Origin of the sequence: Aeromonas sp. R10-1, assembly GCF_040908465.1 — a bacterium.
GTDB classification, from domain to species: Bacteria; Pseudomonadota; Gammaproteobacteria; order Enterobacterales; family Aeromonadaceae; genus Aeromonas; species Aeromonas caviae.
This window is the reverse complement of the sequence record NZ_JBFODT010000024.1, coordinates 1-57671: the sequence shown is the minus strand read 5'-3', so window position 1 is coordinate 57671 and position 57671 is coordinate 1. Positions and strand designations below refer to the sequence as shown.

Here is a 57671-nt window from a genome sequence, read left to right as displayed (position 1 = left end):
TGTTTTTTTCGCAGGCTCCGCTGCCGACGCGACAGGCTCTGCCACCTTGACCGGGGCCGGCTTGGCAGTCTGTTGGGCGGCCTGCAGGGCTCGTGTGGCCATCATGTCGGCATAGCCCCCGACATAATCGCTGATCCGACCATCCCCTTCAAACAGCCAGCAGCCGGTCACGGTATTGTCGATGAAACGGCGATCGTGGCTGACCAGCAGCAGGGTGCCCGGGTAATCGGTGAGCAGCTCTTCCAGCAATTCCAGCGTTTCGACATCCAGGTCGTTGGTTGGTTCATCCAGAATCAACAAGTTACTGGGCTTGAGGAAGAGTTTGGCCAACAGTAGACGGTTTTTCTCGCCCCCTGACAAGGCCTTGACCGGGGTGCGCGCCCGCTTGGGCTCGAACAGGAAGTCCTGCAGGTAACCGAGAATGTGGCGGGAGCGGCCGCGAACCATCACCTCCTGCTTGCCCTCCCCCACGTTGTCCACCACCGTCTTCTCGGGGTCGAGCTGCTCACGGTATTGATCGAAGTAGGCCACTTCCAGGTTGGTCCCCTGGCGCACCGAGCCACGGCTCGCCTCGAGCTGGCCCATCAGCAGCTTGATCAGGGTCGACTTGCCGCAGCCGTTGGGGCCCACCAGAGCAATCTTGTCCCCGCGCAGCACCTGCAGATCCAGTCCTTGGAACAGGGTGCGATCACCAAAGTCCAGCCCCAGCCCCTCGGTCTCGAACACCAGCTTGCCGGAGCGGCCTGCCTCGTCCAGTTGCAGCTTGGCCTTGCCCTGCAGCTCCCGGCGCTGGGTGCGCTCCATGCGCATCGCCTTGAGAGCCCGCACCCGTCCCTCGTTGCGGGTACGACGTGCCTTGATCCCCTGGCGCACCCATACCTCTTCTTGGGCCAGCTTGCGGTCGAACTCGGCGTTTTTCAGCTCCTCGACCCGCAACCACTCCTCCTTGCCTTGCAGATATTCGTCGTAGTTGCCGGGCCAGGAGGTGATCACGCCGCGATCGAGATCGATGATCCGGGTCGCCAGCTTGTGGATGAACTCCCGGTCGTGGGAGATGAAGACGATGGCGCCGCGAAAGTCCTTGAGGAACTCTTCCAACCAGTTGATGGCATCGATGTCCAGATGGTTGGTCGGCTCGTCCAGCAGCAACAGATCCGGGTCACACGCCAGGGCGCGGGCCAGAGCCACCTTGCGCAGCCAGCCGCCAGACAGACTGTCGAGCGTCACATCAGGGTCGAGATCAAGCAGGGTCAGCACCTGATTGATGCGGGTCTCGTACTGCCAGCCGTTCTGATAGTCGAGCTGCTCCTGCAACTGGCTCATGGTGCGAATGTTGGCATCGGAAGGGTCGTGCGCCAGGGCGTGGGAGACATGGTGGTACTGCTTGAGCAGCTCCCCTACCCCGGCCAGCCCTTCTGCGGCGTAATCGAACACGGAGATCTCGCTCGAGGCGGGCGGATCCTGCTCGAGGCGGGTCACTTTCAAATCTTGTTGCAACACCAGACGGCCGTCGTCCAGCGGCAGTTCGCTGGCAATCACCTTCATCAGGGTAGACTTGCCCGCCCCGTTGCGACCCACCAGACAGAGGCGCTCGCCCCGTTCTATGGTGAGCTCGGCATGGTCGAGCAGCGGAAAATCACTGAACGACAGGGACGCGCCGTGCAATGTCAAAAGAGCCATGTTTGTTCCTTGTTGCTTATGAAAAAACGGGCGGCAGCGTGAGTCTGCCCCCGTTTTGTCGTCAAATCCTGCTCACCCCTGTGCCAGCCAGCCTTGCAGCTCTCCCAGGGTGAAAGGCCAGCCCAGCTCCCGGCCGGCACTGTCTTGCAGCACCGGGATGCGCACCCGGTAAGCCTCGAGCCAGGCCTCTTCCTCCAGGATGTCGCAGCGGCGGGCCTGTGCGGCCATCCCGGCCTGTTCCACCAGTGCCCACGCCTGTTCGCACAGGTGGCAGCCGTCGGTGTGAAACAGGGTCAGCATCAGCCTTGTGCCTCGGCGTGGGTGATGATCCAGCAATTGTGGATATGCTGGTTGCGCTCGAAGTCCTTGGGCCGGGTCTTGTTCGTGATGTTCTGCGCCTTGAGACCAATGGCGTCAAGGCCGGCCAAGTCCATCTTGAAGTGGCGCTTGTTGTTGGAGAAGACCAGGGTACCGTCCGCCGCGAGCAGGCGCTTGAGGTGCTGCATCAACAGCAGGTGATCCCGCTGTACGTCGAAGCTCTCGTCCATCCGCTTGGAGTTGGAGAAGGTGGGCGGATCGATGAAGATGAGGTCGTACTGCTCGTCGGCTTCCGACAACCACTTCAGACAATCCGCCTGCACGAACTTGTGCTCGCGGCCCACCAGCGAGTTGAGGCGCATGTTGTCCTGAGCCCAGTTGAGGTAGGTGCGCGACATGTCCACCGTGGTGGTTTCGCGGGCGCCGCCGAGCCCCGCGTGCACGGTGGCACTGCCGGTGTAGGCGAAGAGGTTCAGGAAGCGCTTGCCCTTTGCCATCTGGCCCAGCATGCGGCGGGTCTGGCGATGGTCGAGGAAGAGGCCGGTGTCCAGATAGTCGTAGAGGTTGACCCAGAGGCGTGCACCGTACTCCTGCACCTCCATCCGGTGCTGCTCTTCGGAGAGCTTCTGGTACTGCTGTTTGCCTTCCTGGCGCTCGCGCACCTTCAGGATCACCTTCTCGCCGTCCATGCCGGTCACCTTGATGGCGGCCTGCACCATGTCCAGCAGACGCTGGCGGGTCTTCTGGGCGGGAATGTCCTTGGGCGCCGCGTACTCCTGTACCACCAGATAATCCTGATAGCGGTCGATGGCGGCGTTGTACTCCGGCAAGTCCGCGTCATAGAGGCGGTAGCAATCGAGGTTCTCCTTGCTCGCCCATTTCTCGAGGGTCTTCAGATTCTTGCGCAGACGGTTGGCAAAGTCCTGGGCCACCTCTTTCTGGGAAGCGACGGCATCGAGGGCGATCTGGTAGTTGCGCAGCTGGCACTCGAGGGCGCCGTTGAACAGGCGATACTGCTTGTCGGCACGCAGGCGCAGGCAGCTCAGGAGTTCGGGAGAAGCGGAGAGAATGGTGACCTTCCACCCCTGGAAGCCACGGCGCAGGGCATCGCCAAGGGCCTGATGCACTTCCAGCAACGCCGGGAACTCCCCAAGACGCTCGCCATAGGGCGGGTTGGAGATGAGCATGCCGACCTGACGACTCTCCCCTTCCACAGCCGGCATCGGCAGCGGGTTTTCCAGCTTGGTGACATCGGCCTGCTTGAAGGTGATGAGATGGGCCACGCCGGCGGCCTTGGCGTTGTCACGGGCCTTCATCAGGACCCGGGTATCCGCATCGCAACCGAACAGTTTCACCTCGCAGCGCTGCATGCCGCGCTTGGCACGCACCTGGGCTTCCATCATCAAACTCTGCCACAGTTCACCATCGTGTTGCAGCCAGCGATCGAAACCGAAGCGTTCGCGGCGCAGGGCCGGTGCCATGTCGGCGGCGATGAAGGCCGCCTCAATGAGCAGGGTACCGGAGCCGCACATGGGGTCCATCATGGGCTCGCCGGCCCAGCCGCTGCGGGCAATCATGGCCGCAGCCAGGTTCTCTTTGAGGGGCGCCTCGCCGGTGCCCTGGCGATAGAAGCGCTGGTGCAGCGCCGGGCCTGACAAGTCCAGCGTGATATTGGCCTTGCCTTTGCCAAGGTGCGCCATGATGCGAATGTCCGGGGACTTCTTGTCCACATCCGGGCGTACGTGACCGCGCTTGGTGAAGCGATCAACGATGGCGTCCTTGATCTTCAGGGCGCCGTACTGGGTATTGCGAATGGAGGCGTTGGTACCGGTAAAGTCCACCGCGATGGTGGCGGTACCGGAGAAGTGCTCTTCCCAGGGAATGGTATGGGCCCCGAGGTAGAGGTCCAGATCATCGTTCATCTGGAACTCGGAGAGCACCAGCACGATTCGGGAGGCAAAGCGGCTCCACAGACAGGCCTTGTAACCGATGGCCAGTTCGCCCTTGAAGTGGACGCCGGCCACGGTCTCACGGACCTGCTCCGCACCCAGATTGGTCAGCTCGACGGCCAGCAGGTTTTCCAGCCCTTTGGGGCAGGTTGCAAAAAATTCTTTCATCACGCTCACGGGGATGCCATAAAAATAGTGCCGCATTATACCTTATCGGCCCGCGCTCGGCACTCGAACCTTGGACAAAGGCGCCATATAAACGGCAAGAGGCGCGGCAAACGCTCCCCTCCCCCTTGCGGGCGACAGGATCCCGCTCCTGGCTGGCAGTTGTCTACCATCACATTCGTAAAGAATTCGAAAATCTTGCCCGGACCGGGCAGAAAATGGTCGTGACGACCAGACGAAGGAAAAAGACAAATAATGGAACAAGAGAGAGACTGAGCGCTTAAATATCAGACCAATATAGCAGGCCTATAACGGACTTATTCGTCGCCATATAACGGCCCCATCGTCAGCCCACTTCCCGATATTGTGTCTGTGCCCGGACTCTGGCTTGCATCCGGTTATTCATCACCTTGATCACTGCAAAGCGCGGCAGCGTCTTGCTGTTGGTCAGCACCAGTTCGTCGGTCAGGTTCAGGCAAACGCTCGCCTGATCGCCGGCTTCGATGACCATGAATTCCCCCCGACCGTGGGGAGTATCCATCCACACCAGGGATCCCATCTCTGGAATAACATGAGCCTGCTGTTCATGAAAGAACCAGCTTTGCGGCATCAGGGGTTTATAAAAACGGCTGACGGCGATGGCATTGAGGACCAGCTGGACCTGGTGGGGCGTACTCCAGTCGAGTTCAGCGGCCTTGTCCATCAACTGGTAATAGAGGGCGGCATCATCCACACAAAAAGGCTGGGTGGTGAAAGAACAGGGAACAAGTTGCCGACCTTTATATTCGGTGGCAAATATCATGCGATCGGACAAATCCAGCATCAGGCGATCATCCTGAGCGTCATAATGCCACTGCCAATTGTCATTGGGTTGAATACACATGGTGGTGCCCTTATCTAAGCCGTCCCTCGACTTTATTCCATGTCGAGAATTTGAGCAACGTTAAATAAGGGCAACCGGTTATTTTTTAAATATGGGTAACGATCTCTTTGACCAGACTCGGCCCTTTATAAATAAAGCCGCTGTAAATCTGGACAAGACTGGCACCCGCCGCCAGTTTTTCCCGAGCCGCCATGGCGCTGTCGATACCACCCACACCGATAATGGGCAGGGCGCCGTCGAGGGCCTTGGCCAGGTGGCGGATCACCTCGGTGCTCTTGTGCTGGAGCGGACGACCGCTAAGCCCGCCAGCCTCTGCGGCATGGGGCATGTCATATATCATCTCCCGCTCCAGAGTGGTATTGGTGGCGATGACACCATCAATACGGTTCTTGATCAAAGAGGCGGCTACCTGATCTATTTCATCGAGTGACAGATCCGGGGCAATTTTCACGGCCAGCGGCACATACTTTTTATATTTCTCGGCCAGGTCCTGTTGACGCTGTTTCAATGCGGCCAGCAGTTCATCCAGTGCATCGCCATATTGCAATTGACGCAGACCCGGGGTGTTCGGCGAGGAAATATTGACCGCAATATAACCGGCGTGGTCATACACCTTGTCCATGCAGAGAAGGTAATCATCCTTGCCTTGCTCGATGGGGGTGTCCTTGTTCTTGCCGATATTGATGCCGATCACCCCCTGATATTTGGCCTCTTTCACCTTGGCCACCAGATGATCGACGCCCTTGTTGTTGAAGCCCATGCGATTGATGATCCCCTCGGCCGGGATCACCCGGAAGAGACGTGGCTTGTCATTGCCGCTCTGGGGTCTGGGGGTCACGGTACCGACCTCGATGAAACCGAACCCCATGGCGCCGAAGGCATCGATGCACTCCCCGTCTTTATCCAGACCGGCGGCCAACCCCACCGGATTGGCAAAATTAAGCCCCATGACGGTGACGGGGCGTTTGGGCAGAGAGTGGCGGAAGAAACAATCAAGCGGGGTACCAAGAAGGCGGGGCAAATATTTGATGGAGAGATCGTGAGCCTGCTCCGGATTGAGTTTGAACAGGAAATGCCTGGCGAGTGGGTACAGCATGCTTGCTCCTTAAAAAAAGCCCCGGCAACTGGCCGGGGCTTTTGGGGTTATGCCGAGGTTCGGCAATTCAACTGGAGCAGGTTCAACTCTCGCAAGGCCACCGAGAACTTGGCGAACTCGTGCGTGCTCGTGGTCTTGAAGTCGGCCAACATGTGGGTCCAACGGGACAAGAGTTGCTCATGCTCCGAAATCCAGTCGGCCAGTATGGTAGCGCATTCCCCCTGCTCTTTGCACCCTTCCAGTACCACGGAGGTGAGGCTGCGTTGCTGCCAGTCCAGATCTTCGCGGAAGGAGGCCCGCGCCATCGCCTGCCAGTGGTTGCCCACCGGCTGATGGTTGATCTGTTCGAGGAACCAGTGCAGATCCAGCTTGGCACCCAGGCGGTAGTAGACGTTGGCAACCCGCAGGATGTCGGTCTTGTGCTCCGCGGCAATCTGCGCCAGATCCAGGCAGGAGAAGAGGCTGCTCATGTGGGCCACGCGACGGGCGATGGCCTCCGGCACCAGCTTGTCCACCAGGGCGGCGACCGCCTGGCTGTGTTCGGCCACTTCGCTCTCGTCCATTACCTCATAAAGGTGCTGACTCAGGGTCTCGAAGGCCGGGCGGAAGAAGGCGATGTTCTCGCCGATGCTCCAGCTGCGGTTGCGGGCGCGCAGGAACCAGCGGGTGGCGCGGCGCACGATGCGGCGGCTGTAGAACATCAGCTCGAGCTGGGTCTGGGCATCCACCCTGTTGTCACACCCTTCGATGTCACGCCACAGGGCGCCGAGGCCGAACACTTCCCGGGCCATGGCGAAGCAGCAGGCCACTTCCGCCACCGAGGCACCGGTCTCGTCCTTCATCCGGCTGGCGAAGTTGAGCCCCATGTCGTTGACCAGCATGTTGGCCACCCGGGTCGCGATGATCTCGCCTCGCAGCGGGTGCTGGGCCAGGGCCGCGCCAAATTGCTGCTGCAACTGGGTCGGGAAGCTGGTGACCAGCATGTTGGCGAGGAAGGGCTCCTCGGTCACTTCCGGGCAATTGAGCTGCTCTTTGAGCACCATCTTGCCGTAGGCCACCAGCACGGCGAGCTCGGGTCGGGTCAGCCCCTGCCCTGCCGCCATCCGCTCGGAGAGCTCCTCGTCGGAGGGGAGGAACTCGAGCGCACGGTCCAGCTTGCCTTCCCGCTCCAGCCCCTGAATGAAACGCTGCTGCTCTTTCAACTGCTCGGCACCACGGAAGGCGGTCACCGAGATGGATTGTGACTGGCGGTAGGCGTTGGTGATGACCACCTGGGCCACCGCATCCGTCATCTCATAGAGCATCTGGTTGCGCTGCTTGAGGGTCAGATCCCCGGCGGCCACCAATTGGTTGAGCAGGATCTTGATGTTGACCTCGTTGTCGGAGCAATCCACCCCGCCCACGTTGTCGGTGAAGTCGGTGTTGATGCGACCACCCTGACTGGCATACTCCACCCGGCCAAGCTGGGTGAAGCCAAGGTTGCCACCCTCGCCCACGATGCGGGCTCGCAGATCACGCCCATTGACCCGCAGCACGTCGTTGCTGCGATCCCCGACGTCGGCGTCGCTCTCGCGGGCACTCTTCACATAGGTGCCGATGCCGCCGTTCCAGAGCAGGTCGACGTTCAGGCAGAGCAGCGCCTTGATCAGCTCGTTCGGGGCCATGCCGCTCTTGTCGGTGCCGAGCAGGGTCTGCATTTCCGGGCTCAGCTTGATGGACTTGGCAGAGCGCAGGAAGATGCCGCCCCCCTTGGAGATGAGCTCACGGTTGTAGTCATCCCAGCTGGAGCCGGGCAGCTCGAACAGGCGCTTGCGCTCGACGAAGCTCCTGGCCGCATCCGGGGTCGGGTCGACGAAGATGTGCATGTGGTTGAAGGCGCCCACCAGCTGGATGTGCTCGGAGAGCAGCATGCCGTTGCCGAACACGTCGCCGGCCATGTCACCTATCCCCACGCAGGTGAAGTCGGTGGTCTGGCAGTTGATGCCTATCTCACGGAAGTGGCGCTTGACCGATTCCCAGGCGCCGCGGGCGGTGATGCCCATCTTCTTGTGGTCATAGCCCACCGAGCCGCCGGAGGCGAACGCATCGCCGAGCCAGTGGCCGTATTCGAGGCTTATCTCGTTGGCGATGTCGGAGAAGGTGGCGGTGCCCTTGTCGGCCGCCACTACCAGGTAGTAGTCATCCTCGTCGTGACGCACCACGGATTTTGGCGGGATCACCTCGCCGCCGATGATGTTGTCGGTCACGTCGAGCAGGCCGCGGATGAACAGACGGTAGCAGGCCTTGCCCTCCTCCTGAATGACGGCACGGGGGGCGCCTGCCGGCATCTGCTTGCAGTAGAAACCGCCCTTGGCACCCACCGGCACGATGACGGTGTTCTTCACCTGCTGGGCTTTCACCAGACCCAGCACCTCGGTGCGGAAGTCCTCCTTGCGATCGGACCAGCGCAGGCCGCCACGGGCCACCTTGCCCCAGCGCAGGTGTACCCCTTCCACTCGCGGGGAGTAGACGAAGATCTCGAACTTCGGCAGCGGCAGCGGCATGTCGGTGATGCTGGAGGGGGCCAGCTTGAAGGAGATGTAGGGCTTGATGTTGCCCGCCTTGTCCAGCTGGTAGTAGTTGGTGCGCAGGGTGGCGTCGATCATCTCCACATAACGGCGAATGATGCGATCGTCATCCAGGTTGGCGACCTGATCCAGCTTGGCCGCAAGCTCCTCGTGCAGCTTGGCCTGCACCTTGGCATCCTGCTTGATGGCCGGATCCAAACGCTGTTCGAACAGAGTGAACAGCAGTTGGGCGATGTCCGGATAACGGGTCAGGGTCTCCTCGATATAGGACTGGCTGAAGGAGACGCCGGTCTGGCGCATGTATTTGGCATAGGCCCGCAGCACGGATACCTGACGACCGGTGAGGCCGGCCCCCAGTACCAGACGGTTGAAGCCGTCATCTTCCAGGGTCTTGTTCCAGATGGCGGCGAAGGCCTGCTGGAAGCGCTGCTGGCTCTGCTCCAGATCGAACGGTTGCTCACCGCGCAGCAGCATGGAGAAATCGAGGATCCAGAACACCTCGCCGGTGGGGGTCCGTACCTGATACGGGGTCTCGCCGATGACGCGCAGTCCCATGTTTTCCAGCATGGGCAGGACGTCGGAGAGGTGGATGGGTTCGCTTCGGTGGAACAGCTTGAGGCGTACCCGGCGATCGTTCTCCTCCTCCTGGGCGCGGTAGAACAGCATGCCAAGCGGCTCGGCCTCGCTCAATCCATCCAGGGCCATGATGTCCGCGACGGCAGAGCCCGGCAGCACATCTTCCTTGTAGGCGCGGGGGAAGGCGGTGCTGAAACGGCGGCGCAGCTCGTTGCCGCGGGCCTCGCCATAGTGGGAAAGCAGCACGGAATCCAGGCGGTCATCCCAGCTGCGGGCCGCTTCAATCAGGTTGTTCTGTACTTCGTTCACATCCACATCCACGTTGTTGTTGTTGACCCGCACTATGTAGTGGGTCCGTGCCAGCACACCCTCGGTGAAGTAGACGTTGAACTCCACATCGATGCTGCTGCCAAAATATTTCTGCAAAATCTGCTGGGTCTTGACCCGCAGCGCCGTGTTGTAGCGCTCCTTGGTCACATAGACCATGCAGGAGAAGAAGCGGCCGTAGACGTCGCGGCGCACGAACAGGCGCAGCATGTCTCGCTCCTGCATCTCCAGCACCCCGAGACCGGTGGCCAGCAGCTCCTCTTCACGGGCCTGGATCAGCTCGTCGCGCGGGTAGGTTTCCAGCACGTTCAGCAACGCCTTGTAGGCATGGGAGCCCGACTCAAAGCCGGAGGCGGCCATGATGCGCTCGAGGCGGTGGCTGATGAGGGGGATCTGGGTCGCACTGGTGTTGTAGATGGAGGAGGCATACAGGCCGATGAAGCGATCCTCTCCCACCACCTTGCCGTGCTCGTCGAAACGCTTGATGCCGATGTAGTCCACATAGGCCGGACGATGCACCCGGGACTTGCTGTTGGACTTGGTGAGGATCAGCAAGTCGGAACTGAGGGCCGCGTGACGGGCGCTGGCGGGCATGGTGCCGAGGCGCTGGCCTTCGTCCTTGATGGAGTTCTTCATCAGCCCTAGGCTGGACTCGGGCTGCGGCAGGATCTCGTGATCCCCCTCCACCGCCTTGACGTCGTAGCGACGATAACCCATCAGGGTGAAGTTGTGGGCGGCCACCCATTTGAGGAAGGCGACGCAGGAGTCCACCTCAGCCTGGCTGACCGGGTTCTTGCGTTTGGGTAGCTCCTCGATGATCTCGTTCAGGCGCATCAGCATGGGCTGCCAGTCTCCCACCGCCAGGGCCACTTCCCGCGCGACCGAGTTGAGCTCGGCAGTCAGGGCGTCCATCTCCTCTTCACCGGTCAGGTGATCGATTTCGATGAGGAAGGCGGTTTCCACCGAGGTCTGCTCTGCGGTGTTGTCCAGATCCAGGATGGCGCCAATCTTGCCGCCTTCGCCGCGGATCAGGTGCAGCGGCTGGTGCAGCATCATGTGTGCGGTGATATTGAGACGCTTGAGCGCCATGCGGATGGAGTCCACCAGGAAGGGGGAATCCTGCAGGATGATCTCGACGATGGTATGGGGAGACTGCCATCCGTGGCGGGTCAGCTCGGGGTTGTAGACCCGGATATAGGGCTCGATGCCGGTACGGTGGTTGAGGGCATTCCACAGACTGAGGGCGGCGCCATAGAGATCGCTGTCATTGCGGTCATGCAGATCAGTGCTGGCCATGTTGCCGTAGAACTTGGCAACGAAACATTCGACCAGGGAGGCACTGTTTTTCGGCAATTTCTGGTGGATCAGACTGAGAACGTTTTCGAGCAGAACGGAGGTAGGGGCGTCTTTCAATGCCATTGCTAGTTTCCTTATCGGACGACATCACAGACACGGCGACATCCACCCAGGATGCCCACCGGTACAGAGTTGCAGCGAAGTGTAATGTCTTGGATCAAGGAAGGCGAGCAAAGGTGATAACGGGATGTTAAAAACAAGGGGCAGATCACGGCTTGGGTTGTGATAAATTTTGCCAAGTTGGCAAAATTCAGAAAATCGCACTGGATGCCGCGCCATTTACCGGATAGATAGTGACTTAAAGCAGATATTTACCCGGATTGATGTTCAAGTTTTGTTAATTTATGCGTTCCAGGGAAATGAAGCGATGATCGTCCTGGGTTTTCAGTCGAAAGTAGCCGTGAACGCCGCTCTCCGACACAAAACGCCGGATTTTCTCCAACCCCAGCTCCAGGGTCAGACCCTGCTCGGTACGTACCACCAGGCGGTTCACCTGCCCCTGGTACATCAACATGATCTCGTCGCGGCCAAGGGAGAGCCGAAAAGTGTATTGCCTCATGTCACCTCCTGGTCATCCATGAAAAACGGGCAGGAGAGCCAGACTCCCCTGCCCGCCGTCGTGACGCTTACTGTGCCAGCGCCTTGCTCACCTTCTCGAACAGATCCCGCGCCAGCCCGTCCAGGTTGGCCAGGCGAGTCAGCTCGGCGCGAACCAGCGCCTTGCGCCCCTCATCGAGCCGCTTGAACTGGATAAGCGGGGTGATGAGGCGGGACGCCACCTGGGGATTGACCTCGTTGAGCTCGATCAAGAGATCGGTCAGGAAGCGATAGCCGCTGCCATCGGCGGCGTGGAACTGCACCTGGTTGCTCATGGCGAAGCTGCCGATGAGCGCCCGCAGCCGGTTCGGGTTGCGGATGCTGAAGGTCGGGTGCGCCATCGCCTGCTTCACGTCATCGAGCACATCCTTGGCCGGCTTGGCCCCCACCAGCCGCAGCCAGTTGTCCAGTACCAGGCCATCATGGGCCCACTTGCCTTCGAAGTCGGCCAAAAGCGCGGCGCGGCACGGCAGCAGATGGCTGTTGGCCACCTGGAGTGCAGCCAGGGTGTCGGTCATGTTGTCGGCGGTCCCGTACTGCTCGCGCACCAGGGTATCGGCCTTCGCGGCATCCAGCGCCGCCAGATAACCCAGCACCACGCCCTTGAGGGCCCGTTTGGCCATGTCGGCATGGACCACCTGATAAGCCGGCAGACGCAGGCTCTCGTAGCACGCCAGCAGGCGGTCGCCGAAGGCGTGGGCCAATGCGGTCTGGATCCCGTTGCGCACCTGGTGGATGGCGTCGATATCGGCCACCTCGAACAGCTCGGCCAGGGTCGCCTCTCCCGGCAGGGCCAGGATCTCTGCCTTGAGGGCGGGATCCAGTGCAGCCTCGTCCAGAATGGCGACAAAGGCCGCCAGCAGGGTGTGGGAGAGTTCAACCCTCTGCCCGTGCTGGACCCGCGCCACCCCGTCGATCACCGCCTTGTTGATCAGCATCTGCGCCGCATCCCAGCGGGCAAACTCGTTGCGGGCATGGCGCATCAGGAAGGCCAGGGCCTCGTCGCTGTAGTCATAGTGCAGCTTGACCGGGGCGGAGAAGTCCCGCAGCAGGGAGGGTACCGGTCTGACCGGCACCTGGTCGAATTCGAAAGTCTGCTGTGCTTCCAGCACGTCCAGCACATTGCCGATGGCCTTGCCCTGGTATTGCAGCGGGATGACGGCACCCTGTGCATCGTAGAGCTCGATGTCGAGGGGGATATGCAGCGGCAGCTTTTGTGGCTGATCCTGGGTCGGCGGGGTGTGCTGGCTCACGTGCAGACGATAGACACCGCTTTCGGTATCGTACTCGTCGGCCACGGTGAGCTCGGGGGTACCGGACTGGCTGTACCAGCGGCGGAAGCGAGCGAGATCCACCCCGGAGGCATCCTCCATCGCCTGCACGAAGTCGTCGCAGGTGGCGGCAGAGCCGTCGTGACGCTCGAAGTAGAGGCGCATGCCCGCCTGGAAGGCGTCCTCCCCCAGCAGGGTGTGCATCATGCGGATCACTTCAGAGCCCTTCTCGTAGACGGTCAGGGTGTAGAAGTTGTTCATCTCGATCACCACATCCGGGCGGATGGGGTGGGCCATGGGGCCGGCGTCTTCGGCAAACTGCGGACCGCGCACGGTGCGCACGTTGTTGATGCGGTTGACGCCGCGCGACCCCAGATCGGAGGAGAACTCCTGATCCCGGAACACCGTCAGCCCCTCTTTGAGGCTTAACTGGAACCAGTCGCGGCAGGTGACGCGGTTGCCGGTCCAGTTGTGGAAGTATTCGTGACCGATCACCCGCTCGATGCCGTGGTAGTCCGCATCGGTGGCAGTGGCCGGGTTGGCCAACACGAACTTGGAGTTGAAGATGTTGAGCCCCTTGTTCTCCATGGCCCCCATGTTGAAGAAGTCCACCGCCACGATCATGTAGATGTCGAGATCATACTCGAGGCCGAAACGCTGCTCGTCCCAGCGCATGGAGTTGATGAGGCTCTCCATGGCGAAACCGGCGCGGTCCAGGTTGCCCTTGTCCACGAAGATCTCGAGCGCCACCTGGCGGCCGCTTTTGGTAATGAAGTGGTTGCGCTCCACGTCGAAGTCACCGGCCACCAGGGCGAACAGGTAGCTCGGTTTGGGGAAGGGATCCTGCCACTGCACGAAGTGGCGACCGTCGTCCAGATCGCCGCTCGCGACCTTGTTGCCATTGGAGAGCAGATAGGGGTACTTGGCCTTGTCGGCGGTGATGCGGGTACTGTAACGGGCCAGGATGTCCGGCCTGTCCATATAATAGGTGATACGACGAAAGCCCTCGGCCTCGCACTGGGTGCAATAGGCATCGCCGGATTTGTAGAGCCCCTCCAGCGCCGTGTTGGCGGCGGGATCGATGTCGGTGACCACGGTCAGCACGCACTCGGCCGGCAGGTTGAACAGGGTCAGGCTGCTCTCTCCCTGCTCGTATTGCTGATAGGGCACGCCATCCACACTGACGCTGACAAGGTCAAGCCCCTCGCCGTCCAGCACCAGGGGTTCGTTGTGATCGCCGCTGCGACGCAAACGGGAGATGGCGGTGACCCGGGTCAGGGGCTCTTGCAGCTGAAAATCGAGATCCAGGCTGTCACACCAATAGAGGGGAGCCTGGTAATCCTGGCGATATTTGGCCGTCATGGCCTGAGGTTGTTCAGTCATTATTGTGTGCTTCCACGCTTTGTTATTGACGTGTCAGAGGCTGTCACAAGGCTCGGACAGGGTCAAATAGTTTGCATTCAGGCAAAAGAAAGGGCGACCCGAGTCGCCCTTGTCATTTCGTTGCCAGCATCAGCTCTTCTTGCTGAGGGTGGCCAGATCCGCCGTGATGTTGGCCGCTTCCACCTGGTATTCGTCAGGTGCCTCGAAATCGGTCGGCAGTTCATCCAGGCTCTTCACCGTCGGCTTGCCAAGACGGGTCAGCCGCTCGTTGGCTCGCGCCAGCGCCTTCTCGTCCTGTTTGGCCTGTTCAGCCAGCCGCTCGGCTTCGTTCAGGGAGACCGACTTCTTGTCCTTGTCCGCCTGATACTCCTTGATGTCCTGCAGCACATAGGCAAATTCCGGATCCTTGGTGATCCGTGCCTCGTGGGCCGCTTTCAGCTTGGGCAACAGGCTGGAGAAGTCCCCCAGTCGCTCGTAGCTGGCCGAGGCGATCTTGTCCCAGGGCAAGGCGTTGAACTCGCGGCTCTCCCCCGTCTCCCCCGGCGCGACCGCAGTCGGGAAGGCGATGTCGGGTGCAACCCCCTTGTTCTGTGTGCTGCCGCCATCGATACGGTAGAACTTGGCGATGGTGTACTGCACGTGACCCAGCGGCTGCTCGTAGAAGTCATAGACCTTGGCGAGGCTGCGATGCTGCTGCACCGTCCCTTTGCCGAACGAGTTTTCGCCGAGGATCAGCGCACGACCATAGTCCTGCATGGCGGCGGCGAAGATCTCGGAGGCCGAGGCGCTGTAGCGGTCGATCATCACCGACATGGGGCCACCGTAGTAGACATTGCCGTCGTCGTCTCCATTGACGGTGATGCGACCCATGTGATCACGGATCTGCACCACGGGGCCGCTGGCAAAGAAGAGACCGCTCAGGGCGGAAGCTTCCGTCAGGGCACCGCCGCCGTTGCCGCGCAGATCGACGATGAGGCCGTCGATCTTCTGCTTGTTGAGGCTGGAGATCTCCTTGATCACGTCGTCGTGCAGGTTGACGTAGAAGCTAGGGATCTCGAGCACGCCGATCTTCTTGCCCTCGGCGGTGATCACCTTGGACTTGGCGGCTCTGTCTTCCAGACGCACCTTGTCACGCACCAGCTCCACCAGCTCGGTCTTGGCGGTCGCGCCCTTGCCGCGCTGGATCTCCAGCTTCACCTTGCTGCCCTTGGGCCCCTTGATGAGCTCGACCACGTCGTCAAGACGCCAGCCTATGACATCCACAATCTTGCCGTCGTCCTGCCCCACCCCGGTGATCTTGTCATCGGGTTTCAGGTGATTGGACTTGGCCGCCGGGCCGCCGGGCACCAGGGAGCGGATGACGGTGAAGTCATCTTCCGCCTGCAGCACGGCACCAATCCCCTCCAGCGAGAGGTTCATCTCGGTGTTGAACCGATCGGCGCTGCGCGGAGACAGATAGCTGGTGTGCGGTTCAATGGCGCGGGCGAAGGAGTTCATGAAGAGCTGGAACACGTCCTCGCTCTCGGTCTGGGACATCCGCTTGATGGCGTTGTTGTAACGCTTGCCAAGCAGCTCCTTGATCTCGGGCCACTCCTTGCCGCTGAGCTTCAGGCTCAGGGCATCGAACTTGACCCGCTGACGCCACAGCTCGTTGAGCTCGGCTTCATCCTTGGGCCAGGGAGCCCCTTCCCGATCGAAGACGTAATTGTCTTTCTGGGTAAAATCGAAGGGAGTGTCGAGCAGTTTGAGGGCGTATTCGAACCGCTCGTACCGCCGCTGCTGACTCAGGTTGAACATCTCGTAGGCCGGAGCCAGTCGCCCTCGCTCGAGGTCGGTGTCAAAACCGGTACGATATTTCTCAAAACGGCTGATGTCAGAGGCCAGAAACAGGTTGCGGCTGTAGTCCAGATTCTCCAGATACTTGTCAAAGATCACGGAGGAAAAGGCGTCGTCCAGCTTGAACTGTTTGTAGTGGGAGCGGGTAAACAGATTGGCAATTCGCTTGCTGGCCGTAGCATGTTGGCTCTCTTGAGCCAACACAGGCAAATCACTTTCCTTGAGCACCGGCTCGATGGCCTGTGCGAGCCCGGCAAGCGCCAGGCTACAGGCAACGAGTGAAAAACGAATCACGCCATGCTTCAACATTCGTCTCCTTAGAGAACCAGATGCTCGAACTTGACCCGCAACATCATGCCGGTCTGCAATTGAACCTGTACGTCATCCTTGGTCACTTCCTTGATGGTCGCAGGCACGGGGGACTTGCCCAGCACGACGCGCACGCCCTGCTCGACTTTCAGAGTAGCGGCATCCACTTTCACCAGCGGCGCATCGGCGACCGGTGCAGCCTTGGGAGCAGGGGCGGACTTGGGCTTGTCGGAGCGGGGAGCGTCAGCCTTGCGCGGCGCGTTGCGACGCGGCTGCTTGGGCTTGTCTTCCTTCTCCTTGGTGTTGGTGCGGCGGCTGGCAAAGACACGTTCCTTGCTCTCCTTGAGCGCCTGTTTGGCATGCTCGATGTGCTCTTCGGTGAGCAGCTCGCCCGGGTTGCCGTCCAGATCGACACGGGCCTGGCCAGCCTTGAGGCCATGCAGGTAACGCCAGCTGGAGGTGTATTGACGCAGAGCAGAGCGCAGCATGGTCTTGGAGACTCTCTCGTCATCAGCAAGACGCGCGGCCAGATCCTGGAAGATGCCAATCTTGAGTGGCTTGGCCTCTCCTTCAGCGATGAAGCAGGCCGGGAATTTCTCGACCAGGTAGGCGACGATCTCTTTACTGTTCTTCAGCTTTTCAGTGTTTTCCATGTATAACCTTGGCTTTCATATAGACGCACGGGCATGCCCGAACACAACAAAGGCCCCATTATAGAGAGCTTGGGACCTTTTGCGAACCATCTAGCAATGACTTAGAGCATGCTTTCCAAAATTTGCACCGTTTCTTCGAGGCCAATCCGGTCCTGCTCGTCAAAGCGGTTAAAGATTGGACTGTCGATGTCCAGCACCCCGATGATCTCCCCGCCACGGCGCAGCGGGATCACGATTTCCGAGTTGCTGGCACCGTCACAGGCGATGTGACCCGCAAACTGGTGCACGTCGTCCACCAGCTGGGTCTTGCCCTCGGCCACCGCAGTGCCACAGACGCCGCGCCCGACCGGGATGCGCACACAGGCCGGCTTGCCCTGGAACGGGCCGAGCACCAGGGTCTCGCCCTGCAGCAGGTAGAAACCAACCCAATTGATGTCAGCCAGTTCCTGATTGAGCAGGGCAGACAGGTTTGCCAGGGTGGCGATCATGTCGGGTTCGCCCTCCAGCAATGCCTGGGCCTGCTGGTTGAGCATGCGATAAAATGCTTGTTTTTCAATCATGATTAAATGAACTTCACTCCTTGATAATCAATGCAAGGTACCGTCCTGCCTGAAAATTTCAAATCAATTTTCAATTATCCCCCCTCCTGGGGCCCGATGAGAGGCCGTTCAACGTGCCGCGCCCAACGTCAGTTGATGGCGCTGACCATTGCTCCACTCGATGGTCAGGAGCCAGTCCATCGCCTCGGTCGTACAACTTCCCACCTGGGTCACCCCTCGCCACCCCGTTTGGCTGGGTTCAAACAGCACGGGGATGAGCCCCATGAACATCTCCTTGCCCTCGAGCCAGGCCTTGACCGGCGTGATGGCCGGCACACCCCCTTGAAGGCGCAGGACAAAGTCATGTTCAGGGCGGATCGGCAAGCCATCGATGCTGACCGTCAGCGGGCGATCCCCGACGATGAGGCGGCAGGGGCTGTGGGACAGATCACAAATCTGAACATTGGTGCCCTCTGCATGGTCGCTTCCAGTGCCTGAAAACCAGGTTCGATAGGCCATCAGGGAGAGCAAAATGACCAGCACCATGGACAGGTGGACGATTTTGCGTGAAGTGAGTCTCTCTTTCATGAAAAAACAGCTCTGTAAGGTACTTTGAAAATGTAATTTTCGTGATCTGGCGCAAGGTAAAAACTGGCGGACATGAGACCCGCTGGAGCCAAATATATCACTGTTTGTACTGTTATTTTACCGGTCATTTCAGTATCATTCTCAATGGATTTTCATTTAACCACCTTTTGCTTTTCCTTTTATTAACAGATGTTAACGAGAGGATTTTGCAAAACCGGGGTGAAAATGGCCCAGGACACCGGGCAACACAAACAACAGCATCGGAAGCGGAATACAACGATGAGCCATACAACAAACCACCCTGAGTACAACTACACCGTTGTGCGCCAGTTCACCGTCATGACGATTGTCTGGGGTATCGTCGGCATGTCGGTGGGTGTATTGATTGCAGCCCAGCTGATCTGGCCTGCCCTCAACTTCGACACCCCCTGGCTGACGTACAGCCGTCTGCGTCCCCTGCATACCAATGCGGTCATCTTCGCATTTGGTTGCAGCGCCCTGATGGCCACCTCCTTCTACGTGGTGCAGCGCACCTGTCAGGTCCGACTGTTTGGTGGTCCCCTCGCCTCCTTCGTGTTCTGGGGCTGGCAGGCGATCATTCTGACTGCAGCCATCTCGCTGCCGCTGGGGTACACCACCTCCAAAGAGTACGCCGAGCTGGAGTGGCCCATCGACATCGCCATCGCCGTGGTCTGGGTCAGCTATGCCATCGTCTTCTTCGGCACCCTGGTCAAGCGCACCACCTCCCACATCTATGTGGCGAACTGGTTCTTCGGTGCCTTCATCATCACGGTGGCCGTACTGCACATCGTCAACAACATGGAAGTGCCGCTCTCCGGCATGAAGTCCTACTCCATGTACTCCGGTGCCATGGATGCCATGGTGCAGTGGTGGTATGGCCACAACGCGGTGGGCTTCCTGCTGACGGCGGGCTTCCTTGGCATGATGTACTATTTCGTGCCCAAGCAGGCGGGTCGCCCCGTCTACTCCTACCGCCTCTCCATCGTGCACTTCTGGGCGCTGATCTCCCTCTATATCTGGGCCGGTCCGCACCACCTGCACTATACCGCCCTGCCTGACTGGGCCCAGTCGCTGGGCATGGTGATGTCCCTCATCCTGTTCGTGCCCTCCTGGGGCGGCATGATCAACGGCATCATGACCCTCTCGGGTGCCTGGCACAAGCTGCGTTATGACCCCATCCTGCGCTTCCTGATCGTCTCCCTGTCGTTCTACGGCATGTCGACCTTCGAAGGCCCCATGATGGCGATCAAGACCGTCAACGCCCTCTCCCACTACACCGACTGGACTATCGGTCACGTTCACTCCGGTGCCCTGGGCTGGGTTGCCATGGTGTCCATCGGTGCCGTCTACCACCTGATCCCGAACCTGTTCGGGCAGGGGCGCATGTACAGCATCAAGCTCATCAACGTCCACTTCTGGCTGGCCACCGTGGGCACCGTGCTCTATATCGTCGCCATGTGGATTTCCGGTGTGATGCAGGGCCTGATGTGGCGTGCGGTCAACGACGACGGCACCCTGACCTACAGCTTCGTGGAGGCGCTGCAAGCTTCCTATCCCTTCTACTTCGTGCGCTTCCTGGGTGGCTGCTTCTTCGTCACCGGCATGCTGCTGATGGCCTACAACGCCTATCGCACCGTCACTGCGCCCAAGGGTTCTCTGGAACCCGTCGCACAGCCAGCCTGATTTGAAGGGGTTTAAAGCATGAGCAACAACAACCGTCACGAGATTTTTGAAAAAAGCGTCCCCATGCTGGTCATTGGCATCATCTTCGCCATCAGCCTGGGGGGCCTGGTGGAAATCACCCCCCTGTTCTTCCAGAAGCAGACCAACGAGCCGGTGGAGGGCCTCAAGCCCTACACCGCCCTGCAGATGGAAGGACGCGACATCTACATCCGCGAAGGCTGCACCGTCTGCCACAGCCAGATGATCCGCCCGTTCCGCGCCGAGACCGAACGCTACGGCCACTACTCGGTTGCCGGCGAGAGCGTGTGGGAGCACCCCTTCCTGTGGGGCTCCAAGCGTACCGGCCCGGATCTGGCCCGGGTCGGCGGCCGCTACTCCGATGACTGGCATCGCGCCCACCTCATCAACCCGCGCGACGTGGTGCCCGAGTCCAACATGCCGGCCTTCCCCTGGCTCGAGACCAATGTGCTGAGCGGCGAGCTGACCGGCAAGAAGCTGGCTCTGTTCCGGGATCACTTCGGCGTGCCCTATACCGATGCCGACATCGCCGGCGCCGGTGAGGCCGTCAAGGGCAAGACCGAGCTGGATGCGCTGATCGCCTATCTGCAATCACTGGGCCATGCCCTGAAATAAGGAGTCGGGATATGGATTACGGCACATTTCGCGGCCTGTACACCCTGCTGCTGATGGTCATCATGATTGGCATCATCGTCTGGGCCTACAGCAAGCGCCGCAAGGCTTCTTTCGACGAGGCCGCCAACCTGGTTTTTGCCGATGACGAGCAACCCAGTGCTGATAACAAGAACGCAGGAGCGAAGCAATAATGAGCACTCTGTTTAGCATTTTTGTGACCGTCATAAGCCTTGGCACCATTCTCGGCTGCTTCCTGCTGCTGGCCTGGTGCATGAAGGACAAGATGGGGGCCGAAGAGGGCAAACCCATGGGTCACACCTTCGACGGCATCGAGGAGATCAACAATCCCCTGCCGAAGTGGTGGTCCTATATGTTCCTCTTCTTCATCGTCACCGGGCTCATCTACCTGCTCGCCTTCCCGGGCCTTGGCAACTTCAAGGGTCTGCTGGGCTGGCAGAGCTCCAACCAGGATGTGCGTTCCCTGGCCGAGTCCAAGGCGGCGGCCGAGTCTGCCAAGGCCGAAGGACGCGCGGTGGAATACGACCGGGAACTCGCCAAGGCCGACGAGATCTACGGCGCCAAGTTCCGCGAGCTGACCTATCAGGCTGACGGCAAGAGCTACAAGGAGATCACCGAGATCGCCAAGGATCCGGAAGCCTTGAAGGTGGGTCAGCGCCTGTTCCTGCAAAACTGTTCCCAGTGTCATGGCTCCGATGCCCGCGGTGGCCGCGGTTTCCCGAACCTGACCGACAGCGAATGGCAGTGGGGCGGCGCCCCCGACCAGATCAAGACCACCATCATGGGCGGTCGTCAGGGGATCATGGCCGCCTGGGGCGAGATCCTGGGTCAGGACGGGGTGAAGGAGGTGGCCTCCTATGTGCTGAGCCTCTCCGGTCGCAAGGTTGATCTGGTGGAAGCCAAGAAAGGGGAAGCACGCTTTGCCATGTGCGCCGCCTGCCACGGCCCGGATGCCAAGGGCGGCATCGCCTTCGGCGCACCCGACTTGACCAACAACATCTGGCTCTATGGCGGCTCCCGTCAGGTGGTCGAACAGACCATCACCCACGGGCGCCACGGCGTGATGCCGGCCTGGAAGGACATTCTGGGGGAAGACAAGGTACACCTGCTCGCCTCCTACGTTTACAGCTTGTCCCACAACGATCGGCAAAATCAGCAGTAACATGTGATAAGCACGTGATTAATCAGCAAAAAGCCTCGACTCTTCGAGGCTTTTTGTTATCTTGTGTTGGCTGAATTACCGCCATTTCGTTAACCATTTGTTTCGGTAGCATCATGACCCAACCCTGGTATCGCCAATTCTGGCCCTGGTTCATCATCGCCCTCCCCTGTGCCGCCGTGGTAGGCAGCATCGCCACCGCCATCATTGCCAGCAAGGATGGGGTCAACCTGGTAGCGGAGGACTACTACAAGCAGGGCAAGGAGATTAACCAGGATCTCAGCAAGTTCGATCGCGCCGAGGCGCTCGGCATCCGTATCGCCCTCAATGTCAGCGACAAAGAGCTGACCTTGACTCCCCTGGCAGGGAAGATCCCACCAGGACAAGCACTGCACCTCTCCCTGTTTCATCCCACGTTGGCGGGCCTGGACAGCGAACATCTGCTGACGGCCGATGGCAAGGGAGTCTATCGCCTGATGCTGGACAAGCCCCTCACCGGCAAGTGGCACGTGCGGGTCGATGCCTTCAACCATGAATGGCGCCTCCAGGAGACGGCACAACTGCCGACTCAGGCAGCGATTGAGCTCGATCCCAAGGGACGTTGAATCACGAAGGCAGGGTGATCGGCACGCCGGTCAGCCGCCCTTCTCCCCGACCCGGCCTGCAGGGCTGCATCAAAGAGGGATGATCACCATGACCGGCTGTTTTCACTGTGGTGAACCGGTTCCCACTGGCAGTAACTTTACTCTCGAGATCAAAGGCATCGTTCAGCCGATGTGCTGCCCTGGCTGCCAAGCCGTGGCACAGACCATTCTCGAATGCGGCCTCGCCAGTTATTACGAACACCGCACCGCTCCCGGCATCAAGGGGGAGCTGGTGCCCGAAGAGCTCGCCGCCCTCACCCACTACGATCTGGCGGAGGTGCAGCAGGAGTTCGTCACCGACACCGGTACGGGTCGCGAAACGACGCGCGAGATCCAGCTGACGGTGGAAGGCTTGACCTGCGCCGCCTGTGCCTGGCTCATCGAGCGGCACCTGATGACCCTGCGCGGTCTGCGTTACATCAACGTCAATACCACCACCCATCGCGCCCGCATCAAGTGGGATCCGGCCCAGCTCTCTTTGAGCGACATTCTCAAGGGTTTTGCCAGGGTCGGCTATCGCGCCTATCCCTTCCAGACTCATCAGCAGGAAGCGCTCTACGCCAAAGAGGTGCGCAGCTACATGTTCCGCATGGCGCTGGCCGGCCTTGGCTCCATGCAGGTGATGATGTGCGCCGTGGCACTCTACATGGACCTCTTCATCAGCGTGGAAGAGGAGTTCATGATCTACTTCAAGTGGATAAGCCTTCTGCTCTCCACCCCCATCATGATCTACTCGGCCCAGCCTTTTTACGTGGGGGCATGGCGCAGCCTGAAGCAGGGGCACCTCTCCATGGATGTGTCGGTGTCGCTGGCACTGATCGGCGCCTTCGTCGCCTCCATCTGGGCCACGGTCTTCAACACGGGTGAGGTCTATTACGACTCCATCACCATGTTCGTCTTTTTCCTGCTGTTGGGCCGTCTGCTGGAACTGCGAGCGAGGCGCAAGGCGTCGGAGTCGAGCTCCAACCTGGCGCGTCTGGTGCCCATCATGGCGACCCGCATCGATGATGACGGCGAACACGAGGTGGCCGCCAAGACGCTGCGAGTCGGAGACAGGGTGCGGGTACTCGCGGGGGCCACCCTGCCGGCAGACGGCATCGTCACCTTGGGCCAGGCCAGCCTCAACGAATCCATGCTGACTGGCGAACAGTTGCCTCTGCTCAAGCAGGCCGGGGATCCCGTCTATGCAGGCACCATCAATACCGATGCCCCCCTGGAGATCCGGGTCAGCCATCCCATTGAAGAGTCGCGTCTGGCCCAGATCATGCGCCTGCAGGATCATGCTCTGGACGACAAGCCCGCCATCGCCCAACTGGCGGACGTGCTGTCGCGCCACTTTATCCTGGTGCTCCTGATCATTGCGGCCGCGGTCTGGACCTTCTGGCATTTTCATCAGCCCGAGCGGGCCTTCTGGGTCACCCTGGCGGTGCTGGTGGCGACCTGTCCCTGCGCCCTCTCGCTGGCCACCCCGACCGCACTGACCTCGGCCACTGCCAACCTGACCCGCAGCGGCATCCTGCTGCGCCGCGGCCACGTGCTGGACATTCTGACCCGGGCCAACCGCATCGTGATGGACAAGACGGGAACCCTGACCACGGGCAACATCAGCCTGGTGAGCACCCAGCCCCTCAGCGAGCTCGACGCAGCCCGCTGCCTCGCACTCGCCCATGCCCTGGAGACCTACTCCGAGCACCCCATCGCCCGTGCGTTTCGAAGCAAACCACTGGCGGACGGGGTGCCGCTCGCCGCCAGCGACGTCACCCCCGTCATCGGCCACGGCGTGCAGGGAGTGATTGAGGGCAAGCATTACCGCATCGGCAGTGCACACTGGCTCGAACTGGCGCAAGAAGAGAATGCCGCTCAAGGACTGGCCATCTATCTGGCCGATGAACACGGACTGCTGGCCCGTTTCATCCTGGCCGACACGCTGCGCCCCGATGCCGGTGCACTGATCCAGGCCTTCAAGGAGGCAGGCCTGCAAACCACCATTCTCACCGGCGACGGTTCGGACCAGGCGGACATGCTGGCCCGCGAGCTGGGGGTCGATGAGCTGGTAAAAGGGGTCAGCCCGGACGGCAAACTGGCCTATCTCAAGGCCCGTGAAGCGGCCGGGGATATCAGCATCATGGTGGGAGATGGCATCAACGACGCCCCTGTGCTGGCTGGCGCCCACGCCTCCTTTGCCATGGCGGGGGGCACGGATCTGGCCAAGAACAGCGCCGACGCCATCCTGCTGGCCGACGATCTCTCCCGTCTGCTGGCCGCCCGGGCCCTGGCCCTGCGCACTCGCAAGATCATCAAGGAGAACTTTGCCTGGTCCATCGGCTACAACCTGCTTGTGCTGCCGCTGGCGGCCAGTGGCTGGCTCCCCCCTTATCTGGCGGCTGCTGGCATGTCCCTGAGCTCCCTCATCGTGGTCACCAACTCCATGCGGCTTAACCGGTGAGCAGCCGTCTGGCATCCTCCCGGGTGGCGGCAACTCTTGCCTCGCTGGGTTATCATCCCCCTTTCACCACAGGGTCTGCGCCTTGAACATCATCTTCGTCCTCATCCCCATCGCCATCCTGTTCGTTGTCATTGCCGGCGCCGTCTTCTTCTGGGCCATCCGCTCCGAGCAGTTCGAGGATCTCGACAGGCAGGGCTCCAACATCCTGTTTGACGAGGAGCAGCGCCCCTTGCCCCCCCCTGAACAACACCCTGAAGAGGAAAACAGTCCCCATGACCAGCAGCCTTGACCTCATGGGCGCCCTGCTGGTCGGGCTTGCCGGTGCCGGCCACTGCATCGGCATGTGCGGCGGCGTGTCTGCAGCGCTCTCCATGGCCATACCTGCCGAGAAGCAGCATTTTTGGGGCCGACTCGGTTATCTGCTCAACTACAACCTGGGGCGCATCCTGAGTTATGTGCTGGCGGGGGCTCTGGTGGGTGGTTTGCTCGCCACCACCACGGAGATAGGCGCTGGCAAACACGCCCTGGCAGGGCTTCGCCTCATCGCCGCCCTGCTGATGATAGCGCTCGGCCTCTACTTGGCTGGCTGGTGGCATGGCGTCTTGCTGCTCGAGCGCATCGGTGCGAAGTTCTGGCCTCTCATCAAGCCGCTGGCAGGCAGGTTTCTCCCGTTTACATCAGCCTGGCAGGCCCTCCCCTTTGGCATGATATGGGGTTGGCTCCCTTGCGGCCTCGTCTACTCCATGCTGACCTGGAGCGCTGCCGCAGGCTCCGCGAGTGGCGGGGCGCTCATCATGCTCTTTTTCGGCCTCGGCACGCTGCCGACCCTGTTTGCGCTGGGGGGGCTGGCAGACCGATTGCGCTACTGGCTCACCCTGCGCAGCCTGCGCCTTGGGGGCGCCTTGCTGCTTATTGCCTACGGGATCCACACCCTCTGGATCGGGATGGCGTCCTTTTGAAACCCTATCCAAAACGGATGAGATGGTGGTAAACTTGTTTGATATAAATCAATTATTCATTTGAGCCTATGATCCCGGACAAGAAACCTGGCAGACGTATTCAGAGCGGTGGCTGTGCAATTCATTGCCAGGATTGCAGCATCAGCCAGCTCTGCATCCCCTTCACCCTGAACGACAACGAGCTCGATCAGCTCGACAGCATTATCGAGCGAAAAAAGCCGATCCAGAAGGGTGAAGAGTTGTTCAAGGCTGGCGATGAGCTCAAGTCGCTCTATGCCATACGTTCCGGGACCATCAAGTCATACACCATCACCGAACAGGGTGACGAACAGATCACCGCCTTCCACCTCGCCGGTGATCTGGTCGGTTTCGACGCCATCCACAAGCAGGCCCACCCCTCCTTCGCCCAGGCGCTGGAAACCGCCATGGTGTGCGAGATCCCGTTCGATGTGCTCGACGACCTCTCTGGCAAGATGCCCAAACTGCGCCAGCAGATCATGCGGCTGATGAGCAACGAGATCATGGGCGACCAGGAGATGATACTGCTGCTCTCCAAAAAGAACGCCGAAGAGCGCCTCGCTGCCTTCCTGCACAATCTCTCGGTTCGTTTCTCCGAGCGCGGCTTCTCCGCCAAGGAGTTCCGCCTCTCCATGACCCGTGGGGACATCGGCAACTACCTCGGTCTCACCGTCGAGACCATCAGCCGCCTGCTGGGCCGTTTCCAGAAATCCGGTCTCATCAGCGTCAAAGGCAAATACATTACTGTACTGGACAACGTTGCCTTGGGCGTCATGGCCGGAGCCACTCGTCCTCCCTGCGGTTAATCCCCGTTTATTCCCTTTTTTGCCGGATCGGATCACCCTGAAATTTGATCCGGCACACCTTCCCGTCTCCCCCCTTGGACTAAGCTGTAATAGCTAAAGAGTTGCCATCATTGGCCTTTTTGCCAAGGAGGAGAACATGGTCAAGTACCGAAACATTCTGGTGGTGATCAATCCCGAGGAGGAGCGCCAAATCGCGCTCGAGCGCGCGGTCAAGGTCGCCGAGCTGGATGAGGGCGCCCAGCTGACCCTGCTCCTGACGATTTACGACTTCTCTTACGAGATGACCGCCATGCTCTCGGCAGACGAGCGGGAAGAGATGCGCCATGGTGTCATCGCCCAGCGTCGGGAGTGGCTCGACGAGATCCTCACTCCCTATCGGGCCAGAGGGCTGGAATGCGAAGTGAAAGTGCTCTGGCACAACCGTCCCTTCGAGTGCGTCATTCAGGAAGTGCTGGAGCAGCGTCACGATCTGGTCGTCAAGGCGACTCACAAGCACTCCTTCCTGCAAACCTTCATCTTCACCCCCACCGACTGGCACCTGCTGCGCAAATGCCCCTGTCCGGTTCTGCTGGTAAAAGAAGGGCACTGGCAACGGGGGGGGAACCTGATTGCCGCCATCAACTGCTCGAGCGATGACAAGGAGCAGAAGGTGCTCAACGAGCGGATCACCCGCGAGGGGATCGCCATCGCCGAGCTGCTTGGTGCCAGTCTCTATCTGGTCAACACCTACCCGGGCACTCCGGTCAATGTCGCCATCGAACTGCCAGAGTTCGATCCCAACGCCTACAACGATGCCATTCGCAAACACCATGAAGATCTGCTGCGGGAACATGCCGATCAGTTCGGCATCAACCACATGTGGACCAAGGTGGCGGAAGGCTTGCCGGAGGAGGTGCTGCCGGACATGGCGGACGATCTGAATGCCACCCTGATGATCATGGGATGCGTCGGCCGTACCGGACTCTCTGCCGCCCTGCTTGGCAACACCGCAGAGCACGTGGTGGACAGGCTCAACTGCGACATTCTCATCCTCAAACCCGACGATTACAGCTGCCCTGTGGATGACAGGCGTCATCCTGCATAAGCGTTTCTTGCCCTCCCCCGGGACATGGCTATAATAAGCCGCTTATTTTTGTCCCGGGTTTGAGGCCATGCTAGAAGAGCTTAACGCCAAAGAGAAATACAGTTTCAACAAGCTGCAGAAACGCCTGCGGCGCAACGTGGGCCAGGCCATCGCCGACTTCAACATGATTGAAGAGGGTGACAAGATCATGGTCTGCCTGTCTGGCGGCAAGGACAGCTTTGCCATGCTCGACATCCTGATGAGCCTGAAGGCCAGCGCCCCCATCCATTTCGATCTGGTGGCCGTCAACCTGGATCAGAAACAACCCGGCTTCCCCGAGCACGTGCTGCCTGAATACCTGAGAACCCTCGGCATCGACTTCAAGATCGTGGAAGAAGATACCTACTCCATCGTCAAGGAGAAGGTACCAGAGGGCAAGACCACCTGCGCGCTCTGCTCCCGCCTGCGCCGTGGCATTCTGTATCGCACCGCCCAGGAGCTGGGTTGCACCAAGATCGCCCTTGGCCATCACCGTGACGACATCCTCGAGACTCTGTTCCTCAACATGTTCTATGGTGGCAAGCTCAAATCCATGCCCCCCAAGCTGGTGAGCGACGATGGCAAGAACGTGGTGATCCGCCCCCTTGCCTACTGCAAGGAGAAAGACTTGGTGCGCTATGCCGAGGTCAAGGCCTTCCCCATCATCCCCTGCAACCTGTGCGGCTCCCAGGAGAACCTGCAGCGCCAGGCCATCAAGCAGATGATGCAGGAGTGGGATCGCCGCTTCCCGGGCCGTCTCGAGACCATGTTCACCGCCATTCAGGACGTGATCCCGAGCCACCTGCTCGATCACCAGCTGTTTGACTTCAAGAGCATCAACCGCGACTCCGGCATCATCGATGGTGGCGACAAGGCATTTGATCCGCCTGAGCTGCCCAAGGCGCCGCTGCTGGACATCGACGAGATGGACATGCTGGACGTGATTGAGGTGCGCTAAGCCCCGTCACCCACAAAAAAGGAGCGCCAGGCGCTCCTTTTTTCATTCTGGCAATCTGCGGACTCGGGTCGCTACTCCTTGTGCAGCCAGGGGGTCAGGCGCAGGCTCTCCCCTTGCAGTTGCAGCTTGCCCTGGGCAAACCCCTTCAGCTGCGCATTGCTGAGCAGCAGTTGCCCCTGCTGCCAGGAGACGGCCTCCTGACGGGCACCCTCCACAAGGTAGGCTGTGCCTGCGGGCGCCACCATGGAGATCCTCACTCCTTCCATCTTGGGCAGGAAATACTGGCCGACCATGCCGGCCATCTTGTCGAGCAATCGCTGCATCTGCTGCTGGCGCGAGACAAGTTCGACCAGCGGCACCTCGGGTGTGGCGGGGGCGTCAGCCATCACCTGTACCGACAGATCGCAGGCGGCGTGGGCCTCGGTGAGCCCCACCACCACGATCGCCTTGTCGAGGTTGAGATCATCGTCATAGGGCAGACGCAGTTCGCCATCCACCGTGACCTCGGCGGGCACATCCCTGTCCGGGGTCGAGACCCGGGCCGAGGTGAACCCGCAGCGCCGACCGTTCTGTTGACTGGCCAGATAAAAGCCCAGTCTGGCGTGGCCAAATTCCCCCTTGGCGAAGGTCTTCATCTGGCTGTAGAAGGTGCCGTAGTCGAGTTCAAGGGACGGCTCAGCCTGTCCCAGCATGGGTACCAGCAGGAGCGCCGCCATCCCGTATCGCTTGTTCATATGCCATCCTTTTGCATCATGCTCCGGGCGGGTCGACACCGGCTGACCCCCTGGTATCCCGTTACGCGTTGAAATGATCCGGGCCCTGCCCGTCGTTGCCACTGGCAACCTCGGTCACTTCGACTGCCACCCCACACAGATCCCGGTAGAGAATGCCCTTGCAGTTGAAGTAGAGCGGCGCCACCCAGATAAGTCCCAGCCCCATGGGGATGAGCGCCAGGAAGAAGAGTGCCAGCATGACCCCGTGCAGCAGCACTATGCTGGGCCAGCCCCGGGCAAAGAGCTTGAGGGAGACCAGAATGGCCTGAGCCGGGGAAAGACCGCGCTCCAGCACCAGAGGTACGGTAAACACCAGCCCCATGCCCACCAGGGCGGAAGGGATGAAGGCCAGCATCACCGGCACGCCCAGCAGCTCGAACAGGGGGCCAAACAGGCTGGTGATGAGGCTGCCGAGCAGACTCAGGCTGCCCAGGCGCAGGAAGTGGCGGAAGAAGTCGAATACCTGGCTCGGCCGGGCGCGCACCCCCACCGACTGCTGCAACCCCAGCATGTCGAGGGAGGAGGTCATGGGTGACATGATCACCGTGACCAGCAGGCTCAGGATCAGGGCCATATCCATATCCCCTCCTTCACGGGCGACATAGGGCGTCAGCAAGGTATTGCTCAGCAGGATCCAGATTGCCATGACCCCGGCGATGGCCAGCGCCAATCCGAAACCGGTGCGACGAGTCTGTTGCCACCCCTCTTTCAACACCCCTTGCAGGTCCAGACGATATCCCTGGCTGAGGGACTGTTCGAGGGTTCCACCGATCCGCATTCTATTACTCAATTGACTGTCCAACATTCACTGACGACTGATCCAAGGTGGCACATTATAGCGGTTTGAACCGGCATGCGTAGCCGTTTTTCCTGTTATCTTCCGTTCAGAAAGCCATTGATACCAAAGGCCTTGCAGCCCTTCTTGATGAGGTTCCCCTCACCCTTGGCCCCTCTGTCCAACGGGAGTAGGATGATGGCGCACGCTGGCGGACGAGATGTCCACTGGCTCTTCTCTTTCACACAAGGAAAACGGTCATGTCCGAACTGACGCTCTATCTTGCCCCCGGTACCTGTGCCATGGCGGTACGCATCGCTCTGGTGGAGGCCGGTGCCACTCACCTTGTCAAGCGCCTGGATCTGGCCGCTGGTGAACAGCGCAGCCCCGACTACCTCGCCATCAATCCTAAGGGGCGAGTCCCGGCACTGGTGACGGAGCATGGCGTGCTGACCGAAACACCGGCTCTGCTGCTCTACGTGGCCCAGCGTTTTCCTAACGCCGGGCTGGCCCCATTGGATGACCCCTTCCTCCTGGCCAGGATGCAGGAGGTGCACAGTTTCCTCGTCTCCACCGTCCATGTCGCCCATGCCCATGGACGCCGTCCCGGCCGCTGGGCCGACGATGAACAGGCCATGGCTGCCATGCAGGCCAAGATGCCCCAGAACATGCGCGATGGCTTTGACCAGATTGAGCGCCACTATCTGGCCGGCCCCTGGGTACTGGGGGAGCGCTTCAGCCTGGCCGACATCTACCTCTTCGTGATTGCAGGCTGGCTCGAGAGCGATGGGGTGGCCATCAGCGAGTTTCCCAAGGTGGCGGATCACTATCAGCGCATGCTGGCCCGCCCCGCAGTGCAGGCGGCGCTCGCCCTCTGATCTCCTCGCGCCGGGTACGCCTTTTTGTGCGGGCAACATCCGGCGACGCCTCTCAGACGGGTGCTCTTCTGGCACCCGTTTCTTCTGAAATTGCCCTGTCACTGAGATCGTTTTCACATTTTCGTCATCACTGCCTAGACCCGTTAACGGTTAACACCTATCTTTCGCCCTAATGACGCAACCGGTTGCGTAACCGATTGCCCAACTCAATATCCACATGCGGTCCCAGGCCGCCGAGGTGCAGTATGAAACGAGGCAAGCTGCTCAATGCTCCCTTAAGCGCGCTGGTCGCGCAGATGGGCCACACCGACGAGATCACCGTCTGCGACGCTGGCCTGCCCATTCCGGCAGGCCCCGAGCGTATCGATCTGGCGCTGATGGCGGGCACCCCCAGCCTTGAAACCGTACTGACCGCCCTGCTCACCGATCTGGTGGTGGAGAAGGTGATCATGGCAAGCGAGATCAAGGCGATCAGCCCCGCCACCCATCAGGCGCTAGTGGATCAGCTGGAGGCGCACGCCGCGGCTCAAGGCAAGCCCATCGCCATCGAGTACTGCCTGCACGAAGCGTTCAAGGCTCGCTCCTGCCAGAGCAAGGCTATCGTGCGCAGCGGCGAGGTGACTCCCTACGCCAACCTGATCCTCTGCGCCGGTGTGGCGTTTTAAGCCTCTTCAAGGAAGCTGCAAATGAGCACAACCTCCCCCCTCTCACCCATTCTGGAGCTGACCGGGATCGTCAAGACCTTCCCCGGGGTACGCGCCCTCGACGAAGCGGGTCTTCGGGTCTATCCGGGCCAGGTGATGGCCCTGCTCGGCGAAAATGGCGCTGGCAAGTCGACCCTGATGAAGGTGCTGACCGGCATCTACCAGGCCGATGCGGGCAGCATCAGCTATCGCGGCCAGCCGGTTCACTTCAAGGGCCCCCGTGACTCTCAGGATCAGGGGATCAGCATCATCCACCAGGAGCTGAACCTGCTGCCGGAGTTGTCGATCGCCGCCAATATCTTCCTCGGCCGCGAACCGCGCACCCGTTTTGGCAGCATCGACCACAAACAGCTGCGCGAACGGGCCAGCACCCTGCTGGCGCGACTTGGCGTCAAGCACGGCCCTGATACCCGACTCGGGGATCTCTCCATCGGTGAACAGCAGATGGTGGAGATCGCCAAGGCGCTGTCGTTCGATGCCAGCGTCATCATCATGGACGAGCCCACCGATGCGCTGACCGACACCGAGACCGAGCAGCTCTTCACCGTCATTCGCGAACTGCGCGAGCAGGGCTGCGGCATCGTCTATATCTCCCACCGCCTGAAAGAGATCTTCGAGATCTGCGATCGGGTCACCGTGCTGCGGGATGGCAAGTGGATCGGCGAGCAGGCGGTGAGCGAGCTCGACGAAGACAGGATCATCGAGATGATGGTGGGCCGCCGGCTGGAAGAGCAGTACCCGCGCCTGGTACGCGAGCTCGGCCCGGTTAGCCTGCAGGTGAACGATCTGGCTGGTCCCGGCGTGCGCGGGGTGAGCTTCTCCCTGCGCCAGGGGGAAATTCTGGGCTTTAGCGGCCTGATGGGCTCCGGCCGCACCGAGCTGATGAAGCTCATCTACGGTGCCAGCCCCATCAGCGCTGGCCAGGTGACGGTGGATGGCCACGCCCTGGTACCCAGAAGCCCGGCCGATGGTCTGGCCGCCGGCATCGCCTATATCTCCGAGGATCGCAAGGGCGACGGCCTGGTGCTGGAGCTGTCGGTGCGCGAAAACATGAGCCTGTGCGCCCTCGGCGAGTTCATCCGTGGCGGCAAGATTGACGGCCAGGCCGAGCGCCAGGCGGTGGGCGACTATGTGCGTCTGTTCAACATCAAGACCCCGAGTCAGGATCAGCTGATCAAGCTCCTCTCCGGCGGCAACCAGCAGAAGGTGGCCATCGCCAAGGGGCTGCTGACCCGGCCCAAGGTGCTGATCCTGGATGAGCCGACCCGCGGCGTCGATGTCGGCGCCAAGAAGGAGATCTATCAGCTCATCAACCAGTTCAAGAAGGAGGGGATGAGCATCATCCTGGTCTCCTCCGAAATGCCGGAAGTGCTCGGCATGAGTGATCGCATCATGGTGATGCACGAAGGGCGCATCAGCGCAGAATTCAACACCCGCGATGCCAATCAGGAGAAGCTGATGGCAGCGGCAGTCGGTAAACAGTGGCAAGCAGAGCAAGAGGCAGCACAATGACAACCCAAACCCTTTCCCGCCGCGGCGTCATGAGCAAGGCCTGGTGGATCGAGAACAAGTCCCTGGTCGCGCTGCTGGTGCTGATTGGCGTGGTCTCCTTCCTGAGCCCCAACTTCTTCACCGCCGACAACCTGCTCAACATCCTGCGCCAGACATCGGTCAACGCCATCATGGCGGTCGGCATGACGCTGGTCATCCTGACCGCCGGCATCGATCTGTCGGTCGGCTCGGTACTGGCTCTGTGCGGCGCCCTGGCCGCCACCATGGTGGCCATGGAGCTGCCCATCGGCCTGGTGATCCCCCTCACCCTGGGGGCCGGCGCCCTGCTTGGCAGCATCAGCGGCCTCATCATCGCCAAGGGCAAGGTACAGGCGTTCATCGCCACCCTGGTCACCATGACCGCCCTGCGCGGCGTCACCATGGTCTACACCGAGGGGCGCCCCATTTCCACCGGCTTCAGTGACGGCGCCGATCACTTCGCCTGGCTCGGGACCGGCTACCTGCTGGGTCTGCCGGTGCCCATCTGGCTGATGGCCATCGTCTTCCTGCTGGCCTGGTACCTGCTCAACCACACTCGCCTGGGCCGCTACATCTATGCCCTCGGCGGCAACGAATCGGCCACCCGCCTCTCCGGTATCAATGTGGATCGGGTCAAGCTCGCGGTGTATGGTCTGTGCGGCATGCTGTCGGCACTGGCCGGGCTCATCGTCACATCCCGCCTCTCCTCCGCCCAGCCCACCGCCGGCATGGGGTACGAGCTGGATGCCATCGCCGCCGTGGTGCTGGGGGGCACCAGCCTGATGGGGGGCAAGGGCCGTATCATGGGTACCCTGATCGGTGCCCTCATCATCGGCTTCCTCAACAATGCCCTCAACCTGCTCGACGTCAGTTCCTATTACCAGATGATCGCCAAGGCCAGCGTGATTTTGCTTGCCGTGATGATCGATAACAAAAGCAACCGTTAACAAGCCACGCCACACACAAGGAATGAAATGATGAAAAAGCTCAATACCCTGCTCGCTGCCGCCATCATGTCCGTGCTGGGCACCGCCCAGGCCGCGGATCACACCCTGGCGATGGTGGTCTCCACCCTCAACAACCCCTTCTTCGTCACCATGAAGGAGGGTGCCGAAGCCAAGGCCAAGGAGCTTGGCTACGAGCTGGTGGTGCTGGACTCCCAGAACGACCCGGCCAAGGAGCTCTCCAACGTGGAAGATCTCACCGTGCGCAAGGTCAACGCCATCCTGATCAACCCGACCGACTCCGAAGCGGTGGGCAACGCCATTCGCCTGGCCAACAAGGCGAACATCCCGGTGCTGACCCTGGACCGCGGCGCAGCCCAGGGTGACGTCAAGGCCCACATCGCCTCCGACAACGTGGCCGGTGGCAAGCTGGCTGGCGACTTCATCGCCGAGAAGCTGGGCAGCGGCGCCAAGGTGATCCAGCTGGAAGGGATCGCAGGTACCTCCGCCGCCCGTGATCGCGGCGAAGGCTTCGCCCTGGCGGTCACCGCCAACAAGCTGCAGGTGCTGGCCTCCCAGCCCGCCGACTTTGATCGCACCAAGGGGCTGAACGTCATGGAGAACCTGCTGGCCGCCCATCCGACCGTGCAGGCAGTGTTCGCCCAGAACGACGAGATGGCGCTGGGTGCCATCCGCGCCGTGCAGGCCGCCGGCAAAGAGGTGATGATCGTGGGCTTTGACGGCACCGACGATGGCAAAGCCGCCGTGGCCAAGGGTAAACTGGCCGCCACCGTGGCCCAGCAGCCCGCCCTCATCGGCGCCATCGGCGTGGAAACCGCCGACAAGGTGCTCAAGGGTCAACCGGTGGAAAAATCCATCCCGGTACCGCTGCAAATCGTCAACAAGTAAGTTGTTGGGGGAGGTTCGCCTCCCCTCTCTTTTTCCGCCAGTGCCGCCTGGTCTGGGCCCACCCAGACCAGGATGTACTCAACCAAGGGTGATAGGAATGAATCGTCTCGTAGTCCTCGGCAGCGTGAATGCGGATCATGTGCTGCGCGTCCCCCACTTTCCCCGCCCCGGTGAAACCCTGACCGGCCACAGCTATCAGGTGGTGCCCGGCGGCAAGGGCGCCAACCAGGCGGTGGCCGCCGCCCGCCTCGGCGCTCCTGTCTCCTTCATCGCCCGCATCGGTGATGATGCCATCGGCCACCAGATGAAAACCGGGTTTGCCAACGACGGCATCGATGTCAGCGCCGTCGAACTCGACCCCAGGCTCCCCACCGGCATCGCCATCATCTATGTGAGCGACGAGGGGGAGAACAGCATCGGCATCTCCGCCGAAGCCAATGGCGCCCTCACCCCGGCCGTGGTGCAAGGTCACGAGGCGATGATCGCCGCCGCCCACACCCTGCTGCTGCAACTGGAAGTACCGCTCGAGAGCGTGGAGGAAGCGGCCCGTCTGGCCCGTGCCCACGGCACCCGGGTGGTGCTCAACCCCGCCCCCGCGCGCCCGCTCTCAAGGGATCTGCTGGCGCTGGTGGATCTCATCACCCCCAACCAGACCGAGGCCGAGCTGCTGACCGGCGTCAAGGTGACGGACGAAGCGAGCGCCCGGGAGGCTGCCGCCCGCTTCCACCAGATGGGCATCGGTGAGGTGATGATCACCCTGGGGTCTCAAGGGGTCTATTGCAGCAAGGGGCAGCAACAGGCGCTCATGCCGGGTTTTCGGGTCAAGGCGGTGGATACCACGGCGGCCGGGGATACCTTCAACGGCGCCTTCCTGGCGGCCGAGCTCGCGGGCGCCGACTTTGACGCTGCCGTACGCTTTGCCCACGGGGCGGCGGCACTCTCCGTCACCCGGTTTGGTGCCCAGAGCTCCATTCCGAGCAAGCAGGAGGTCGATACCTTCCTCCTTGAACAGACTGCGCAGGGGCACTGATGGCCAATATCAAGGAGGTGGCTGCGCTGGCGGGAGTGTCGACCACCACTGTCTCCCACGTCATCAACGAGACCCGCTTCGTGGCCGAAGAGACCCGGGAGCGGGTCTTCGCGGCCATGCGCGATCTCAATTATGCCCCGAGCCTGGTGGCCCGCAGCCTCAAGGTAAAGGAGACCAACAGCATCGGCATGCTGGTCACCACCTCCAGCAACCCCTTCTTCGCCGAGGTGGTGCGCGGGGTGGAGCGCTACTGCTTCGAGCAGGGTTACAACCTGATGCTGGGCAACACCGAAGGACAGGCCGAGACGGCGCTCTCCTACCTCAAGATGATGCTCAGGAAACGGGTCGACGGCCTGCTCATCATGTGCAGCGAAGGGCAGCAGGAGGTGTTCAACCAGCTCGACTGGCTCAAGAGCCTGCCGGTCGTGGTGATGGACTGGGGCATGGAGAACGGCGAGGTGGATCTCATCGCCGACAACTCCCATCGTGGCGGCTACCTGGCAACCCGCCACCTGCTGGGACTGGGTCACACTGCCATCGGTTGCATCACGGGCCCCCACAGCCGCGCCCCGGCCAACCAGCGCCAGGCGGGTTTCGAGCAGGCGATGCAGGAGGCCGGGCTCACCGTCAATCCGGGCTGGATCCAGGAGGGAGACTTTGACTGCGCCAGCGGCGCCGCCGCCATGACCCGCCTGCTGGCACTGCCAGAGCGTCCCACCGCGCTGTTTGTCTGCAACGACATGATGGCCATGGGTGTCATCAGTGCCGCCCATCAGGCGGGGCTGGTGATCCCCCGCGATCTCTCCATCGTCGGCTATGACAACGTGGCGCTGGCCCAGTTCATGTCCCCCCCGCTCACCACGGTCAATCAACCGAAAGAGGAGCTGGGCCGCCTCGCCGTCACCCGGCTCTTGGCACGCATCAACGGCGAGCCCATCGCAAACCGCATGATCACCGTGGATCCGGACCTGGTAATCAGACACTCCTGCACTCCCTTTTCCTCACCGGACAGCAAACCAGTTTAAGTGCCAGCAAGCAGCAGAAGGGCGGCCATGAGCCGCCCTTCTGTGTATTGTCTCCTTGGCATCGGCCCCCAGACTGCACAAGCCACCACTCAACTCAGCTTGAGATCATCCTCTTGCTGTGCCTCTCCCCGGGGAGCCAGGCGCAGCAGCCCCAGCGCCGTTGCCAACGGCTGGAGCAGCGCCTCGTACCCAGAGGGTGCTGGCAGCCAGTAGCGAATTGGCCAGCCCGCTTGCAGCAGTTCGGGGGCGCTGCTGCCAAGCTCGCTCAGCGCCAGCATGCAGCCACACTCGCGCATCTTCTCAAGCAGGGTGGCATCCTGTATCAGCGCAGGCAATGCCAGGATCAGCCTCCCCTGTGGCAAGGGGGGCAGGCTCGCCAGCAGAGGGGCCAGCTGGGCAGGCTGATGAAGCCTTACCAGCAAGGTGCCACTGCATGGCTCTTCTGTCAGCCATCGTGCCATCACGGGCCCAAGGACACCACGCTCCTGCATCCAGCCCACGTCACAGGGCTGCTGGCTCACCCGCCAGCGCAGGCTGACCGCCGTCACCGGCACGCCCTGCTCGTCTCTCATCGGCTCACAGAGGGTCTCCAGGGGGGAAGGGGCGGCCCCCGCCAACCATTCCCGCAGTTGGTGCAGCTGCCGCTGGGCCATGTGGAGGTCAGCCTTCATCGCACTCTGATACCACACCAGGGTGGTCCCCTCACGCTTGGCCTCGTTCAATGCCAATATGGCCTGCTCCAATAGCTCATCGGCATCCTCGCCACCCTCGCGCCTGGCCACTCCGAAGCGAGACGCCAGATCAAAGCTGCTTTCCCGGGTCACGAACTCAAACTGCAACAGGCTCACCATGGCGGCCATGCGGGCATCGAGATCTCCCTCTTCGTCGTCTAGCACCACGGCGAACTCATCGCCCCCCAGCCGGTACGCACGGCCCGGGCATGCCTGACGCAACCGGGCCGCGACCGCCTGCAACAGGCGATCACCAACCTGGTATCCGAGCAGATCATTGACCTGCTTGAACCGCTTCAGATCCAGCACCGCCAGCGCCTGGACCCGATCTTGCAGCAGGGATTGCCTGAGCTGCCCCTGCAAGGCCCGACGGTTGCCAAGCCGGGTCATGGGATCGAGCAGGGAGAGGCGACGATTCTGCAGATTGGTTCGAATGAGGGCAAAGACCAGCACACAGCCCATCACCAGCAGGATCAACTGCCAGATCTGGATCCAGAACAGGCTCTGGCGCAACTGGTTGAGGGAGGCTTCCCGCTCCTGGCCGGAAAGGATCTGATCCCCAATCTGCTCCACCTGATGGATCAAGCCGGTCAGCCGGACGAGGGCAAGATCGAGGGCTTTCCCCCTCTTCAGCTCCCCGGACTGCATCTGAGGATCCAGCCCCTTGAGTTCGTCAAAGAGCCGTTCAAGCACCTCCCCCAACCCATGCCTCGCCCGCGCATCGGCGGTCTCGGTACTGATCAGGAACACATCCAGCCGGTTCCACAGCAGATCGTAATCCAGGCTCAGGGCCGCCATGTCGAGCGCCCCGGCACGGTAGAGGCGCACATCATAGAGAAATCGCTGGGACTCCTGCATTACCTGGCTGATGTTCCAGTGGGTGTTGCGGTAGAACATGTCAACGAGCTGCTCGTGCCGACTCTGCAGCAGCAGACCCCAGAGGGACGAGAAGAGAAACAGCAGGGAAATGGCTGCAAGCAGCAGGTTATCTCGCTGTCGCCGCGTCACGGGACAACCTCGATGCGGATCACCTGCCAGACCATGTTGTTGTGGATGGCGGACACATCCATGTCGGGATGGGCCGAGAGGGGGACCAGCAGCCAGAGCGGCCCTTTATTGCGACGGGTGAGCGGTTTGTCATCCTGGTAACGCACCAGGGTCAGCGGCACCTTGGCAAACAGGGAGAGATCAACCCGCTGCTGGTAGCCATTGAGTGCGGCGACATCGATGGCGCTGGCACTATCCACCTGCTGCGCCGCCAGCACGCTCTTCAGGGTCGGGCCACGATAGCGGTGAGTGCCGAGGGTCCAGGGCGTCGCCGTCTCGAATTCCACTTGTGGCAAGGCGGCCAACGCCGCCTCATCCAGGGTGATTTCCCGCTTGTCCGGCAGGATCAGTTGCAATAGCGAAGAGGAGGAAGCCTGGGTACCGAACGAGAAAAGCACCAGCAGGAGAGAGGCCATCCCGCGCGTTGGAAAGTTCATGACATGTTGTGCCAACTGCATCTTGAAGTTAGGTGCCAGTGTGGCGATTTCAGTGGGTCAATGCAACTGTGTGAAAAATCAATAATTAGGGCCCCCGCATCTCCATCCAGTTATGGCCCTCGACGGAGAGAGGCTGATGCACTCCGCAACTTTGCAGGAGTTCATCCACAAAAGCGGGCACCAGCAAGGAAGCCGGACCATAACGTTTTTCATCAAACTGGCTGCCCACTTCGCTCGGCTCCAGATTGAGCTCCACCGTATGGGCACCGTTCAGGCCGGCCTCATGGACGAATCCGGCGGCAGGGTAGACCGCCCCGGAGGTCCCGATGGAGATGAAGAGATCGCACTGTGCCAGGGCCGAGTAGATGCGGTCTAGCCCGAGGGGCATCTCCCCGAACCAGACCACATGGGGGCGCAGCGGGTGGGGAAACTGGCAGCAGGAACACAGCTCTTCCTGATGGAGATCCCCGCGCCACTCGATCACCTGACCCGAGCCCGGGCAGCGGGCCTTGAGCAACTCGCCGTGCATGTGGATGAGGTTCTTGCTGCCGGCACTCTCGTGCAGGTTGTCGATGTTCTGGGTGACCAGGGTGACGCGCCCCGGCAGCAAGCGCTCCAGACGGGCCAATGCATAGTGGGCCGGATTGGGGTGGATCTCGGCGCGCTGCAACTGATGGCGCCGCGCATTGTAGAAACGTTGTACCAGTTCGGGATCCCGCGCATAGCCTTCAGGGGTGGCCACGTCCTCCACCCTGTGCTCTTCCCACAGGCCATCACAGGCCCGGAAGGTCTTGATACCGGATTCGGCCGAGATGCCGGCACCGGTGAGGATCACGATATGTTTGGCTGACTGCACCATGGTTGTTCTCCTCCAACGGGTAACAGGCTGACCTTAGCACAGGAGCAAGAAGCGGCCCATTCGCCCTTGGTCTTAGGTCGATGGGAGCACAAAGCTCGCCATGGGCGCGAGATCCAGCCTGGCAAAGACCATCTCCCGTCCTGTCACCAGGGTAAGCGGCAACCCGAGCCCCTTGAGCAGAGCCAGCATGGGGCGATTCTGGCCGAGCACTTCCGCCGTCCACTCCCGGATCCCCTCCCCGTATGCCAGTCGCGCAAGCGCCAGCAGGATGCGACGCCCGGCGCCGCGATGCTGAAAATGATCCGCGACGATGCAGGAGAACTCGGCCCTGTCCGGGTGCAGGCGCCGGCGCACGGACTGGGCCATGGCAAGCGGCGTCCCCTGCTCGTCGGTCAGCAGCAATCCTATCTGGGGTTCTCTGGGGTAGTCGAGAAAGAAGGTGAGCTGCTCGGCCGTCGCAGGCTGCTTGGCCCGCATGAAGCGCAAATAGACGCTCTGCTCGCTCAGGGCGTCATAGGCCGCGCTTATCCGCTCCGGGTCGCTGCCCGCCAGCTCCTGCAAGCGGCAAGTCAGCCCCCCCACCACCATCGTCATCGGCAGGGCGGCCCGAGAGGCGGGAGCCGTCCAACCCGACATTCCCTGCCACAAGCGCGGCTCATCGAGCGGCCAGCAAAGATAGCGAGCCATTCACCAGCGCCCTGCCACGCCGCGATCCTGCCACTGGGCGGCATCCTGCAGGTTGAAGGGGTCGTCGAGGTAGAGCGCGATGCCAAGCTCCCGGGAACGCTGGATGAAGCGGGCCAGCAAGGAGTCGGCCGCCATCGCCTCCAGTTCGGGCAGCAGGTGTTGCCCGAGCAGCAAGGATTGCAACGGCAGACGCTCGATGAGATCAAACGGCAGGTGCTGGGCATGATCGAGCAGCAACGCGAGCCTAGCCCCCGCGAGGCTCGCCTGCAGCACCAGGGCGAAACGGTCCGCCTGGCTCAGCAGGTGATCCCGTCGATGGATGACCAAGGTCAGCTCGCTTGCTTCTCGTCCATGCTGCTCGAGCCAGAGCTTGAGCGGCTCCCAGTGAGGGGAAAGGCCGCTCAGGCTCAGCCAGATCGGCAGCGTGCAGGAGGCCGCATCTGCCAGCAGCCCAAGCTGTCCTCTCGCCTCTCCCTGCCAGCTACGCACGGTGCGCTTGAGCCCGCCCAGCCTGCGCTGACGCTGGGGGCCAAGATAGAGCATTTTGAGCAGACGCAGCAGATCGTCGCTTTGCAGCGGCTTGGCCAGGGCGGCCAGCACGTTGAAACCCGCATCGTGCAGGAGACGCCGGGCGCCGTCTATCAGGGTCTGATCATGAGCGGAGAGCAGGATGATGGGCAGACCGCTGTGGCGATACTGGGGATGGCTCATCAGCAGGCTGATGGCATCCTGCTCCGCCAGACTGAGATCACAGATAAGCAATCTCACGCCCCCCTCTTCCAGCGCCTTGAGGCACCCTTCGCCATCCTGAACCCAGTGGCAGGGCAACCCCAGTCCCTGAATCTCCTGCTGAATGCAGGCTCCCTGGAAGGGGTGATCTTCGAGCAGCAGGATCTGACACTGGGCGAGCCAGGCACGCCACCCCTGCTCCCGTGCCTGCAACCCCTCGAGCCAGGGATCGCTGAGGCGATAGATCCCCGCCCCGGGAGCCAGCAGATGAGGCAGATAGTCGGCCCCCTGATGAGAGGCAGGATCAAACAGGGCGATGGCCCCGGCGGCAAACAGTCCTTCCCATTGCCAGCCGGCATCGGGTCGGGTGCGGTGCAGATTGGCATAGGCCGGCAGCCCCACCCCCTTGACCGCCTGATGGGAGACGGCGTCCAGGGCATAGACGCTGACCGGGTAAAACGTTGGCTCCTGGCTGTCATCAGACTCCAGCAAGGCCATCAACTCTTCATCTGTGATGATCATGTCATGCTCTCTCGCCCAGTTGTCGGCAGACCTCTTCCACGCACTGCCTCAAGGCGGCTCCAAGGGGATGTCCGGGGGCCTCCTGCCAACGGTCGATCACCTCTACCAGGGGGGTAGCCCCCACCATTTTGGCGGCCCCCTTCATCTTGTGTAAAGCCGTATTGAGGGCCTTCTCGTCCCCTTGTGTGACACACCGCTCAATGTCGGCCAGATCCTGGTGAACCGATGCCAGATAGATGTCAACGAGGGCCGGGCTGAGGGACACGGGCAGGGAAAGGGCTGCCGTTGGCTGCGGTGCCTTCCCCCCTTCATGGGGGCCAAAGACGGTACGAAGCAATACGGCCAGATCCCTGAGCAAGACGGGTTTGTCCAGATGGCCCTGACAGCCGCATTCCGCCAGTCGCTGCGCCGCCTGCTCGCTGAGATCCGCGGTGATCACGTAGACGGGTAGATGCTGCCAGCGTTCATCGGCGTGCAATTGCCTGCAGAGCTCGGCGCCGTCCATCACCGGCATCTGCAGATCCGTCAGCACCAGATCCACCGACTCCGATTGCAGGATCTCCAGTGCCAGACGGCCATTGGCCGCGCTCAATACCCGGGCCCCCAGCTGACCCAGCTGCATGCTGATCAGCATTCTGTTCACCTCGTGATCTTCCACCAGCAGCACCCGCCTGCCTGCCCCCGGCAGGTCCGTGATCTCCTCGGCGCCACGGACGAGTCTGGGCTGCAGCAGGCTGACCACGGAGCCCGGGATCCAGGGTTCCCCCTGCCAGTACCAGGCGCGCAAGCCCCCATCGTCCTGCATGGCCCCAAGGCAAGGTGCCGCCGGATCCTCGGCCACGCCAAACTCTGCGAGCCAGGCCCGCATATATTCGAGCTCCCCGGGCAACAGTTGCAGGGAGACCGTCTTGACGCGCGGTTGCCAGGGCGCCTTCTCCTGCGCATGCCTGAGGGGCAACGAGCAGAGGAAACGGCTACCCCCGCGAGCCAGAGGCTCGACCCGGATCTCGCCCCCCATCTGCTCCATCAACTGGCGGCAGATGGCTAGCCCAAGCCCGGTTCCCTGGGCTCTGGGCTGGCCAGGCTCCTCCCCTTGTTCGAAGGGCAGGAACAACCGGGGCAACAGCTCGGCACTGATCCCGGGCCCCTCGTCGTCTACCCCGCACACAATCCACTCCCCTTGTCGCCGGGCCCAGAGCACCACCTCTCCCCGCTCGCTGAACTTGATGGCGTTGGAGAGCAGGTTGTGCAGCACCTGTTGCACCCGGTGGGGATCGAGTTCCATCAAGGCGGGCAGCGCCGGGTCGAGCGCCAGGCGCAGTTGCAGATGGCGGGATCGCGCCTTGGACCAGTGCACCGCCGCCACGTGTTCGCACAGCTCCACCAGATCCGTGGGCTGTACAGAGAGGCGCAACTGACGCGTCTCGTTGCGGCTGAAGTCGAGCACGTCGTTGAGCAGCCCGAGCAGTTCATTGCCCGCCTGCCTGACATGGGCCAGAGCCGAGGCCTGCTCTGCATTGAGTCCGGTCTGCTCGAGCCACTCCAGCAAGCCGAGCATGGCGTTCATGGGGGTACGGATCTCGTGGCTCACGGCGGCCAGGAAGCGCCCCTTGGCAAGCACGGCCTGCTGGGCCTGCTCGTGGGAAAGCTGCAGGGAGTGCTCCTGCTCCACCCTGGCCGTCACATCCTGCACCACCCCGTAGATCCGCCACCCCTCCCCCTGACGGCGCCCCCTGCCGGAAAATTGCAGCCAGCGGGTTCCCTTGGCGGGGTGCTGATAGCGCAGCAGATGGGAGAAAGGTCGACCGGCTTGCAGCATGGCCAGCATGGGGGCTCGCATCTCGCGCCTGTCCTGGTGGGAGATGCGAGTCAGGGTCTCGTTGGGATTGACCCGGATCTGCTGGCTCGCCAGCCCCAGCAGTTCGTGACTGCCCCGGCTCACAAACTCCACACGGGTGATGGCTCCCCCCAGCAGGGTGAATTGCAGCACCACACCGGGCACCGTATTGGTGAGGGCGCGCAGGCGCCGCTCTGCCTGACGCAGCAGGCGGGTACGCTCGCGCAGGGCGCTGATGTCGGAGAGGGCGATCAGATCCCCTGCCGGAGCCTGGGGGCCCAGTCGCAAGGGGATCTGGGCATAGGAGTAGACCTGCTCGTGCAGCGCCAGCTCCCCTTCGGCGCCCTGCAACTGTGGCGCGGGCAGCACCAGATCGGCGGCGTAGCGCGCCTCCATGCGCTTGGCCCGCTTGTTGCGCTTGATCACCTCCCCCTTGTCATTGCGCAAGAACACGGGAACGGGGAGCGCTTGGAAGAGAGACTCCCTGAACTTGCTTTCCAGCGCCAGCGCCTGCTCTACCTTGTGACGCTCGCGGGCCTCCTGGGCCAGTTGCTGGCGGGAACGCCAGACTGACCAGATCACCGCCATGCTGATCAGCAGTGCCAGCAACACGGAGCCAAGCCAGAAACCGTAGCTGACCCCTTCCTGCTGGTTGACCACCAGGCGACGCCAGCGTTGCACCAGCTCGTCCACCTGCCGATCATTGAGGGTCATCAGGCTCTGATCCAGCACCCCTGCCAGGCTGGTCTGTTCCGGCCGGATGGCAAAGCCGAGGCCGAAACGCTCCGGCAATTCGGTGATGGTCAGCTCGCTCAACTGGTTGTTTCGAATGGGATATTGGAGCTGGTACAACTCCGCCAGCATGGCCTGGGCATCCCCATGCCGCACCGCCGCCAATCCCTGCAGCAGGTTGTCGGTCACCTCCCACTCATGCTGGCCGAACTGGGCAAGCAGGCCGGGATCATAGAGCATTCTCGGGACCACCACCTTGCCACTGACGTCCGCGAGGGAGGCAGGCCCCCTCTTGCTGCGACTGACCAGAGCATAGCGGCTGGTCGCCACCATCCGGGTGAAGTTGAACTCCTTGTTCAGGGCGGCGGACTCCATCAGCCCGACCATCATGGCGGCATCGCCACTGCGCAGCAATGTCAGCGCCTCCTCCCGATTGGCGGCGGGCACCAGCTCGAAGCGCAGTCCCGTCTGCCGACTCACTTCCCGCAAGACATCCGCACTCCAGCCAATGAGCTCTCCCTGCTGGTTGACACCGCTGTATGGCATGAAGCCGGGATCCGCCACCATCTTGATGGTGTGGGCCTTGCCGACCAGCCAGGCCTGCTCCTTGTCGGTAAAATGCAGAGGATTCACATCCTGCTCACCCTGAGGCAGATACTTGCCCAGATCCCGGTAGAGACTGCCCGGCGGCAAATAGCGGATGGCCGTATCCACCAGCTCCAGCAACTCGGGCTGGTTGCGCATCATCAGCCGGTAGCTGATGACCAGATCATCGCTGCGAAGACGGCGAAGGCGCAGCCCTTCATCCGGGAATTCCCGCATCAGGTAGCGCAGTTGCAGATAATCGCCGAGATAGGCGCTGCCCTTGCCGGCCACCAGGGCACCATACCAGTTCTCGGCATCGGTCAGCTGTTGCTGGGATGAACCAGGATAGAGACGCTTCAGGATCTCCTGGGCCTGCCAGATAGGTGACACCAGAAACTGCGCCTGATCGAGCTCACCCCGATAGAGGATGGCGGACTCCGCTTCCATCATGGCGCGGCTCAAGACGGTATCGCTCGAGTTCGACCGGGCAGGCCCGACGTGGGGAATGAGATCGCAGCGCCCGTTCAGCAGATCCTGCGTCATGGCTGCCCAGCTCGGCCGCTTCTCGAAACGCACCGGTACCGGCAACAGCTCTGCCAGCCGCGTCATGCGATCGATGAGCAGGCCCCCCTCCGCCTCCAGATAGGGAGGACGTTGCAGGGCCGGGTAACAGAAGGTCAGTCCGGTGAGCGAATCGGCATAAGCCTGGGCATCCGGTGACAGCGGGAGTATGGCGGCACGCAGTGGCAAGGCCAGCAGCGCGCCGGACAACAGAAGGATTTTTATCATCGGAACGGAAAAGCCAGGCGATTGCCTGGCTTTTTGTCACTCGTTGGGTTCAACATTTTCTACCCTGGCCTTGAGCTTCTGGCCGGGCCGGAAGGTCACCACGCGACGGGCGCTGATGGGAATATCCTCCCCCGTCTTGGGGTTGCGTCCGGGACGCTGGTTCTTCTCGCGAAGATCGAAGTTACCGAAGCCGGAAATCTTGACCTGTTCGCCACGCTCGAGCGCCTGTCTGATCTCCTCAAAGAAGGCTTCCACCATATCTTTGGCTTCACGCTTGCTCATCCCGAGCTGGGTGAACAGGTGCTCTGCAATGTCGGCTTTGGTAAGCGCCATAGATCAATCCCTCAAGGATGCATTCAACTCTTCACCGAGGGCCCGCACGACATTGTCCACGGTCTCGGCGATCTCTTTCTCCTCCAGGGTGCGCTGGGTGTCTTGCAACACCAGGCTGATGGCCAGGCTCTTCTTGTCCTCTGCCATACCAGCGCCCTGGTATACGTCGAACAAGTTTATTCCAACTAACTGATTTCCGCCAACTTTTTTAATTACTGCCAGAACGTCGCCTGCCAGGATCTGTCTGTCAACCACCACGGCGATGTCGCGACGGTTGGCCGGGAACTTGGATACTTCGGCAGCAACCGGCACCTTGGCCGGCGTCAGTTTGTCCAGCTCCAGCTCGAACATGACAGCGCGGCTCTTGAGCCCCAGCTTCTTCTCGAGGCTCGGGTGGATCACGCCGATGTGGCCGATCACGACGCCATTGCGCAGAATGGCTGCGCTCTGGCCCGGATGCAGGGCACTGTGCTCGGTACGCTCGAAGGTGAAGGTAGCCCCTTCTGCAGTCAGATCCAGTACCGCTTCCAGGTCACCCTTCAGATCGAAGAAGTCGACGGGACGGGCCTTGACATCCCAGTGCTCGTCCCCCTGGTTGCCGGTGATGATGCCGGCCAGCATGGGCTCCTGACGGATGCCGTTCTCGGCATTCTCGTCCTTGATGAAACGCAGGCCCTGCTCGAACAGGCGCACGCGCGGCTGCTGACGGTTCTGGTTGTAGACCACCGCCTGCACCAGACCCGGGAACAGAGAGACGCGCATGGCGGACATCTCGACGGAGATCGGGTTTGGCAGTACGATGGCATCGCTCTGCGGGAACAGGGTCTGCTGAGCCTTGGGATCGACGAAGCTGTAGGTGATCGCTTCTTGGAAACCGCGGTCAACCAGCAGGTCGCGCACCCGCTTCAGGGTCACCTGCCCTTCTGCCTGCTCCACCATCGCGAGGGATGCGGCGGGTTTGAGGTTCGGGATATTGTTGTAGCCGTAGATGCGGGCCACTTCCTCGATGAGGTCTTCCTCGATGGCGATGTCGAAACGCCAGGAGGGAGCCAGCGCGGTCCAGCCGTCAGTATCCACGGTTACCTGCATGCCCAGACGAGTCAGAATTTCGACCACCTGCGCATCCGCCACGCTGATGCCGATCACCTTGTCGAGCTTGGTGCGGCGCAGCTTGATGGGTGCCGCTTTCGGCAGATGGGCATCGGATTTGACTTCGATGACCGGACCCGCTTCACCGCCGCAGATATCCAGCAGCAGACGGGTGGCACGATCCATCACCTTGGCCTGCAGCTCGGGATCCACCCCGCGCTCGAAGCGGTGGGAAGAATCGGTATGCAGACCGTAGGCACGGGCACGGCCGGTGATGGAGAGCGGCGCGAAGAAGGCGCACTCCAGCAGGATGTCGGTGGTGGTCTCGGAGACACCGGTGCGATCGCCGCCGAAGATGCCGGCCATGCAGGCAGGGCCTTTGGCATCGGCAATCACCAAAGTGCTCTCTTTGAGCTTCACCTCGTTGCCGTCGAGCAGGGTCATCGGCTCATCAGCGTGGGCACGGCGCACCACCAGTTCCCCTTCCAGCTTGGCCAGATCGAAGGCGTGCATCGGCTGCCCGTATTCCAGCAGCAGGTAGTTGGTGATGTCGACGATGGCGTCGATGGAACGAATACCGCCACGGCGCAGCTTCTCCTGCATCCAGAGCGGGCTCTGGGCGTGCAGGTTCAGCCCCTTGATGACACGACCCAGATAACGGGGGCAATCGGCAGGCGCTTCAACCCGGATTGGGAAAGTTGCATCAATGGTGGCTACAGCTGGCGTCCAAGTCGGCTCGACCACGTCGACGCTGTTGAGCACGCCGATTTCTCGGGCCAGGCCTGCGATGCCGAGGCAATCGGCACGGTTCGGGGTCAGATCCACGTCGATGCTGACGTCATTGAGCGCGAGGTATTCGCGGATATCGGTCCCGATGGGCGCATCCAGCGGCAGCTCGATGATGCCATCGGCTTCGACGTCGATACCCAGCTCGCTGAAGGAGCAGAGCATGCCGTGGGAGGGCTGACCGCGCAGCTTGGCTTTCTTGATGGTGAAATCACCCGGCAGGGTCGCCCCTACTTTGGCAACGCACACTTTGAGGCCCTGACGGCAGTTCGGCGCACCGCAGACGATGTCCAGCAGCTCGGCCTCGCCCACGTTGACCTTGGTCACCCGCAGTTTGTCGGCATCCGGATGCTGGGCGCACTCGACCACTTCACCCACAACCACATTGTTGAACTGGCCGGCCACCGCTTCCACGGCGTCCACTTCCAGACCGGCCATGGTGATCTGCTCGGCCAGTGCATTGTCACTCAACTCGGTGCGGACCCACTCCATCACCCAGGATTTACTGAATTTCATGTTCTCTCGCCCTTACTTGAACTGCTTGAGGAAGCGCAGGTCGTTTTCGAAGAAGGCACGTAGGTCATTGACCCCGTAACGCAGCATGGTCAGGCGCTCAACGCCCATGCCGAAGGCAAAGCCGGAGTATTTTTCCGGATCGATGCCGACCGAACGCAGCACGTTCGGGTGCACCATGCCGCAGCCCAGCACTTCCAGCCACTTGCCGTTCTTGCCCATCACATCCACTTCGGCACTCGGCTCGGTGAACGGGAAATAGGAAGGACGGAAGCGAATCGTCAAGTCTTCCTCGAAGTAGTTGCGCAGGAAGTCGTGCAGGATGCCTTTCAGCTCGGTAAAGCTGGCATGTTCGTCAACCAGCAGGCCTTCGACCTGGTGGAACATCGGGGTGTGGGTCATGTCGTAGTCGTTACGATAGACACGGCCCGGCGCGATGATGCGGATCGGCGGCTGCTGATGTTCCATGGTGCGGATCTGCACGCCCGAGGTGTGGGTACGCAGCATCAGATCAGGATTGAAGTAGAAGGTGTCGTGATCGGTACGCGCCGGGTGGTGAGCCGGGATATTCAGCGCATCGAAGTTGTGGAAGCCATCTTCAATCTCGGGACCACGGGCAACCTTAAAGCCCATCTCGCCAAACAGGCGCTCGATGCGCTCGATGGTACGGGTCACCGGGTGCAGACCGCCATTCTCGATGCGGCGGCCCGGCAGGCTGACGTCGATGGTCTCGGCGGCCAGCTTCTGGTTCAGCACGGCGATTTCGAGGGCTTCACGACGCGCGTTCAGGGCATCCTGAACCTGCTGTTTGGCCTGGTTGATCACGGCGCCCGCTGCGGGACGCTCTTCAGCGGACAGGGCGCCCAGTCCCTTCATCTGCTCGGTAAAAAAGCCCTTTTTACCCAGATATTTGACCCGGATTTCGTCGAGGGCGGCGATGTCGCTTACGCCCTCAATTTCGGCCTTGGCCTGGCCGACTACTTCTTCAAGCTGTTGCATGTCTTCCTCGTCACCACTCCCGGAACAGGAGCCTTTAGGCTAAATAAGGTCAAGAGGGGAATAATACAAAAAAAGCCCCTTGGCTGACCATAGTTATGACGGGCTTTTCTCCCTGCAAATCATTTTGTTATATGGAAAAGCCACAAGCCAGATGCAACAGGATTGAGACAAGCGTCGTTTGTTCTAGTTTGTTGGCATATGGAAGGATAAAGCATTCATGAACCTGGCATGCTACCTGCCAACGCTCAAAAATGAGCAACAAAAAAGGAGGCCTGAGCCCCCTTTCCATGTCTAATGAAAACAACAACATACATAAATATCAATGAATTACGAGCGACAAGAGGGTACATCAAAAGCCCCGTGACGACCCTGTTTGGGGCAATTTGTGGACACTTCATCATGCGGCAGTTAGCGGGTTTTCCAGCGGGTTGAAGCGCACCGCATCGCTCAGATAGTCTAGCGCAAAGTGGGCATAGGTCATCGTTTGCTGGATGTTGTGATGGCCCAAAATTTTTTGCAGCGCGAGGATGTTACCCCCTGACATCATGAAGTGTGATGCAAAAGTGTGCCTGAAGACATGCACCGCCTGCCCTGCTGGCAGATCCGGTGCCACGGCCTTGAGCACGTCACGCACCAGCAGATAGTCGAGGTCACGGAACAGCGGGCCCCGGTTCACCCCATTCGTTATCTCCTGGCACAGATCGGCCGAGATCGGCACGGTGCGGTTCTTGCCATTCTTGGTGTTGATGTAGGTCACCCGACTGGCCAGCACATCCTCGCGGCGCAGATTGGCCGCTTCACTCCAACGCGCTCCCGTAGCCAGGCAGAGTTTGACCACTTTCAGGTTATCCCCTGACAACGCGGCCAGCACGTCGCCGATCTCGTCCTGGGTCAGGTAGCCCATCGACCGCTCGACCAGTTTAACCTTTTTCATCTCTTTGAGCGGATGCTCATGGTGGTAGTGGCCAAGATCAATGAGCACCGAGAACACCCCGCCCAGCATCTCCTGCTCACGGTTAACCGTCTTGGGCTGTCGGCCTGCGTGCAGTCGCTGTGCCCGATACTCGGAGAACAGCGCCCGGGTCACCTGCCTAGCCAAAGGTCGGCGCAGAGCTACATCTATATTGTGGAGTTTCTTACGAACCGCCTCCCCTGCTTTCAGGGTCTGGCCGTGGTAACGCCACCAGAGTTCGATAAGCTCGGAGAGCGGCCTGTTGTCTGCCGGGCGGTCCAACCACTCTTTGTTGTGCTCGGTGGCGATCACCCAGCGCTCGAACTGCTGTGCCTCAGACTTGGTCTTGAAGCGCTTGCGGATCCGCTTGCCCTCCCTCCCCTGCGGGCGGATATCGACCAGGTACCCATCGGGCGTGGACTTGATGCTCATCGACCCTCCTTATATAGGAAGGCACTCACCCATCCCCGTGGCCCACACACCGACACCGTACCCAACCACTGCACTCTCACTGTCATCACCCTCCATCAAAATACTGTGGTTTTATACAGCATTTGATGATGGTTAGCAGTGTTTAACTGAGGCTATGCCATACATGGGGAAGCTGGTGACTGTAGGCTGATGAGGTAGTGGAACTGTAACCCCATGAAATTGAATGGATTCCAGCTACTTAAATAAAGCGCATACAGTTCCAAGCTTACGGAGCCTGCTATAGAACATAGAACATAAAACACTAAGACTGCATATATTTTTTTAACTTTATAACCCATACGCTTGGGTCGAATATAGCATTTTAAGTTCACCTAAATCATATGGGCTCTTGTGAAGTTTATTTTCATCATATATTTTAAAAGTATTCATATTAATCATAAGTGTATTGAGGTCGGCTTCATATATATGTTCAAAAAATCCGTACTTTTCAACTAAACATTTAAATTTGTCACTTCGTTTATAACAAAGGCAATTAACAAACAGTAATAACAACTCATAATTTGAGAATTGAGCCCTGAGTATATTCATATAAACAGACTTTTCATCTTCAGATAGTTTACTTTTATCTATAAATTTCATTATTTGATATATATATCTGAAGTAGTGACCGATATCTGAATAGGCTTCCCGCATAAACTTCTCATACACAGAGTTTAAGTGTTCAATAAGTGCTTTTCTATAACTAGGTGTTTTTTCCGCAATCTCGTTCAATTTCCAAAAAAGTATTTTGAACTTATCTTCACTACGCAGATTAGAAGATATGTCATTATGTAAGTTCATCATACTAAAAAATGAGCTTTCAAAAACCTGCTTTTGCATAGCTTCAGTCTGCTGCTCAAATTGTAAAACCTGTGAGTTCATTTCCTTTCTTGTTGCTCTTAATTCAATTGATTGAAGAACAATAGAAATTATAACACCTGAAAAGGCTAGGCCAGAAAAAAGAGTATTTAGAGCACCATAGACATCCCCAAACTCCCCTAAACTGGGAGCAAATACTTTTCCCTTAAGAAGCTTGTCAAACATCCACTCATGAACAATCCATGTAGGATACTTCCACCATAACAGAGAAACAAATATAAAAGGCATTGAACATAAGACAACAAAAATAAAACGACGTGAAAATCCCTTAAGCCAACTCATTCTAAATGACCTTTATTATTGAACCTGATAGACCCTGTCAATACTTACAATGCTGACTACAGTCCAACATATTTAAGAAAACCGATGGCCCCGCCCACGATAGCAAGCATTGATACAATCAACCATTTTGTTTGGTTATGTAATGCTATTTGCAGGTCTTCTTTTGTAGAAAATTTTTTATCAAGTCCATCGACCTTATTATCCACGGCATCAAGCCTTGTTATAATGATATCTTGTCGTCCAGACAATAAAGTAATCGATACTTTAAGGTCATTGACATCATCCGCAACTCGTTCCATTTTTTGCTTTATTTCTGAAACATCTCGCATGATGTGGCCAACATCAGATTCTAGTTTTGCTACACGTGCTTCCATCGAACCATCCCCACCATCATTGCCAGAGTTATCTTCAAATTTTAACCTACCTTTTCGACCAGAGAAAGGAACAAGATTACTCATGGGCTGCTCCTTGATCTGGTTGGAGTTTGACTTGCTGTTCTTTCCAATCGAGGATGTTCTCAGCATTCACCAACATGATATTGCCACAACGCTTACAGGTAAGCGGGAATGAAACAATGTCATCCCCTATTACTTCGTCATGCAGTAAAAATGGGCGCACATACTCTTGAGGCGGTTGTGCAGGTTCACCAGCAGTAATGAACAGCAGATCTGCGGCGGTGGATTTATTCATTAAAGGGATGTCAAACTCATTATGATGACACAGGTTACAAGCAGCTTTGACACCGATCCCTTTATAGAAATTGATGATATCCTGTTGGGTAACTTCTCTATAGCATAATGGCAGCTTGCTCATTTATCACCCCGAATTGCTGTGACGACTTCGGAAACCTTGTTATTTCTTATAAGCGCTTCAATAATCGACGCGCTATTATCATTTCTATAAAGGCGGACGGGATTATCCGCAAAATGCAATATTATATTCTCTAAAAGCTTACCACTCATTTCACTATCTACTTGACCGGCCTCATCTTTATATCCATGATAAGCCATTGCGACCGCAACCTTGTAAGCATAATCTTCTCTTAATTTGCTAACATGGTTATACTGCTTGGCTGAAAACCAGGCCAACCAAACAAGTGGTATTGAGATGGCAATTCTAGATACGACCTCTGCAAAATCAATCCCCTTTGTAGAAAATACGGTTTCAACGAACCAAACTCCAAAAACTGTTAGTCCGATTAACGCGAAGGCAAAAAGTGTGAGCCATCTAATCTCAGGCCATTTTAGATCATCATGTCTTTTTTGGAAAGCTGATGCCATACCCTCTTGACTTGCTAGTTTTAAAATCCCATCAGCTCTGTCTATTGCTCGTCCAAATAATTTTTGAATATCTTCCTCTGTCTTCTCTATGGCGCTTAATCTCTCTGAATAAAATGATAATAAATCTGATGCGGAACTATCAAACTTAGATAATTTATCGCCTAGTTTTTTCTTTTCATCGCTTAAGCTGCCCTTGATATTCCCTATGGTTTTATCAACCTCGCTAATTTTATTTTCCATAAGGCTATGCAGTTTATTGGTTGTGGCGCTACTCACCCTCTCGAACTCACTGAAGTATGAAGTTCTTTGAGCTGAATCGACCAAGTCATAAAAATGCTCTTCTGTCAGAATAAGGTCTGAGACCATGTCATCAAACAGCTTGTAATTATCCCAGGTTGAAAAATCAACAATTTCATCATTGATATATGTTTTCTGCTGGAACTGGCTAAACAATATTGTGCAATAATATATAAATGTTCTTTCGGAACTATTAAAACGATGCAATATCTCTGGTGAGATTATAATTTTCCTCATTACGCTACATATAAAATCAATATACTTACTCCATATGACATAAAATTCATCCCTTCCATCCATCTTATTTTCATTAAAAACGTCAGCATTGACGAACTTACTAAAGCTATTAGCTAAAGCCTCAATATCACTAATTATCACCAGTGCTGTTTCAGAAGAAATATTTGCTATTAGGCTTGTTGGGCTATCTCTATCTTCCATTATTTTCTTCAACACACCGACAGATATTGACATCAATGACAATGTATATTTTGCCTTACCATGTAGAGACATGTTTTATTTCCTTAGCAAAACAGGGCGCATTAGCGCCCTGTTTGTCTTTTTCTATATGATCTGTGTTCTACCATCACGCCGATGATCTGGATGTGCTGCCGGTCAGAATGCATGGTGGGGTAATCGTCATTGAGGGGGACCAGTTCAAACACCTCTTGTCCACTCTCGTCGATGCCTCGGGGCCGGTACTTCTTGAAGGTGGCCTCTTCGCTGCCGTTCCTGGCCACGACGAAATCCCCTGGTTGGGGCGCTTCGTCGGGGTCAACGATGATGAGGTCGCCTTCTTTAAAGAAGGGTTCCATCGACTGGCCACGCAACCAGAGGCCAAAACCACAAGGGCCGACATCCACCCCCGCCGTCACATACTCGACGTTGCCATCGAAGGCCGTGGCCTGTTCACACATCTCGTGCCAGTGGCCGGCCTGAACATAGCTCAGCACAGGCACGCGCGTACCTTGCGGGATCACGGCCGGTTCGACGTTGTGATATCCGACGACTTGCTGCTCTCCTGATGACGCAGGAGCATCCCCCTCCCCCGTCAAGAGCCAGTCAACAGTGACCCCCAACGCAGCAGCTAACTCATTGAGATAGCGACCATTAGGCGTGTTCTCTCCCCGCTCCCATTGACTGATGGAAACGCGTGATACACCGACTCGTGAGCCGAGAATTTCTTGGCTATATCCGAGTCTCTTCCGTGTCTGTTTGATGCGTTCATTTATTTTCATGTAAGCAATCTTACAAGTTGCTTTCGTAGGATTTCTTGTCTTTTTTGTAAGTTTTTCCTTGCAATCATGATTCACCTAGCTTTACATTTGCTTTCGAAAGTAAACCTTACAAGGTGATGAAAATGAAGAAACAAGATGCAATTGACCACTTTGGTGGGGCTGCAAAATTGGCCCAAGCGCTGGGCTGTAAGCCACAAGCCATTTCTCAATGGCGTGACCATGTTCCACAAGGCCGTGCCTACCAGATCGAGGTGCTGACCGGCGGCAAATTGAAAGCCAGCGCGCACAGCACCCCGCAACAACCCACCCCCTGTGTTTGAACCCCCTGAGAAGGATTCACCATGGTTACTCGAATCAAACCCATCCGTATCCCCAGCGATGTGAGCCAGTTGCCGCTCGATTACCCCTTTGGCAATCGCGTCAGCGAAAGCCTGGAGGAGTACGCCAAGCGTCAGGGCTTAACGATTGGGGCCGTTAAAAAGCGCGCCGACCGCGGCCAGTTGCCCATCTTGCAAGACGGCCCGGGCGCACCTCGCGAGGTCAACCTTTACGCCCTGTTCCTGCAGGCCCGTTATCAGGCCGAGCGCTACGTCACCATGACGCTCGCGTGAATCTGCCAACACCATAACGGGTCAAGGAGACGCTCGCATGTTTACCGAATACGCCAGCAAACATCCGCACTGGATCAGCGCCTGCCAACGCTTTGCCGCCAGTCACAACATGGCCGAGATAGCCCAGCGGGCTGGCATGAATCCGCAGCTCCTGCGCAACAAGTTAAACCCCGATCAGCCCCATGAACTGACAGTAGCCGAGCTGATTGCCATCACCCAGGCGAGTGAGGGCGATGAAACCCTGTTCGATGGCGCCCTGTTTGGCTGTGGCTTGACGGCCGTTGCCATTCCCCAGGCAGAACGGGCCCCTTCCCTGCCCCATCAGGCCATCGATCTGAACGCCAAGATTGCCAGCATTGGCCAACGCGCGCTGGAGCTGACCGACCGCGGCCGGATCACCCGCTCGGAGCGCAACACCCTGGTGAGCGTGGCCACCTCGGCAATGGGATCGCTCGCCATCTTGATCCACGACATCGAGGCCCGCTTTCAGGCGGTGCCCACCCTGGCCTGCGCATCAGACATCCTGATGCAGGCCGCGACCATGTGAAGGGGAAACCACCATGCAACGCATTGAACATGAACAACGCAATTTGGCGGGCCTGACGCCCACCGAACAGCTCGCCATGAATACCGCCGGCTGCCTGCTGTTGCGCGAGCTGTTCAGTAAGACACGCTCAAGTCTGGATAACGACTGGCTGGCACTGAGCCAGACCAAGAAAGCGGCCATCTGTGCCATTGCCCGCCAGCCACGGGGCGAACTGATGACCGCCACCCTGTCAGCCCTGCCCCATGCACAGCGTGAGGCGATCAGGCTGGCTGTGATCGCGCTGGAGTATCAGAAAGCCTTTCACGGCGGTTGTGACAGCAAAGTCTGGCATCCGGCACTGAACACCAGATCCATCGGGGATATCGAGAGGGAGAAGAAAGAGAGAGCGGCAAAGCTTCGCTTGAAGCGCGCCGTGCTGGCGGCAAGCCAGATGACCGGGCAAGGCCCGCGCCCTATCGGGCAGTAAAAAGCCCGCATAACGGAGCGGCAACTCCAAGCGGGCCTCTATCAACAACGTATGAGGAAGTCGACATGGCAACTTTAGCGATCCCCTGCGCCCTGCGCAACCTTCGCATCCAGCAACGCAAGCTGACGGGCCGCTATGGCACCCGCCTTAGCCAACACCCTGACGGGATTGCGCTTATGGAACGCACCACCGCACTGGCTTGGGCTTCTCTGTTCAGCCGCATCAATCCCTGCACTCTTTCACAAGGAGCCTGACCATGCACACCCAACCAACCCAGATCAACCTGCTGAACCACCATGCGGCCAAGCGCCTGCGCCAGTTGCGGGAGCAGTTGAAACTGAGCCGCCCCAAGTTTGCCGATCAGCTCGGCATTCCAGCCACCACGCTCAAGAACTATGAGCTGGGATACCGCGAGATCGGCGGCGGTCTGTTCCTGCTGATCGCCAATCACCCGGATCTGAAATACCACTGCGACTGGCTGCTGACTGGCATCGCCACGCCGGAGGTGCAGGCATGAGCCGGATTTTTCATCCCATATCAGAACAGGAGGCACTGGCCCGGGCGGCAGAGCTGCCCCTTAACCTCGCCAGATTAACCCGTGTGCGTTTGCGCGGGTCGGAAGGGCGCAACCTGCGTGCCCAGGGCAAAACCAGCCAAGGCTGGCACCAGCTCTTTGTCACCTTGAACCGGAGGGCCTGCCCATGAGCGACGCCATCAAGATTGCCCGTCAGGCCCCCAAGCTCGTCGAAGGGCTGCTGGCCGACATGTTCGCAGCCAATGCCGAAGATAACCGCATCGCCCTGGGCGGGATTTACTCCGGCCAGCAATACATCCAGCTCCAACTGGTCGCCACCTGCAATCCGGCCGC

At 59.7% G+C, this 57671-nt stretch carries 53 protein-coding genes (1 of these 53 running past the window's edge); 24 read left to right on the top strand and 29 right to left on the bottom strand.

All coding sequences use genetic code 11. From position 1 onward, the window contains the following. The 12 genes from AB5Y93_RS11755 to AB5Y93_RS11700 form a co-directional block, all read right to left on the bottom strand. Positions 1-1680 carry the 5' portion of an ABC transporter ATP-binding protein gene (locus AB5Y93_RS11755; protein ID WP_368229412.1) on the bottom strand. The gene continues 231 nt to the left of window position 1, outside the view, so the window shows 1680 of its 1911 coding nt (coding positions 1-1680); the start codon lies at positions 1678-1680; its stop codon lies off the left edge, out of view. Positions 1681-1752: 72 nt separating this feature from the next. Beyond that, entirely contained in the window at positions 1753-1980 is a 228-nt protein-coding gene (locus AB5Y93_RS11750; protein WP_368229411.1) for a glutaredoxin family protein, read from the bottom strand. Continuing rightward, positions 1980-4151: a bifunctional 23S rRNA (guanine(2069)-N(7))-methyltransferase RlmK/23S rRNA (guanine(2445)-N(2))-methyltransferase RlmL gene (gene rlmKL / locus AB5Y93_RS11745; protein ID WP_039040793.1), complete on the bottom strand. Its 2172-nt coding sequence runs from the start codon at positions 4149-4151 to the stop codon at positions 1980-1982. The genes AB5Y93_RS11750 and rlmKL overlap by 1 nt, the downstream gene beginning before the upstream one ends. A 307-nt stretch (positions 4152-4458) precedes the next feature. Further along, entirely contained in the window at positions 4459-4995 is a 537-nt protein-coding gene (locus AB5Y93_RS11740; protein WP_041211431.1) for a cell division protein ZapC, read from the bottom strand. Positions 4996-5080: 85 nt separating this feature from the next. Next, entirely contained in the window at positions 5081-6091 is a 1011-nt protein-coding gene (pyrD, locus tag AB5Y93_RS11735; RefSeq protein ID WP_202043657.1) for a quinone-dependent dihydroorotate dehydrogenase, read from the bottom strand. 47 nt (positions 6092-6138) lie between these two features. Continuing rightward, complete coding sequence (locus AB5Y93_RS11730; protein WP_368229409.1) at positions 6139-10980, bottom strand: NAD-glutamate dehydrogenase; 4842 nt, start codon at positions 10978-10980, stop codon at positions 6139-6141. A 274-nt stretch (positions 10981-11254) separates the two neighbouring features. Then, positions 11255-11476, bottom strand: coding sequence for a DUF2835 family protein (locus tag AB5Y93_RS11725; protein ID WP_010674767.1), 222 nt, complete (start codon positions 11474-11476; stop codon positions 11255-11257). 67 nt (positions 11477-11543) lie between these two features. Beyond that, complete coding sequence (gene pepN, locus AB5Y93_RS11720; RefSeq protein ID WP_368229407.1) at positions 11544-14168, bottom strand: aminopeptidase N; 2625 nt, start codon at positions 14166-14168, stop codon at positions 11544-11546. A 129-nt stretch (positions 14169-14297) separates the two neighbouring features. Further along, positions 14298-16313 carry a carboxy terminal-processing peptidase gene (prc, locus tag AB5Y93_RS11715; protein WP_041211433.1) on the bottom strand — a complete coding sequence of 672 codons (2016 nt, stop codon included), beginning with the start codon at positions 16311-16313 and terminating at the stop codon, positions 14298-14300. Between the two features lie 8 nt (positions 16314-16321). Next, positions 16322-16966 (bottom strand): RNA chaperone ProQ, encoded by a 645-nt coding sequence (gene proQ / locus AB5Y93_RS11710; RefSeq protein WP_010674770.1) that lies wholly within the window; start codon positions 16964-16966, stop codon positions 16322-16324. Positions 16967-17067: 101 nt separating this feature from the next. After that, positions 17068-17526, bottom strand: coding sequence for a GAF domain-containing protein (locus AB5Y93_RS11705; protein ID WP_368229405.1), 459 nt, complete (start codon positions 17524-17526; stop codon positions 17068-17070). Between the two features lie 108 nt (positions 17527-17634). Further along, positions 17635-18093 (bottom strand): hypothetical protein, encoded by a 459-nt coding sequence (locus AB5Y93_RS11700; protein ID WP_103243112.1) that lies wholly within the window; start codon positions 18091-18093, stop codon positions 17635-17637. Positions 18094-18372: 279 nt separating this feature from the next. Between AB5Y93_RS11700 and ccoN the strand changes: the two genes are divergently transcribed. From ccoN to ttcA, 11 genes are all read left to right on the top strand, one after another. Further along, positions 18373-19797 (top strand): cytochrome-c oxidase, cbb3-type subunit I, encoded by a 1425-nt coding sequence (gene ccoN / locus AB5Y93_RS11695; protein ID WP_368229403.1) that lies wholly within the window; start codon positions 18373-18375, stop codon positions 19795-19797. An 18-nt stretch (positions 19798-19815) separates the two neighbouring features. Beyond that, on the top strand, positions 19816-20430 hold the full coding sequence (gene ccoO, locus AB5Y93_RS11690) for a cytochrome-c oxidase, cbb3-type subunit II (protein ID WP_010674774.1): 615 nt from the start codon (positions 19816-19818) through the stop codon (positions 20428-20430). An 11-nt stretch (positions 20431-20441) separates the two neighbouring features. Further along, entirely contained in the window at positions 20442-20621 is a 180-nt protein-coding gene (locus AB5Y93_RS11685; RefSeq protein WP_010674775.1) for a CcoQ/FixQ family Cbb3-type cytochrome c oxidase assembly chaperone, read from the top strand. Beyond that, entirely contained in the window at positions 20621-21610 is a 990-nt protein-coding gene (gene ccoP / locus AB5Y93_RS11680; RefSeq protein ID WP_039040785.1) for a cytochrome-c oxidase, cbb3-type subunit III, read from the top strand. Before AB5Y93_RS11685 ends, ccoP begins: the two co-directional genes overlap by 1 nt. A gap of 113 nt (positions 21611-21723) precedes the next feature. Continuing rightward, positions 21724-22212, top strand: a complete 489-nt coding sequence (locus AB5Y93_RS11675) for a FixH family protein (RefSeq protein WP_039040784.1) — start codon at positions 21724-21726, stop codon at positions 22210-22212. An 88-nt stretch (positions 22213-22300) separates the two neighbouring features. Beyond that, entirely contained in the window at positions 22301-24697 is a 2397-nt protein-coding gene (locus AB5Y93_RS11670) for a heavy metal translocating P-type ATPase (protein WP_368229402.1), read from the top strand. Positions 24698-24779: 82 nt separating this feature from the next. Further along, positions 24780-24986 carry a cbb3-type cytochrome oxidase assembly protein CcoS gene (gene ccoS / locus AB5Y93_RS11665; protein WP_324020899.1) on the top strand — a complete coding sequence of 69 codons (207 nt, stop codon included), beginning with the start codon at positions 24780-24782 and terminating at the stop codon, positions 24984-24986. Then, positions 24970-25656 (top strand): sulfite exporter TauE/SafE family protein, encoded by a 687-nt coding sequence (locus AB5Y93_RS11660; RefSeq protein ID WP_219595753.1) that lies wholly within the window; start codon positions 24970-24972, stop codon positions 25654-25656. Before ccoS ends, AB5Y93_RS11660 begins: the two co-directional genes overlap by 17 nt. Positions 25657-25724: 68 nt before the next feature. Continuing rightward, positions 25725-26480, top strand: coding sequence for an FNR family transcription factor (locus AB5Y93_RS11655; protein WP_041215139.1), 756 nt, complete (start codon positions 25725-25727; stop codon positions 26478-26480). Positions 26481-26616: 136 nt separating this feature from the next. After that, a complete protein-coding gene (uspE, locus tag AB5Y93_RS11650; protein WP_039040780.1) occupies positions 26617-27564 on the top strand; it encodes a universal stress protein UspE in 948 nt (315 codons plus the stop codon). 67 nt (positions 27565-27631) lie between these two features. Continuing rightward, complete coding sequence (gene ttcA, locus AB5Y93_RS11645; RefSeq protein ID WP_325784730.1) at positions 27632-28540, top strand: tRNA 2-thiocytidine(32) synthetase TtcA; 909 nt, start codon at positions 27632-27634, stop codon at positions 28538-28540. Between the two features lie 71 nt (positions 28541-28611). On the opposite strand, the gene AB5Y93_RS11640 is transcribed toward ttcA, so the two are convergent. Beyond that, complete coding sequence (locus tag AB5Y93_RS11640; protein WP_368229401.1) at positions 28612-29274, bottom strand: DUF2987 domain-containing protein; 663 nt, start codon at positions 29272-29274, stop codon at positions 28612-28614. A gap of 61 nt (positions 29275-29335) precedes the next feature. Continuing rightward, positions 29336-30091, bottom strand: a complete 756-nt coding sequence (locus AB5Y93_RS11635; RefSeq protein WP_042017089.1) for a hypothetical protein — start codon at positions 30089-30091, stop codon at positions 29336-29338. 257 nt (positions 30092-30348) lie between these two features. On the opposite strand from AB5Y93_RS11635, the gene AB5Y93_RS11630 reads away from it, so the two are divergent. The 7 genes from AB5Y93_RS11630 to AB5Y93_RS11600 all read left to right on the top strand — a co-directional run bounded on the left by AB5Y93_RS11630 (position 30349) and on the right by AB5Y93_RS11600 (position 37108). Beyond that, entirely contained in the window at positions 30349-30966 is a 618-nt protein-coding gene (locus tag AB5Y93_RS11630; RefSeq protein WP_368229400.1) for a glutathione S-transferase family protein, read from the top strand. A gap of 245 nt (positions 30967-31211) precedes the next feature. Beyond that, complete coding sequence (rbsD, locus tag AB5Y93_RS11625; RefSeq protein ID WP_368229398.1) at positions 31212-31631, top strand: D-ribose pyranase; 420 nt, start codon at positions 31212-31214, stop codon at positions 31629-31631. 21 nt (positions 31632-31652) lie between these two features. Next, the gene (gene rbsA / locus AB5Y93_RS11620) at positions 31653-33182 is read left to right on the top strand and encodes a ribose ABC transporter ATP-binding protein RbsA (protein WP_319899863.1); all 1530 of its coding nucleotides are present in this window, start codon (positions 31653-31655) and stop codon (positions 33180-33182) included. Further along, positions 33179-34147, top strand: a complete 969-nt coding sequence (rbsC, locus tag AB5Y93_RS11615) for a ribose ABC transporter permease (RefSeq protein WP_039040774.1) — start codon at positions 33179-33181, stop codon at positions 34145-34147. Before rbsA ends, rbsC begins: the two co-directional genes overlap by 4 nt. A 30-nt stretch (positions 34148-34177) precedes the next feature. Continuing rightward, positions 34178-35053, top strand: coding sequence for a ribose ABC transporter substrate-binding protein RbsB (gene rbsB / locus AB5Y93_RS11610; RefSeq protein ID WP_010674790.1), 876 nt, complete (start codon positions 34178-34180; stop codon positions 35051-35053). Positions 35054-35150: 97 nt separating this feature from the next. Continuing rightward, on the top strand, positions 35151-36083 hold the full coding sequence (gene rbsK, locus AB5Y93_RS11605) for a ribokinase (protein ID WP_368229397.1): 933 nt from the start codon (positions 35151-35153) through the stop codon (positions 36081-36083). Then, positions 36083-37108 (top strand): substrate-binding domain-containing protein, encoded by a 1026-nt coding sequence (locus tag AB5Y93_RS11600; RefSeq protein ID WP_103243100.1) that lies wholly within the window; start codon positions 36083-36085, stop codon positions 37106-37108. Before rbsK ends, AB5Y93_RS11600 begins: the two co-directional genes overlap by 1 nt. An 89-nt stretch (positions 37109-37197) precedes the next feature. On the opposite strand, the gene AB5Y93_RS11595 is transcribed toward AB5Y93_RS11600, so the two are convergent. The 15 genes from AB5Y93_RS11595 to AB5Y93_RS11525 all read right to left on the bottom strand — a co-directional run bounded on the left by AB5Y93_RS11595 (position 37198) and on the right by AB5Y93_RS11525 (position 55179). Then, complete coding sequence (locus tag AB5Y93_RS11595) at positions 37198-38847, bottom strand: GGDEF domain-containing protein (RefSeq protein WP_368229395.1); 1650 nt, start codon at positions 38845-38847, stop codon at positions 37198-37200. Beyond that, a complete protein-coding gene (locus tag AB5Y93_RS11590) occupies positions 38844-39302 on the bottom strand; it encodes a hypothetical protein (RefSeq protein ID WP_010674793.1) in 459 nt (152 codons plus the stop codon). The genes AB5Y93_RS11595 and AB5Y93_RS11590 overlap by 4 nt, the downstream gene beginning before the upstream one ends. A gap of 106 nt (positions 39303-39408) precedes the next feature. Then, positions 39409-40182 (bottom strand): Sir2 family NAD+-dependent deacetylase, encoded by a 774-nt coding sequence (cobB, locus tag AB5Y93_RS11585; protein ID WP_010674794.1) that lies wholly within the window; start codon positions 40180-40182, stop codon positions 39409-39411. Between the two features lie 72 nt (positions 40183-40254). Continuing rightward, a complete protein-coding gene (locus tag AB5Y93_RS11580; RefSeq protein ID WP_288212345.1) occupies positions 40255-40869 on the bottom strand; it encodes a GNAT family N-acetyltransferase in 615 nt (204 codons plus the stop codon). Then, a complete protein-coding gene (locus AB5Y93_RS11575) occupies positions 40870-42120 on the bottom strand; it encodes a response regulator (RefSeq protein ID WP_279989322.1) in 1251 nt (416 codons plus the stop codon). Between the two features lies 1 nt (position 42121). After that, positions 42122-46045: a transporter substrate-binding domain-containing protein gene (locus AB5Y93_RS11570; RefSeq protein WP_368229606.1), complete on the bottom strand. Its 3924-nt coding sequence runs from the start codon at positions 46043-46045 to the stop codon at positions 42122-42124. Between the two features lie 54 nt (positions 46046-46099). After that, a complete protein-coding gene (gene ihfA, locus AB5Y93_RS11565) occupies positions 46100-46396 on the bottom strand; it encodes an integration host factor subunit alpha (protein WP_005300715.1) in 297 nt (98 codons plus the stop codon). 3 nt (positions 46397-46399) lie between these two features. Beyond that, positions 46400-48787 carry a phenylalanine--tRNA ligase subunit beta gene (gene pheT / locus AB5Y93_RS11560; protein ID WP_368229393.1) on the bottom strand — a complete coding sequence of 796 codons (2388 nt, stop codon included), beginning with the start codon at positions 48785-48787 and terminating at the stop codon, positions 46400-46402. 12 nt (positions 48788-48799) lie between these two features. Further along, entirely contained in the window at positions 48800-49783 is a 984-nt protein-coding gene (gene pheS, locus AB5Y93_RS11555; RefSeq protein WP_043155490.1) for a phenylalanine--tRNA ligase subunit alpha, read from the bottom strand. A gap of 397 nt (positions 49784-50180) precedes the next feature. After that, a complete protein-coding gene (locus AB5Y93_RS11550; RefSeq protein WP_368229391.1) occupies positions 50181-51167 on the bottom strand; it encodes a tyrosine-type recombinase/integrase in 987 nt (328 codons plus the stop codon). A 327-nt stretch (positions 51168-51494) separates the two neighbouring features. Continuing rightward, the gene (locus AB5Y93_RS11545; RefSeq protein WP_368229390.1) at positions 51495-52367 is read right to left on the bottom strand and encodes a putative phage abortive infection protein; all 873 of its coding nucleotides are present in this window, start codon (positions 52365-52367) and stop codon (positions 51495-51497) included. Between the two features lie 56 nt (positions 52368-52423). Further along, on the bottom strand, positions 52424-52825 hold the full coding sequence (locus tag AB5Y93_RS11540; RefSeq protein ID WP_368229389.1) for a hypothetical protein: 402 nt from the start codon (positions 52823-52825) through the stop codon (positions 52424-52426). After that, positions 52818-53180 (bottom strand): hypothetical protein, encoded by a 363-nt coding sequence (locus AB5Y93_RS11535; RefSeq protein WP_368229388.1) that lies wholly within the window; start codon positions 53178-53180, stop codon positions 52818-52820. The genes AB5Y93_RS11540 and AB5Y93_RS11535 overlap by 8 nt, the downstream gene beginning before the upstream one ends. Beyond that, positions 53177-54454, bottom strand: coding sequence for a hypothetical protein (locus tag AB5Y93_RS11530; RefSeq protein WP_368229386.1), 1278 nt, complete (start codon positions 54452-54454; stop codon positions 53177-53179). Before AB5Y93_RS11530 ends, AB5Y93_RS11535 begins: the two co-directional genes overlap by 4 nt. A gap of 29 nt (positions 54455-54483) precedes the next feature. Beyond that, entirely contained in the window at positions 54484-55179 is a 696-nt protein-coding gene (locus tag AB5Y93_RS11525; protein ID WP_288212350.1) for a LexA family transcriptional regulator, read from the bottom strand. Between the two features lie 122 nt (positions 55180-55301). Between AB5Y93_RS11525 and AB5Y93_RS11520 the strand changes: the two genes are divergently transcribed. The 6 genes from AB5Y93_RS11520 (at position 55302) to AB5Y93_RS11495 (ending at position 57320) form a co-directional block, all read left to right on the top strand. Beyond that, entirely contained in the window at positions 55302-55499 is a 198-nt protein-coding gene (locus AB5Y93_RS11520; RefSeq protein WP_368229385.1) for a Cro/CI family transcriptional regulator, read from the top strand. A 21-nt stretch (positions 55500-55520) separates the two neighbouring features. Further along, a complete protein-coding gene (locus AB5Y93_RS11515) occupies positions 55521-55790 on the top strand; it encodes a DNA-binding protein (protein ID WP_103260159.1) in 270 nt (89 codons plus the stop codon). Positions 55791-55827: 37 nt separating this feature from the next. Continuing rightward, positions 55828-56337 carry a phage regulatory CII family protein gene (locus AB5Y93_RS11510; protein ID WP_368229384.1) on the top strand — a complete coding sequence of 170 codons (510 nt, stop codon included), beginning with the start codon at positions 55828-55830 and terminating at the stop codon, positions 56335-56337. A gap of 13 nt (positions 56338-56350) precedes the next feature. Next, the gene (locus AB5Y93_RS11505) at positions 56351-56803 is read left to right on the top strand and encodes a hypothetical protein (RefSeq protein WP_048207735.1); all 453 of its coding nucleotides are present in this window, start codon (positions 56351-56353) and stop codon (positions 56801-56803) included. Positions 56804-56868: 65 nt separating this feature from the next. Then, a complete protein-coding gene (locus AB5Y93_RS11500; RefSeq protein ID WP_048207736.1) occupies positions 56869-57057 on the top strand; it encodes a hypothetical protein in 189 nt (62 codons plus the stop codon). Positions 57058-57059: 2 nt separating this feature from the next. Continuing rightward, a complete protein-coding gene (locus AB5Y93_RS11495; protein WP_139737673.1) occupies positions 57060-57320 on the top strand; it encodes a DNA-binding transcriptional regulator in 261 nt (86 codons plus the stop codon). Positions 57321-57671: the final 351 nt, after the last annotated feature.

Excerpts from the sequence above, each read along its gene's own strand:
- AB5Y93_RS11515 (WP_103260159.1), top strand. The coding sequence starts at position 55,521 with ATGGTTACTCGAATCAAACCCATCCGTATCCCCAGCGATGTGAGCCAG.
- AB5Y93_RS11600 (WP_103243100.1), top strand. The coding sequence starts at position 36,083 with ATGGCCAATATCAAGGAGGTGGCTGCGCTGGCGGGAGTGTCGACCACC.
- AB5Y93_RS11540 (WP_368229389.1), bottom strand. The coding sequence starts at position 52,825 with ATGAGTAATCTTGTTCCTTTCTCTGGTCGAAAAGGTAGGTTAAAATTT.
- pheT (WP_368229393.1), bottom strand. The coding sequence starts at position 48,787 with ATGAAATTCAGTAAATCCTGGGTGATGGAGTGGGTCCGCACCGAGTTG.
- cobB (WP_010674794.1), bottom strand. The coding sequence starts at position 40,182 with ATGGTGCAGTCAGCCAAACATATCGTGATCCTCACCGGTGCCGGCATC.
- rlmKL (WP_039040793.1), bottom strand. The coding sequence starts at position 4,151 with ATGCGGCACTATTTTTATGGCATCCCCGTGAGCGTGATGAAAGAATTT.
- AB5Y93_RS11575 (WP_279989322.1), bottom strand. The coding sequence starts at position 42,120 with ATGATCATCACAGATGAAGAGTTGATGGCCTTGCTGGAGTCTGATGAC.
- AB5Y93_RS11580 (WP_288212345.1), bottom strand. The coding sequence starts at position 40,869 with ATGGCTCGCTATCTTTGCTGGCCGCTCGATGAGCCGCGCTTGTGGCAG.
- pyrD (WP_202043657.1), bottom strand. The coding sequence starts at position 6,091 with ATGCTGTACCCACTCGCCAGGCATTTCCTGTTCAAACTCAATCCGGAG.
- AB5Y93_RS11655 (WP_041215139.1), top strand. The coding sequence starts at position 25,725 with ATGATCCCGGACAAGAAACCTGGCAGACGTATTCAGAGCGGTGGCTGT.
- rbsD (WP_368229398.1), top strand. The coding sequence starts at position 31,212 with ATGAAACGAGGCAAGCTGCTCAATGCTCCCTTAAGCGCGCTGGTCGCG.
- rbsA (WP_319899863.1), top strand. The coding sequence starts at position 31,653 with ATGAGCACAACCTCCCCCCTCTCACCCATTCTGGAGCTGACCGGGATC.
- AB5Y93_RS11530 (WP_368229386.1), bottom strand. The coding sequence starts at position 54,454 with ATGTCTCTACATGGTAAGGCAAAATATACATTGTCATTGATGTCAATA.
- AB5Y93_RS11670 (WP_368229402.1), top strand. The coding sequence starts at position 22,301 with ATGACCGGCTGTTTTCACTGTGGTGAACCGGTTCCCACTGGCAGTAAC.
- AB5Y93_RS11545 (WP_368229390.1), bottom strand. The coding sequence starts at position 52,367 with ATGAGTTGGCTTAAGGGATTTTCACGTCGTTTTATTTTTGTTGTCTTA.
- prc (WP_041211433.1), bottom strand. The coding sequence starts at position 16,313 with ATGTTGAAGCATGGCGTGATTCGTTTTTCACTCGTTGCCTGTAGCCTG.
- rbsK (WP_368229397.1), top strand. The coding sequence starts at position 35,151 with ATGAATCGTCTCGTAGTCCTCGGCAGCGTGAATGCGGATCATGTGCTG.
- AB5Y93_RS11750 (WP_368229411.1), bottom strand. The coding sequence starts at position 1,980 with ATGCTGACCCTGTTTCACACCGACGGCTGCCACCTGTGCGAACAGGCG.
- pepN (WP_368229407.1), bottom strand. The coding sequence starts at position 14,168 with ATGACTGAACAACCTCAGGCCATGACGGCCAAATATCGCCAGGATTAC.
- AB5Y93_RS11675 (WP_039040784.1), top strand. The coding sequence starts at position 21,724 with ATGACCCAACCCTGGTATCGCCAATTCTGGCCCTGGTTCATCATCGCC.
- uspE (WP_039040780.1), top strand. The coding sequence starts at position 26,617 with ATGGTCAAGTACCGAAACATTCTGGTGGTGATCAATCCCGAGGAGGAG.
- AB5Y93_RS11740 (WP_041211431.1), bottom strand. The coding sequence starts at position 4,995 with ATGTGTATTCAACCCAATGACAATTGGCAGTGGCATTATGACGCTCAG.
- AB5Y93_RS11500 (WP_048207736.1), top strand. The coding sequence starts at position 56,869 with ATGGCAACTTTAGCGATCCCCTGCGCCCTGCGCAACCTTCGCATCCAG.
- ihfA (WP_005300715.1), bottom strand. The coding sequence starts at position 46,396 with ATGGCGCTTACCAAAGCCGACATTGCAGAGCACCTGTTCACCCAGCTC.
- ccoO (WP_010674774.1), top strand. The coding sequence starts at position 19,816 with ATGAGCAACAACAACCGTCACGAGATTTTTGAAAAAAGCGTCCCCATG.
- AB5Y93_RS11730 (WP_368229409.1), bottom strand. The coding sequence starts at position 10,980 with ATGGCATTGAAAGACGCCCCTACCTCCGTTCTGCTCGAAAACGTTCTC.
- AB5Y93_RS11660 (WP_219595753.1), top strand. The coding sequence starts at position 24,970 with ATGACCAGCAGCCTTGACCTCATGGGCGCCCTGCTGGTCGGGCTTGCC.
- AB5Y93_RS11495 (WP_139737673.1), top strand. The coding sequence starts at position 57,060 with ATGCACACCCAACCAACCCAGATCAACCTGCTGAACCACCATGCGGCC.
- AB5Y93_RS11725 (WP_010674767.1), bottom strand. The coding sequence starts at position 11,476 with ATGAGGCAATACACTTTTCGGCTCTCCCTTGGCCGCGACGAGATCATG.
- ccoP (WP_039040785.1), top strand. The coding sequence starts at position 20,621 with ATGAGCACTCTGTTTAGCATTTTTGTGACCGTCATAAGCCTTGGCACC.
- AB5Y93_RS11590 (WP_010674793.1), bottom strand. The coding sequence starts at position 39,302 with ATGGCCTCTCTCCTGCTGGTGCTTTTCTCGTTCGGTACCCAGGCTTCC.
- rbsC (WP_039040774.1), top strand. The coding sequence starts at position 33,179 with ATGACAACCCAAACCCTTTCCCGCCGCGGCGTCATGAGCAAGGCCTGG.
- ccoN (WP_368229403.1), top strand. The coding sequence starts at position 18,373 with ATGAGCCATACAACAAACCACCCTGAGTACAACTACACCGTTGTGCGC.
- AB5Y93_RS11630 (WP_368229400.1), top strand. The coding sequence starts at position 30,349 with ATGTCCGAACTGACGCTCTATCTTGCCCCCGGTACCTGTGCCATGGCG.
- AB5Y93_RS11685 (WP_010674775.1), top strand. The coding sequence starts at position 20,442 with ATGGATTACGGCACATTTCGCGGCCTGTACACCCTGCTGCTGATGGTC.
- rbsB (WP_010674790.1), top strand. The coding sequence starts at position 34,178 with ATGAAAAAGCTCAATACCCTGCTCGCTGCCGCCATCATGTCCGTGCTG.
- AB5Y93_RS11520 (WP_368229385.1), top strand. The coding sequence starts at position 55,302 with ATGAAGAAACAAGATGCAATTGACCACTTTGGTGGGGCTGCAAAATTG.
- pheS (WP_043155490.1), bottom strand. The coding sequence starts at position 49,783 with ATGCAACAGCTTGAAGAAGTAGTCGGCCAGGCCAAGGCCGAAATTGAG.
- AB5Y93_RS11705 (WP_368229405.1), bottom strand. The coding sequence starts at position 17,526 with ATGATTGAAAAACAAGCATTTTATCGCATGCTCAACCAGCAGGCCCAG.
- ttcA (WP_325784730.1), top strand. The coding sequence starts at position 27,632 with ATGCTAGAAGAGCTTAACGCCAAAGAGAAATACAGTTTCAACAAGCTG.
- AB5Y93_RS11510 (WP_368229384.1), top strand. The coding sequence starts at position 55,828 with ATGTTTACCGAATACGCCAGCAAACATCCGCACTGGATCAGCGCCTGC.
- AB5Y93_RS11635 (WP_042017089.1), bottom strand. The coding sequence starts at position 30,091 with ATGCGGATCGGTGGAACCCTCGAACAGTCCCTCAGCCAGGGATATCGT.
- AB5Y93_RS11505 (WP_048207735.1), top strand. The coding sequence starts at position 56,351 with ATGCAACGCATTGAACATGAACAACGCAATTTGGCGGGCCTGACGCCC.
- proQ (WP_010674770.1), bottom strand. The coding sequence starts at position 16,966 with ATGGAAAACACTGAAAAGCTGAAGAACAGTAAAGAGATCGTCGCCTAC.
- AB5Y93_RS11640 (WP_368229401.1), bottom strand. The coding sequence starts at position 29,274 with ATGAACAAGCGATACGGGATGGCGGCGCTCCTGCTGGTACCCATGCTG.
- AB5Y93_RS11550 (WP_368229391.1), bottom strand. The coding sequence starts at position 51,167 with ATGAGCATCAAGTCCACGCCCGATGGGTACCTGGTCGATATCCGCCCG.
- AB5Y93_RS11700 (WP_103243112.1), bottom strand. The coding sequence starts at position 18,093 with ATGAAAGAGAGACTCACTTCACGCAAAATCGTCCACCTGTCCATGGTG.
- AB5Y93_RS11535 (WP_368229388.1), bottom strand. The coding sequence starts at position 53,180 with ATGAGCAAGCTGCCATTATGCTATAGAGAAGTTACCCAACAGGATATC.
- AB5Y93_RS11525 (WP_288212350.1), bottom strand. The coding sequence starts at position 55,179 with ATGAAAATAAATGAACGCATCAAACAGACACGGAAGAGACTCGGATAT.